This window comes from Pseudomonas mosselii (assembly GCF_019823065.1).
Taxonomy (GTDB): domain Bacteria; phylum Pseudomonadota; class Gammaproteobacteria; order Pseudomonadales; family Pseudomonadaceae; genus Aquipseudomonas; species Aquipseudomonas mosselii.
Map to the genome: position 1 here is coordinate 5,307,621 of NZ_CP081966.1, position 55,433 is coordinate 5,363,053.

Annotated in this window: 52 protein-coding genes, 2 pseudogenes and 1 riboswitch (2 of these 55 cut by a window edge); of the genes and pseudogenes, 20 read left to right on the forward strand and 34 right to left on the reverse strand. The window is 64.9% G+C overall.

What is annotated here, in order from left to right; translation table 11 throughout:
• Positions 1-318, forward strand: partial view of a universal stress protein gene (locus K5H97_RS24675; RefSeq protein ID WP_028689553.1) — the 3' portion only. 141 nt of this gene lie to the left of the window's left edge; 318 of the gene's 459 nt are visible here — the last part of the coding sequence; its start codon lies off the left edge, out of view; it ends in the stop codon at positions 316-318.
• A 101-nt stretch (positions 319-419) separates the two neighbouring features.
• Here K5H97_RS24675 and K5H97_RS24680 read toward each other — a convergent pair whose 3' ends face one another.
• From K5H97_RS24680 to K5H97_RS24695, 4 genes are read right to left on the reverse strand one after another with little or no spacing between them, the layout of a single operon-like run.
• A complete protein-coding gene (locus K5H97_RS24680; RefSeq protein WP_028689552.1) occupies positions 420-1,280 on the reverse strand; it encodes an efflux RND transporter periplasmic adaptor subunit in 861 nt (286 codons plus the stop codon).
• A 10-nt stretch (positions 1,281-1,290) separates the two neighbouring features.
• Entirely contained in the window at positions 1,291-1,491 is a 201-nt protein-coding gene (locus K5H97_RS24685) for a DUF1656 domain-containing protein (RefSeq protein WP_028689551.1), read from the reverse strand.
• Positions 1,481-3,658 (reverse strand): FUSC family protein, encoded by a 2,178-nt coding sequence (locus K5H97_RS24690; RefSeq protein WP_028689550.1) that lies wholly within the window; start codon positions 3,656-3,658, stop codon positions 1,481-1,483. Before K5H97_RS24690 ends, K5H97_RS24685 begins: the two co-directional genes overlap by 11 nt.
• A complete protein-coding gene (locus K5H97_RS24695) occupies positions 3,655-5,181 on the reverse strand; it encodes an efflux transporter outer membrane subunit (protein WP_028689549.1) in 1,527 nt (508 codons plus the stop codon). The genes K5H97_RS24690 and K5H97_RS24695 overlap by 4 nt, the downstream gene beginning before the upstream one ends.
• Positions 5,182-5,361: 180 nt before the next feature.
• Between K5H97_RS24695 and K5H97_RS24700 the strand changes: the two genes are divergently transcribed.
• Both K5H97_RS24700 and K5H97_RS24705 read left to right on the forward strand, forming a co-directional pair.
• Complete coding sequence (locus K5H97_RS24700) at positions 5,362-6,309, forward strand: LysR family transcriptional regulator (RefSeq protein ID WP_028689548.1); 948 nt, start codon at positions 5,362-5,364, stop codon at positions 6,307-6,309.
• A gap of 226 nt (positions 6,310-6,535) precedes the next feature.
• Positions 6,536-7,510 carry a 2-hydroxyacid dehydrogenase gene (locus K5H97_RS24705; protein ID WP_028689547.1) on the forward strand — a complete coding sequence of 325 codons (975 nt, stop codon included), beginning with the start codon at positions 6,536-6,538 and terminating at the stop codon, positions 7,508-7,510.
• Between the two features lie 54 nt (positions 7,511-7,564).
• On the opposite strand, the gene K5H97_RS24710 is transcribed toward K5H97_RS24705, so the two are convergent.
• Positions 7,565-8,467: a DMT family transporter gene (locus tag K5H97_RS24710; protein WP_028689546.1), complete on the reverse strand. Its 903-nt coding sequence runs from the start codon at positions 8,465-8,467 to the stop codon at positions 7,565-7,567.
• A gap of 222 nt (positions 8,468-8,689) precedes the next feature.
• Between K5H97_RS24710 and K5H97_RS24715 the strand changes: the two genes are divergently transcribed.
• The gene (locus K5H97_RS24715) at positions 8,690-9,565 is read left to right on the forward strand and encodes a helix-turn-helix domain-containing protein (RefSeq protein WP_028689545.1); all 876 of its coding nucleotides are present in this window, start codon (positions 8,690-8,692) and stop codon (positions 9,563-9,565) included.
• Between the two features lie 6 nt (positions 9,566-9,571).
• Here the strand turns inward: K5H97_RS24715 and K5H97_RS24720 are convergent, their stop codons facing one another.
• The 7 genes from K5H97_RS24720 to K5H97_RS24750 form a co-directional block, all read right to left on the reverse strand.
• A complete protein-coding gene (locus K5H97_RS24720; RefSeq protein WP_028689544.1) occupies positions 9,572-9,973 on the reverse strand; it encodes a nuclear transport factor 2 family protein in 402 nt (133 codons plus the stop codon).
• An 85-nt stretch (positions 9,974-10,058) separates the two neighbouring features.
• Positions 10,059-12,461, reverse strand: a complete 2,403-nt coding sequence (locus tag K5H97_RS24725) for a TonB-dependent siderophore receptor (protein ID WP_028689543.1) — start codon at positions 12,459-12,461, stop codon at positions 10,059-10,061.
• A gap of 154 nt (positions 12,462-12,615) precedes the next feature.
• Positions 12,616-13,587, reverse strand: coding sequence for a FecR family protein (locus tag K5H97_RS24730; RefSeq protein ID WP_028689542.1), 972 nt, complete (start codon positions 13,585-13,587; stop codon positions 12,616-12,618).
• A complete protein-coding gene (locus K5H97_RS24735) occupies positions 13,584-14,135 on the reverse strand; it encodes an RNA polymerase sigma factor (RefSeq protein WP_028689541.1) in 552 nt (183 codons plus the stop codon). Before K5H97_RS24735 ends, K5H97_RS24730 begins: the two co-directional genes overlap by 4 nt.
• A 4-nt stretch (positions 14,136-14,139) precedes the next feature.
• A complete protein-coding gene (locus tag K5H97_RS24740) occupies positions 14,140-14,466 on the reverse strand; it encodes a DUF3325 domain-containing protein (protein WP_028689540.1) in 327 nt (108 codons plus the stop codon).
• On the reverse strand, positions 14,466-16,028 hold the full coding sequence (locus tag K5H97_RS24745) for a PepSY-associated TM helix domain-containing protein (RefSeq protein ID WP_028689539.1): 1,563 nt from the start codon (positions 16,026-16,028) through the stop codon (positions 14,466-14,468). Before K5H97_RS24745 ends, K5H97_RS24740 begins: the two co-directional genes overlap by 1 nt.
• A complete protein-coding gene (locus K5H97_RS24750) occupies positions 16,025-16,330 on the reverse strand; it encodes a DUF3649 domain-containing protein (RefSeq protein WP_028689538.1) in 306 nt (101 codons plus the stop codon). Before K5H97_RS24750 ends, K5H97_RS24745 begins: the two co-directional genes overlap by 4 nt.
• 179 nt (positions 16,331-16,509) lie before the next feature.
• On the opposite strand from K5H97_RS24750, the gene K5H97_RS24755 reads away from it, so the two are divergent.
• The 3 genes from K5H97_RS24755 (at position 16,510) to fecA (ending at position 20,345) form a co-directional block, all read left to right on the forward strand.
• Positions 16,510-17,004: a sigma-70 family RNA polymerase sigma factor gene (locus tag K5H97_RS24755; protein ID WP_028689537.1), complete on the forward strand. Its 495-nt coding sequence runs from the start codon at positions 16,510-16,512 to the stop codon at positions 17,002-17,004.
• Positions 17,001-17,927, forward strand: coding sequence for a FecR domain-containing protein (locus K5H97_RS24760; protein WP_028689536.1), 927 nt, complete (start codon positions 17,001-17,003; stop codon positions 17,925-17,927). Before K5H97_RS24755 ends, K5H97_RS24760 begins: the two co-directional genes overlap by 4 nt.
• A gap of 108 nt (positions 17,928-18,035) precedes the next feature.
• Positions 18,036-20,345 (forward strand): TonB-dependent Fe(3+) dicitrate receptor FecA, encoded by a 2,310-nt coding sequence (fecA, locus tag K5H97_RS24765; protein ID WP_051555636.1) that lies wholly within the window; start codon positions 18,036-18,038, stop codon positions 20,343-20,345.
• A gap of 272 nt (positions 20,346-20,617) precedes the next feature.
• Here fecA and K5H97_RS24770 read toward each other — a convergent pair whose 3' ends face one another.
• Together K5H97_RS24770 and K5H97_RS24775 are read right to left on the reverse strand one after the other, a co-directional pair.
• On the reverse strand, positions 20,618-21,100 hold the full coding sequence (locus K5H97_RS24770) for a glutathione peroxidase (RefSeq protein ID WP_028689534.1): 483 nt from the start codon (positions 21,098-21,100) through the stop codon (positions 20,618-20,620).
• Positions 21,101-21,246: 146 nt separating this feature from the next.
• Entirely contained in the window at positions 21,247-21,732 is a 486-nt protein-coding gene (locus K5H97_RS24775) for an FKBP-type peptidyl-prolyl cis-trans isomerase (RefSeq protein ID WP_028689533.1), read from the reverse strand.
• Here K5H97_RS24775 and K5H97_RS24780 point away from each other — a divergent pair.
• Both K5H97_RS24780 and pta read left to right on the forward strand, forming a co-directional pair.
• Complete coding sequence (locus tag K5H97_RS24780) at positions 21,731-22,033, forward strand: DUF3565 domain-containing protein (protein ID WP_028689532.1); 303 nt, start codon at positions 21,731-21,733, stop codon at positions 22,031-22,033. The two genes, K5H97_RS24775 and K5H97_RS24780, sit on opposite strands and share 2 nt — an antisense overlap.
• 32 nt (positions 22,034-22,065) lie before the next feature.
• The gene (gene pta / locus K5H97_RS24785; RefSeq protein WP_028689531.1) at positions 22,066-24,156 is read left to right on the forward strand and encodes a phosphate acetyltransferase; all 2,091 of its coding nucleotides are present in this window, start codon (positions 22,066-22,068) and stop codon (positions 24,154-24,156) included.
• A gap of 117 nt (positions 24,157-24,273) precedes the next feature.
• On the opposite strand, the gene K5H97_RS24790 is transcribed toward pta, so the two are convergent.
• From K5H97_RS24790 to K5H97_RS24825, 8 genes are all read right to left on the reverse strand, one after another.
• Positions 24,274-24,993 carry an OmpA family protein gene (locus K5H97_RS24790; RefSeq protein WP_028689530.1) on the reverse strand — a complete coding sequence of 240 codons (720 nt, stop codon included), beginning with the start codon at positions 24,991-24,993 and terminating at the stop codon, positions 24,274-24,276.
• A gap of 95 nt (positions 24,994-25,088) precedes the next feature.
• Positions 25,089-25,733, reverse strand: coding sequence for an MBL fold metallo-hydrolase (locus K5H97_RS24795; protein WP_028689529.1), 645 nt, complete (start codon positions 25,731-25,733; stop codon positions 25,089-25,091).
• 105 nt (positions 25,734-25,838) lie between these two features.
• The gene (locus K5H97_RS24800; RefSeq protein ID WP_028689528.1) at positions 25,839-26,531 is read right to left on the reverse strand and encodes a sensor histidine kinase; all 693 of its coding nucleotides are present in this window, start codon (positions 26,529-26,531) and stop codon (positions 25,839-25,841) included.
• On the reverse strand, positions 26,528-28,135 hold the full coding sequence (locus K5H97_RS24805; RefSeq protein WP_028689527.1) for a response regulator: 1,608 nt from the start codon (positions 28,133-28,135) through the stop codon (positions 26,528-26,530). The genes K5H97_RS24800 and K5H97_RS24805 overlap by 4 nt, the downstream gene beginning before the upstream one ends.
• 157 nt (positions 28,136-28,292) lie before the next feature.
• The gene (locus tag K5H97_RS24810) at positions 28,293-31,010 is read right to left on the reverse strand and encodes a LuxR C-terminal-related transcriptional regulator (protein WP_028689526.1); all 2,718 of its coding nucleotides are present in this window, start codon (positions 31,008-31,010) and stop codon (positions 28,293-28,295) included.
• 222 nt (positions 31,011-31,232) lie between these two features.
• Positions 31,233-32,597, reverse strand: coding sequence for a DUF1329 domain-containing protein (locus K5H97_RS24815; protein ID WP_028689525.1), 1,365 nt, complete (start codon positions 32,595-32,597; stop codon positions 31,233-31,235).
• 25 nt (positions 32,598-32,622) lie between these two features.
• The gene (locus tag K5H97_RS24820; protein WP_028689524.1) at positions 32,623-34,509 is read right to left on the reverse strand and encodes a DUF1302 domain-containing protein; all 1,887 of its coding nucleotides are present in this window, start codon (positions 34,507-34,509) and stop codon (positions 32,623-32,625) included.
• A 331-nt stretch (positions 34,510-34,840) separates the two neighbouring features.
• Positions 34,841-36,523 (reverse strand): fatty acid--CoA ligase, encoded by a 1,683-nt coding sequence (locus tag K5H97_RS24825; RefSeq protein WP_028689523.1) that lies wholly within the window; start codon positions 36,521-36,523, stop codon positions 34,841-34,843.
• A 189-nt stretch (positions 36,524-36,712) separates the two neighbouring features.
• Between K5H97_RS24825 and K5H97_RS24830 the strand changes: the two are divergent.
• The 3 genes and pseudogenes from K5H97_RS24830 to K5H97_RS24840 form a co-directional block, all read left to right on the forward strand.
• Positions 36,713-37,681: pseudogene (locus tag K5H97_RS24830) on the forward strand (2-hydroxyacid dehydrogenase); the annotation flags it as partial.
• A 48-nt stretch (positions 37,682-37,729) separates the two neighbouring features.
• A complete protein-coding gene (locus K5H97_RS24835; RefSeq protein WP_028689701.1) occupies positions 37,730-38,728 on the forward strand; it encodes a class I SAM-dependent methyltransferase in 999 nt (332 codons plus the stop codon).
• A gap of 38 nt (positions 38,729-38,766) precedes the next feature.
• Positions 38,767-38,888, forward strand: a riboswitch (yybP-ykoY riboswitch).
• 90 nt (positions 38,889-38,978) lie between these two features.
• Complete coding sequence (locus K5H97_RS24840) at positions 38,979-39,563, forward strand: TMEM165/GDT1 family protein (protein WP_182322530.1); 585 nt, start codon at positions 38,979-38,981, stop codon at positions 39,561-39,563.
• 73 nt (positions 39,564-39,636) lie between these two features.
• On the opposite strand, the gene K5H97_RS24845 is transcribed toward K5H97_RS24840, so the two are convergent.
• Positions 39,637-40,452 carry a M48 family metallopeptidase gene (locus K5H97_RS24845; protein ID WP_028689521.1) on the reverse strand — a complete coding sequence of 272 codons (816 nt, stop codon included), beginning with the start codon at positions 40,450-40,452 and terminating at the stop codon, positions 39,637-39,639.
• A 1,235-nt stretch (positions 40,453-41,687) separates the two neighbouring features.
• On the opposite strand from K5H97_RS24845, the pseudogene K5H97_RS30115 reads away from it, so the two are divergent.
• Positions 41,688-41,891 (forward strand): annotated as a pseudogene (locus K5H97_RS30115) (HAMP domain-containing protein); the annotation flags it as partial.
• A 111-nt stretch (positions 41,892-42,002) separates the two neighbouring features.
• Positions 42,003-42,746: a methyl-accepting chemotaxis protein gene (locus K5H97_RS30120; protein ID WP_371349896.1), complete on the forward strand. Its 744-nt coding sequence runs from the start codon at positions 42,003-42,005 to the stop codon at positions 42,744-42,746.
• A 19-nt stretch (positions 42,747-42,765) separates the two neighbouring features.
• Here K5H97_RS30120 and K5H97_RS24855 read toward each other — a convergent pair whose 3' ends face one another.
• From K5H97_RS24855 to K5H97_RS24865, 3 genes are read right to left on the reverse strand one after another with little or no spacing between them, the layout of a single operon-like run.
• The gene (locus tag K5H97_RS24855) at positions 42,766-43,386 is read right to left on the reverse strand and encodes an SOS response-associated peptidase (protein ID WP_028689519.1); all 621 of its coding nucleotides are present in this window, start codon (positions 43,384-43,386) and stop codon (positions 42,766-42,768) included.
• A gap of 15 nt (positions 43,387-43,401) precedes the next feature.
• Positions 43,402-43,662 (reverse strand): putative signal transducing protein, encoded by a 261-nt coding sequence (locus K5H97_RS24860; protein ID WP_028689518.1) that lies wholly within the window; start codon positions 43,660-43,662, stop codon positions 43,402-43,404.
• Complete coding sequence (locus K5H97_RS24865) at positions 43,662-43,844, reverse strand: CPXCG motif-containing cysteine-rich protein (RefSeq protein ID WP_010225771.1); 183 nt, start codon at positions 43,842-43,844, stop codon at positions 43,662-43,664. Before K5H97_RS24865 ends, K5H97_RS24860 begins: the two co-directional genes overlap by 1 nt.
• Positions 43,845-43,969: 125 nt before the next feature.
• Between K5H97_RS24865 and K5H97_RS24870 the strand changes: the two genes are divergently transcribed.
• Positions 43,970-45,136: a 1-acyl-sn-glycerol-3-phosphate acyltransferase gene (locus K5H97_RS24870; protein WP_028689517.1), complete on the forward strand. Its 1,167-nt coding sequence runs from the start codon at positions 43,970-43,972 to the stop codon at positions 45,134-45,136.
• A 40-nt stretch (positions 45,137-45,176) separates the two neighbouring features.
• Here the strand turns inward: K5H97_RS24870 and K5H97_RS24875 are convergent, their stop codons facing one another.
• Entirely contained in the window at positions 45,177-45,437 is a 261-nt protein-coding gene (locus K5H97_RS24875) for a hypothetical protein (RefSeq protein ID WP_028689516.1), read from the reverse strand.
• Between the two features lie 158 nt (positions 45,438-45,595).
• Here K5H97_RS24875 and K5H97_RS24880 point away from each other — a divergent pair, with 158 nt between their 5' ends.
• On the forward strand, positions 45,596-45,802 hold the full coding sequence (locus tag K5H97_RS24880) for a hypothetical protein (RefSeq protein WP_028689515.1): 207 nt from the start codon (positions 45,596-45,598) through the stop codon (positions 45,800-45,802).
• 80 nt (positions 45,803-45,882) lie between these two features.
• Here the strand turns inward: K5H97_RS24880 and K5H97_RS24885 are convergent, their stop codons facing one another.
• On the reverse strand, positions 45,883-46,467 hold the full coding sequence (locus tag K5H97_RS24885; protein ID WP_011532230.1) for a YajG family lipoprotein: 585 nt from the start codon (positions 46,465-46,467) through the stop codon (positions 45,883-45,885).
• 139 nt (positions 46,468-46,606) lie between these two features.
• Between K5H97_RS24885 and K5H97_RS24890 the strand changes: the two genes are divergently transcribed.
• Positions 46,607-46,840 carry a hypothetical protein gene (locus K5H97_RS24890; RefSeq protein ID WP_028689514.1) on the forward strand — a complete coding sequence of 78 codons (234 nt, stop codon included), beginning with the start codon at positions 46,607-46,609 and terminating at the stop codon, positions 46,838-46,840.
• Positions 46,841-47,445: 605 nt separating this feature from the next.
• Positions 47,446-48,951 carry a malate dehydrogenase (quinone) gene (gene mqo, locus K5H97_RS24895; protein WP_028689513.1) on the forward strand — a complete coding sequence of 502 codons (1,506 nt, stop codon included), beginning with the start codon at positions 47,446-47,448 and terminating at the stop codon, positions 48,949-48,951.
• 55 nt (positions 48,952-49,006) lie between these two features.
• Here mqo and K5H97_RS24900 read toward each other — a convergent pair whose 3' ends face one another.
• The 5 genes from K5H97_RS24900 to K5H97_RS24920 form a co-directional block, all read right to left on the reverse strand.
• Positions 49,007-49,297: a PA4642 family protein gene (locus K5H97_RS24900; RefSeq protein ID WP_028689512.1), complete on the reverse strand. Its 291-nt coding sequence runs from the start codon at positions 49,295-49,297 to the stop codon at positions 49,007-49,009.
• 70 nt (positions 49,298-49,367) lie between these two features.
• On the reverse strand, positions 49,368-49,838 hold the full coding sequence (locus tag K5H97_RS24905; RefSeq protein ID WP_028689511.1) for a hypothetical protein: 471 nt from the start codon (positions 49,836-49,838) through the stop codon (positions 49,368-49,370).
• Between the two features lie 97 nt (positions 49,839-49,935).
• Complete coding sequence (locus tag K5H97_RS24910; protein ID WP_028689510.1) at positions 49,936-50,409, reverse strand: WbuC family cupin fold metalloprotein; 474 nt, start codon at positions 50,407-50,409, stop codon at positions 49,936-49,938.
• A 2-nt stretch (positions 50,410-50,411) separates the two neighbouring features.
• On the reverse strand, positions 50,412-50,969 hold the full coding sequence (locus K5H97_RS24915; RefSeq protein WP_028689509.1) for a hypoxanthine-guanine phosphoribosyltransferase: 558 nt from the start codon (positions 50,967-50,969) through the stop codon (positions 50,412-50,414).
• A gap of 144 nt (positions 50,970-51,113) precedes the next feature.
• Entirely contained in the window at positions 51,114-52,316 is a 1,203-nt protein-coding gene (locus tag K5H97_RS24920) for an ISL3 family transposase (protein WP_003464938.1), read from the reverse strand.
• A gap of 131 nt (positions 52,317-52,447) precedes the next feature.
• Between K5H97_RS24920 and upp the strand changes: the two genes are divergently transcribed.
• Positions 52,448-53,086, forward strand: a complete 639-nt coding sequence (gene upp, locus K5H97_RS24925) for a uracil phosphoribosyltransferase (RefSeq protein WP_028691132.1) — start codon at positions 52,448-52,450, stop codon at positions 53,084-53,086.
• 2 nt (positions 53,087-53,088) lie between these two features.
• Positions 53,089-54,363, forward strand: a complete 1,275-nt coding sequence (locus K5H97_RS24930; RefSeq protein ID WP_028691133.1) for a uracil-xanthine permease family protein — start codon at positions 53,089-53,091, stop codon at positions 54,361-54,363.
• 60 nt (positions 54,364-54,423) lie between these two features.
• Here the strand turns inward: K5H97_RS24930 and hemH are convergent, their stop codons facing one another.
• Positions 54,424-55,433: the 3' portion of a ferrochelatase gene (gene hemH, locus K5H97_RS24935; protein ID WP_028691134.1), read on the reverse strand. Its footprint extends 4 nt past the window's final position; the window shows 1,010 of its 1,014 coding nt (coding positions 5-1,014); its start codon lies off the right edge, out of view — the gene reads right to left on this strand; it ends in the stop codon at positions 54,424-54,426.

Below are 55,433 nucleotides of genomic sequence, written 5' to 3' on the forward strand. Positions count from 1 at the left end.
CACCGCACGGCCTACACTGAGGAGGAGCTGGAGGAGTACCCCGCCGCCTGCGACGAACAGCAATTGGCCGAGCACGCCGTGAACAGCGCCGTGGGCATCCTGTGCGAAGCCGGCTTCGAAAGCCTGGGCTGCATGGTCGCCGGCCAGCCGGTGGAGGCGATCATCACCAAGGCCCGGGAGCTTGAATGCGAGCTGATCATCATCGGCCACCGCCACTTGTCGCGGGTCGGAAGGCTGCTGGATCCGTCGATCAGTGCCAAGGTGATTGATCGGGCACATGTACCCGTTCTGGTAGGCGTGCCGACTGACGTTGGCTGAAGTCTCGCGATAAGCTCACCGCCACCATCGCGTGGCAAGCCCGCTCCCAGAGCATCCTCATACTCGTGGGAGCGGGCTTGCCCCGCGATGGTCTGCTTGGATCACTCCGCGCTCGCCTTGACCACCACCGTGCACGTGGTCCCCGCCGCCAGCAGGAACCCATCCGGCACTTCATCGATATGGATCCGCACCGGCACCCGCTGCGCCAGCCGCACCCAGTTGAAGGTCGGGTTCACGTCGGCGATCAGCTCACGGCTCTGCGGGTTGTCGCGGTCGTAGATGCCACGGGCAATGCTCTCCACATGCCCCTTGATCCGCTCGCCGCTCATCATCTGCAACTCGGCCACATCGCCCACCTTCACGTGGGGCAGCTTGGTCTCCTCGAAGAAGCCATACACCCAGAACGACTGCTCATCCACCACCGCCATCACCGCCTCGCCGGTGCGAGCATAGTCGCCTTTGTGGATGTTCAGGTTGGTCACGTAGCCATCGACGGTGGCGACGATCTGCGTGCGCTTGAGGTTCAGCTCGGCAGCGGCGAGCTGGGCCTGAGCGTGCTGGTAGTCGGCCAGTGCCGAGCTGGCGATATTGCTGGCGTCGTCGCGGTTCTCTTTCGAAATCACCAGGTTGTCCAGATCGGCGCGGCGCTTGGCATTCACCTTGCGCATCTCCCAGGTGGCCTTGCGCGAGGCCACCAGCGCCTTGGCCTGGTCCACCGCCAGCTGGTAGTGCTCGGGGTCGATGCGGATCAGCACGTCGCCCTTCTTCACCCGCTGGTTGTCCTTGACCGGGACGTCCACCACATAGCCCGGCACATCGGCGGCGACGTTGATGATATCGGCGCGCACCCGGCCATCGCGGGTCCATGGCGTAGTCATGTAGTGCAGCCACAACTGGCGGCCGATCGCCACGGCGGCGGCCAGCACCAGCAGGGTGGCGATCAGGCTGAAGAACTTTTTCATTGCAGGATTCTCACCAGTAGAGCGACAGCGCCAGGGCGCCGAACAGGCAGACGAACAGCGACAGGCGCAACAGCGCCGGGTGCCAGAAGAAGCGATAGCCATCAACGCTTGCGATGAACCGGTCCAGGCCCCAGGCCAGGCCCAGGGCGAACAGGAACATCAAGGTCATGGTGGGCATGTACACGCCATGGAAGGCGATCTCACGGGGCATGGTGCATTCCTTTCGCCGGTGCCAGCGGCGACTGTGGGTCAAGCAGGGAGGAACGGATGAAGTGCAGGTAGCTCTGCGCCCGGCGCAGCACCGAGGTGTCGAAGTGCCGGGCGAAGGGTTCGTCGGTGGCCTGCACGCGGCTGATGGCGTGGTCCACCGCCACCAGGGCGCGCTCGTGGTTGCTGGCGCTGGGCTGCAGGAACAGCCGCGCCAGGGCCCGGCCCATCACGCGGATGGCCTGGCGCCAGGGCTGCGACTCGGCGTAGGCCGGATGGATCGGCGCGCGATCCTGCTCCTTGCGCAGTTCGATGATGGCGTGGCCGATCTCCAGCACGGTGAACATCCAACCCATCAACTCGCTCTGCACCTGCGGCTTGCCGGCGGCCAGGCCATAGGCCTGGTGCAGCAGGTCGCGGGTGCGGCTCTCGAACGCCGAGCCCAACCCGCGCAGGCGCCCGCCGATGGCGAACAGCACCTGCTCGCGCAGTTCCTGTTCCAGGCGGCTCCACAGCCAGCGGCTGTTGGGCGGCAGGATGATCGCCCCGGCCGCGGCGCAGACGAACATGCCGATGACCATGCCGATGTAGTCATTGATGAAAGTGTAGGGGTCGTAGATCGTCAGGTTGTTCGGCACCGAACCGATGGCGAAGAACACCAGCAGGCCCAGGCCGTAACCGGCATAGGCCGGGCGCGAAGCGAGGAACGCCCCAAGCACGAACACCGGCGCCAGCACCATGCACAGCAGCGCAAAACCGTCGATCCAGGGAAACACGAAGAACGTCTCGAAGAACCCGACGAAGGCGCCGATCGCCGTGCCACAGGCCATCTGGAACGACATGCGCTTGGGGTTCGGCGAGGCCGCCGACAGGCCCACGGTGACCGTGGCGATCAGGGTCATCATGGCGCCGCTGGGCCAGTCGCTGAGCAGCCAGTAGCTGCCCAGCAACAGCAGCACCGCCGAGGCGCGCACGCCAGCGGCCAGCGATACCAGCCAACTGGTCTGGGCCACGTAGGGCTCGTCCCACTGCTCGCGTTCGTGCTTGTGCACGGCCAGCGAGGCATGGGTCTCGGCATAGCTGTACATCTCGTCGACGAAGCGATAGAGCAGCTCGAAGGCGGTGTGGAAATCGAGCAGATCGGACTCGCTCGGGTTGGTCTGCAGGTACTCGGCGCGCAGGCCGCGCACCTGGGCCTGCAGGCCTTCCTTGTAGGTGCCCAGTTCCAGGGCCAGGCGCAGCGCGTCGGCATCGGTCAACGCCCGGCCTACATAGGGCTGCAGCAACTCGGCCAGGGTACCCAGGCCAGGCTCGATGGCGCTGACGATTTGCAGCGGGCCACGGGCGCGCAGGCGCTCGAGCAACCGGTGCAGGGCGTTGAAGCGCGTGGTGATGGCCATGAACTCGCTGTTCATCCGCACCAGGCGGCCGGAGCGTCGGCGCATGTGCGGATCTTCAAAGGCGGTGACGTTGCGCAGGCTCTCCAGGCCCACCGCCTCGGCGACAAAGCGCACGTTGCTGGTCTCGAAGCGGTCGCGCTGGCTGTCGCCGCGCAGCGCCTCGACCACCACCCCGGCGAACACGCCGAAGCGCTGGTACAGGGCGTTGCGCATGGCGGCACTGGCCGACTGCGGCAGGATCGCGGCGCTGACGAAGGTCGAGACGAGAATCCCCAGGGCGATCTCCAACACCCGCCACACCGCCGCCATGAACGCCTGGTCAGGGTGCTGCAACACCGGCAGGCCGATCATCGCCGCCGTGTAACCGGCCAGCACGAAGCCATAGGCGCGGAAGGTGCGGTAGCGCATGGCCCCCGCCGAGCACAGGCCGACCCACAACGCCAGGCTGGGCAGGAACAGCTCGGTGTTCTGCGGGAAGATCGCCATCAGCGCGACCATCATCGCCGAGCCGGCCAGGGTGCCGAGCACCCGGTAGAAGCTCTTGGCGAACACATGGCCGCTCTGCGGCTGCATGACGATGAACACGGTGATCATCGCCGTGCGCGGCTGCGGCAGCTCCAGGCGCATGGCCAGCCACAGGGTGATGAACGCGGCGGCCAGCACCTTGAAGATGTAGACCCAGGTGACCCCGTCGGTGCGCGCCCAGGCGAAGAAACCCCGGCGCCATTCCAGGCTCCGCAGCCAGCGCAGGGGCAAGCTCGATGCGCTCATTCGGCGTGGTCCGGCTGATCGAAGATGGCCAGGGTGGCCGGGGTTTTCGGTGCGGCCTGACGCTGCTCATCCGGCACGTCCTTGCCCGCCTCCAGGCCGCCGCCCAGGGCGGTGACCAGCTCGGCGTGGGCGGCCAGGCGCGCGGCCTGCACCTGCTGCTGCACCTGTTGCTGACGGAACAGCAGGGTCTGGGCGTTGAGCACGTTGAGGTAATCGGTCAGGCCACGCTGGAAGGCGACGGTGGCGATGTCGTAGGTCTTCTGCGCCGCGGCTACCGACTCGGCGGCGAAGTGCGCCTGCTCCTTCATCGACTCGCGGCGGATCAGCTGGTCGGAGATGTTCTTCAACGCGCCGATCACCGTCTGGTTGTAGCGCGCCACGGCCACGTCATAACCCGCCGAGGCCACGCCCAATTGCGAGCGCAGCCGGCCGCCGTCGAAGATCGGCAGGCTGATGGCCGGCCCCACGTTGTAGTTGAACTTGCGCCCGGTGAGGAACTCCAGCGGGCCGCCGCCAGTGGCCATGAAGCCAAGGCCGCCGACCAGGTCGACGTTGGGGAAGAAGCCGGCGTGGGCCACGTCAATGCCACGGGCCTGGGCCGCCACCTGCCAGCGGCTGGCGACCACGTCGGGACGCTGGCCGACCAGTTCGGCGGGCAGGTTCGACGGCAGTTTCAGCGGCGCGCCAAGGGTCAGAGTCGGGCGTTGCAGCTTGGCACCCTCCCCCGGCCCCTTGCCGGCCAGGGCGGCCAGCTGGTTGCGGGTCAGGGCGATCTCCTCGTTGAGGCTGTCGATCTGGCGGTGGGTTTCCGGCAACGGCGCCTCGGCCTGGCTGACCTCGAAATGGGTGCCGATGCCGCCGTCGAGGCGACGCTTGGCCAGGGCGACGATCTGCTCCTGCTGCGCAAGTTCGGCCTGGACGATATCGCGCCGGGCGTAATGCAGGCTGAGCTGGATATAGGCGCGCACCACGTTGTTCTCAAGCTCCAGTTGAGCCTGGCGTGCCTCGGCGACGCTCATGTGTGCCTGGTCCACGGCCTGCTCGCTGGCATTGCGCTCGCGGCCCCACAGGTCCAGCGCGTAGCTGAAGCCGATGGCGGCGTTGTTGTCCCAGGTGTTGGCGCCGGACAGCGCGCCCGGGCCGTAGAACTGATCCTCGGGCCAGTTGTGGCGCTTGAGCGTGGCGTTGCCATTGGCCTGCAGTTTTTCCGCCGACTCGACCACGCCGGCCATCGCCTTGGCTTCCCGCACCCGCGCGGCGGCCATGGCCATGCTCGGGCTGCCGGCCAGCGCCTGGGCGATCCAGGCGTCGAGCTGTGGGTCGCCATAGTCGCGCCACCATTGCTGGGCCGGCCAGTGGGCGTCGCGCGCGGCCTCGCGGATCGCGGCGTCGGTGGTCAGTTGGTTGGCTTGGAGGGTATTGCTTTGCGGGGCGATGCCCCAGGTTCCGATACAGCCGCTCAAGGTGAGACAAAGGGCACAGGCACTGAACGCATGGAGCGCTCTGATGTGGCGACGCGGCACAGCTGCGATTTCCCAAGGAAGAGGTGAAGGGGCCGGGCAATTCTAGGGGCGGGTTTCATTGGCGATAAGCGCAGATTCCTGCGAATCTTTGTTACCAAAACAGCGATAATCCGGCTTTAGTCGGAAGCGGAATTCCGCAACTTCATGTCACAATTTTGTCCTCTAAACCGAGAGTGACCCATGGACACCCTGCAAAACATGCGTGCTTTCAGTTGCGTGGCCCAGCTCGGTAGCTTCACCGCTGCCGCGGCGCAACTGGATACGACCACCGCGAACGTGTCGCGGGCGGTCTCCAACCTGGAAGCCCATCTGCAAACCCGCCTGCTCAACCGCACCACCCGGCGCATCGCGCTGACCGAGGCCGGCAAGCGCTACCTGATGCGCTGCGAACAGATTCTTACCTACGTGGAAGAAGCCGAGGCCGAGGCCAGCGACGCCCACGCTCGCCCTGCCGGGCAACTGAAGGTGCATTCGATGACCGGCGTCGGCCAGCACTTCGTGGTCGATGCCATCGCCCGCTACCGCGAGTCGCACCCGGACGTCACCTTCGACCTGACCATGGCCAACCGCGTGCCCGACCTGCTGGACGAGGGCTACGACGTGTCCATCGTGCTGGCCAGCGAGCTGCCGGACTCGGGCTTCGTCTCGCAGCGCCTGGGCATCACCTACAGCATCGTCTGCGCCTCGCCCGAGTACGTGGCCCGCCACGGCAGCGCGCACAAGCCGGCCGACCTGCTCAAGCATGCCTGCCTGCGCATGGTCAGCCCGGTGATCCCGCTGGAGAAGTGGCTGTTCGACGGGCCGGAAGGCCAGGAGATGGTCAACATCACCACCTCGCCGTTCCAGGTCAACTCGGCGGACGCGATGAAGACCGCGATCCGCAGCGGCATGGGCGTGGGCGTGCTGCCGATCTACTCGGCCATCGACGGCCTGCGCGATGGCAGCCTGGTGCGGATCATGCCGGAATACCGCCTGCAGGAACTGAACCTGTACGCGATCTACCCGTCGCGCCAGTACCTGGATGCCAAGATCAAGACCTGGGTCGAGTACCTGCGCAATTCGCTGCCGGAGATCCTTGCCGCCCATGAGGCCGACCTGAAGACCCATGAGCTGCTGATCGCCAACTAAAAAAAAGCGGCTGCATTGGGGGTGGAGACAATGGTAGGTTGCTAACCATTGATTCCAGCGTCTGGCAGACAGGACCATGGGAGGGCTTCGCCCTCCATCGCGACACAAGGCCGCTCCTACAGGATCACGCGGTACCTGTAGGAGCGGCCTTGCGTCGCGAAAGGGCCGCACAGCGGCCCCGCTCTTCTGCCCGATTCCACCTCACGCCTTGCAGAGAAGCAGTCCGATGAAAAAGACCGTCCTGGCCTTCAGCCGCATTACCCCGGCCATGGCCGAGCGCCTGCAACAAGACTTCAACGTGATCGTGCCGAATCCGAAACTCGGCGACATCAGTGCCCAGTTCAACGAAGCCCTGCCCGAGGCACACGGCCTGATCGGCGTCGGTCGCAAGCTCGGCCGCGCGCAGCTCGAAGGCGCGGGCAAGCTGGAGGTGGTGTCCAGCGTCTCGGTCGGCTACGACAACTACGACCTGGACTACTTCAACGAGCGCGGTATCGCCCTGACCAACACCCCCGACGTGCTCACCGAAAGCACCGCCGACCTGGGCTTCGCCCTGATCATGGGCTGTGCCCGGCGCACCGCCGAACTGGACGCCTGGACCAAGGCCGGCCACTGGCAGGCTACCGTGGGGCCGGCGCAGTTCGGCTGTGATGTGCACGGCAAGACACTGGGTATCGTCGGCATGGGCAACATCGGCGCGGCCATCGCCCGCCGTGGCCGCTTCGGTTTCAACATGCAGGTGCTGTACACCGGCAACAGCCGCAAGACCGCGCTGGAACAGGAACTGGGCGCGCAGTTCCGCAGCCTGGAGGCACTGCTGGGCGAAGCCGATTTCGTCTGCCTGGTGGTACCGCTGTCCGAGGCCACCCGCAAGCTGATCGGCGCCCGCGAGCTGCAACTGATGAAGCCCAACGCGTTCCTGATCAATATTGCCCGCGGACCTGTAGTGGACGAGGCGGCGCTGGTCGAGGCCCTGCAGAACGGCACGATCCGCGGTGCCGGGCTCGATGTGTACGAGAAGGAACCGCTAGGCGACTCGCCGCTGTTCAAGCTGCCCAACGCCCTGACCCTGCCGCACATCGGCTCAGCCACCGCCGAGACCCGTGAGGCCATGGCCAACCGGGCGCTGGACAACCTGCGGGCGGCGCTGCTGGGCGAGCGGCCGCGGGACCTTGTGAATCCCCAGGTGTGGAAGGGCTGATACGTTCAGCCCGACGTACCGGCCCTGTCGCGGGGCTCCGCGACAGGGCCGTGGTTACTTGACGGCCAGCATCCCTTCGACTGGCTTGGACTTCGGTTTACGAAACACCAGCACATTCCCCGCCATCACCGCCACCAGCCCGAGCAACGCCGGCGCCGTCCATTGGTAGCCCTCGGCGAATGCCGACACATTCAACGCCACCAGCGGGAACAGTACGGTGCAATAGGCTGCCCGCTCCGGCCCCATGCGTCCGACCAGGGTCAGGTAGGCGGTGAAGGCGATCACCGAACCCGGGATCACCAGGTACAGCAGCGAGCCGATGTAGCGGGCGTTCCATTCCATATCGAAGGGAATGCCCTTGACCAGGCAGTACGCCGCCAGCATCGAGGCGCCATAGAGCATGCCCCAGGCATTGGTGGTCATGGGCTTGAGCCCGGCCTTCTGCTGCACGCTGGAGAGCATGTTGCCGGCCGAGAAGCACAGTGTGCCGAGCAGGCCCAGCCCCAGGCCATACAAGGTCTCGCGGCTGGCAGCGTGGTGCGAGAGCTCCGGCCAGAACAGCAGGCCCAGGCCGAGCAGGCCCAGGGCTCCGCCACCGAGCACATTGGCGGCGATCTTCTGGCCGAAGAAGATCCGCGCGTTGATGGCGTTCCACAACGTGGCGGTAGAGAACACCACGGCGATCAGGCCGGTGGCGACCCACTGGCTGGCAGTTAGGAAGCACATGAAGTTGACGCAGAACAGGCACAAGCCCTGGGCCAGGCACACCAGGTGACCACGCCGGTTCATCGGTTGCAGGCGGCGGGTGAGCAGCAGGAAGGCGAACAGGATCAGCCCGGCCAGGGCGAAGCGGTAGACGATCGACACCGGGATGGCGACCTCGCCCAACTGCAGTTTCAAGGCGATCCAGGTGGTGCCCCAGATCAGGACGGTGAGCAGGTAGAGCGACAGGTTCATGATGGACTCCCTCGACAGGTATCAGGCCTATCGCGGGGCAAGCCCGCTCCCACAGGGCGCATGCGACCTCGGTGGGAGCGGGCTTGCCCCGCGATGAAAACCCCATAAGCCCAGTTTCTTGCGCCATTGCTGTTCGGCGCTTGCATAAACTTGCGCTTTTCCTCCCCTGCTAGCTGCCATCCCGACGCCAGCGCAGTACGATGGCCAGCAGAGGAACCGCCCATGCCCCCACTCGATCACCTGCAGGTCTTCAACGTCCTGAACGCCTCGCCCCACGCCCGGCTGGAGCTGAGCGCGCACCTGGGCGACGGGCTGGCGGCGGCCTTGTGGAGCAACCGCGACGATGCCCGCGACTACCAGGCGCCCAGCCACCACACACTGTCGTGCTACATCGCCGACGGCACCGGCACCTTCCGCCGCCAGCGCCCTGGCGATCGCGGCGCGCCGGACAAGCTGTGCGTGATGCCCGCCGGCCATGAGTCGAACTGGATAATCAACGGCTCGATCCGCCTGGCCCACCTGTACATCAGCGAGGAACAGTTCGCCCTCGGCTGCACCCGCCTGCTGGACCGCGAGCCCCGGGAGATGCAACTGCGCGAGGCGACCTTCCTCGACGACCCGCAGCAGGCCCGACGCTTTCGCGAGCTGATCGGCCTGGACTGGTCCGAGCCCGGCGAACGCCTGCTGGCCAGCAGCCTGGCCCACGACATCATCGACCACGCCGTGCTCAACCAGGTCGGCCTGCGCCAGGGGCTGAAACTCAAGGGCGGGCTGGCACCGCACCAGCGCCGACAACTGGCGGACTATATCGAGGCCAACCTCGAACAGCCGCTGACGCTGGGTGAGCTGGCGCTGCGCTGCAACCTGTCCGAATACCACTTCGCGCGGATGTTCCGGGCAAGCTTCGGTCTGCCGCCGCATCAGTACCTGCTGGCCCGACGCCTGTACCGTGCCTGCCAGTTGCTGCGAGAGGGTACGCAACCCTTGGGTGAAGTGGCGCTGCTGTGCGGCTTCGCCAGTGCCAGCCATTTCAGCAATCGATTCAGGCAGGCACTTGGGGCGACGCCAGGTGCCTATCGCCAGGCCTTGCGCGGATGAGCACGATCAGCTGAGCACAGCGTCCCACAGTGCCTTGCGATCAAAGTAAGTCATCGCTCGCCTGATCTTGTTGCCTTTCATCTCGAGAAGGTCGACCCCGGGCACCGCGATCTTCTTGTTTTCCGAACCGGCAATGACCCCGCTACCCGTCACGTGCATCACCCACTCCCAGGTAAAACGTTGACCGTCACCGTAGATACCCAGCGTGTCGAACGTCATGTCAGGAAAGTTTCGCCAGGACACATTGCGCAGGAACGCGGGCAGTGACTTGCGATCGAGCATTGGGTGGGGCGAGTCGACATAAATACCCTTGCGCGAAAAAGCGCTTGCCAGGAGCTCGGCATCGCGCCGCGTCCAGCCCTTCACATAACGACTGATCGCCTTGGGGCATGGGTTTGGCTTCTTCATGTAGTTGGTCTCCTGAGCATCCGTGGTTGCCATCTTCGAATCGGCCCAGGCAAGCGTCTACTGGTAAAAATGACAGTCCTGACGTTCAGAACTCGAATGTACTCGACAGACTTACCTGCCGCGCATCCCCCACCGCAACGAAGTACCGATTCACCGCCGAGCTGTAATACACCTTGTCGAACAGGTTCTTCACGTTCAACTGCAACCGCACCTTGTGCTCGTCCCATTTTGTTTCGTAGCTGGCAAAGGCATCCGCCACGGTATAAGCCGGCAGGTCGAAGTCATTGGTGGCGTTCCCCGCACGCTCCCCCACATAGCGCGCACCGGCCCCAAGTCTCAGGCGATCACCGCCGAACAGGCTGCCATAGTCATACACCGCCGACAGCGAACCACTATGCCGGGCGACGTTCTGCAGTCGATTGCCCTTGAGCTGCGGATCCTTGGTCACCTCGGCGTCGATGAAGGCGTAGGCGCCGATCAAGCTCCAGCGCTCGCTGAGCTGGCCGGTCAGGTCCAGCTCGACGCCCCGTGAGCGCACTTCGCCTGCGTTGCTGTAGAGAATGGTGCCCGGCTGGGTGTCACCATCAGCCACCAGCACGTTGCGCTTGGTGATGTCGAACAACGCCAGGGTACCGGTCAACGCCCCCGGCACATCGAGCTTGGCCCCCAGTTCCCACGACTTGCCCTCCTCCGGCGCTATACCTGAGTCCAGGGTCAGGGTGCGACTACCGCCGAGGCTCAGCGGGGCGATGGTCGAATTGGGCTTGAACGACTCGCTGTAGCTGCCATAGAACGACAGCTGGTCATCAACCTTGTACACCACGCCGGCATGGGGCACCCAGGTCTGGTCGCTGGTGTCGGTGTTGACGTTGAACGGCCGGCCGCGACCGGCGTACTGGTCGTACTGCTGGAAGCGCCCGCCGGCGACCAGGATCCAGTGCTCGTCCAGGTGCCAGGCGTCCTGCAGGAACAGCGAGTCGGTGCGCAGCTTGTCGGTCTGGTCGCTGTCGCTGGCGCGCACGTTGGTGCCTTGCACTTCGCGGCCATAGACCGGATTCAGGTAGCTGAAGCTCGAGCGGCTGGTCTGGCGGATCAGGTCGGCGCGGTAGACCTTGCGGTCCTCGTGATCGACACCGACCACCAGGTCGTGACGCATGCCCGCCAGCTCGACGCTGCCGTTGAGGCTGAGGGTGGCGAACTGATCACGGCTCAGGGCGCCCTGGGTGCCGTCGATGCTGCGCGACAGCGTGCCCTTGCTTTCATCCACGCCGGTCACGCGGACCTGGCTGGCGTCGTAGGTCTCGCGGTTGAAGCTGTAGCCGAAGTGCAGCTTCCAGTCGTCGTCCAGGCGATGATCGACCTCCAGGCGGTACAGGTCGGAGCGGCCCTCCATGTCGTTGAACGGCTCGTCGAGGCGGCGGGTGGCGGGAATGTTCAACGGGTGGCCGTCGCTGCCGAAGGCGGTGCCGCGGTCGAACGGGTAGAGAAACTCGCGGTGCTCATAGGCCAGCACCACCTGGGTGTCCTCGCCATACCAGGCCAGCGACGGGGCCACCAGCGACTCGCGGTGCACGCCGTAGTTGCGCCAGTAGTCTTCGTCCTCGTGATCGACGATCAGACGGTAGGCCAGGTTGCTGTCACCCAGCGCCCCGGTGCTGTCCAGGCCGCCGCCGCTGCCGTTCTTGCCGCTGCCATAGGTCGAGCCGCGCAGGGTCAGGGCGTTGTACTGCTGGAGTTGCGGGCGCTTGCTGACCACATTGATCACTCCGCCCGGGTCCTGGATGCCATACAGCAGCGAGGCCGGCCCCTTGAGCACCTCGACCCGCTCGGTGCTGGCGTTGAGGGCGCGGCCCTGCACGATCGGCATGCCGTCGCGCATGATCGAGCCATCGCGGTTGTCGCCGAAGCCGCGCTTCATCACGGTGTCGGCGGTGCCACCGAAATTGTTGCCCTGGGTGATGCCACTGACGTTGTACAGCGCATCATCCAGGTTGCGCGGCGCCTGATCGCGGATCACCTGGGCCGGGACCACGTTGACGGCCTGGGGGATGTCCAGCGTCGCGCCTTGGCCGCGCATGATCGTGGCACTGGCCGGCGGCTGGTAGCTGTAGTCGTCCAGTTGCGAGTTGATGGTGGTGGCCTGCAGGGTCAGCGCGCCGGAGCTGTCGACCGGCTCCAGGGTCAGGGTGCGGGCGTCGAGGCGGCGCCAGGCCAGGCCCGAGTTGCCGAGCAACTGCTGCAGCGCCTGGTCGGCGTCGAAGGTGCCGTTGAGTGCCGGGGCCTGCACATCCGGCAGGGCCAGGGTGTAGACCACGCTCTGCCCGGTGGCGCGGCTGAAGGCGTTGAGTGCCTGGGCCAGCGGCTGGCTTGGCTGGGCGAAGCTGTAGACCTGGCTCTGCTGCGCGGCCAGGGCCTGGGGCACGATGGCGATAGCGGGCAGGGAGCAGAGGCCGAACCAGAGCGGGACGCAACGCGGGGTGAACTTCATGGACGCGGACCTGTGAGAGGGATGATCGTTTGCGAATGAATCGCACTTCCACTCACTACACGGATGCCGTGGGGGGATACCTCATCACCTGATCGAAAAAATTTTGCGTCACCGACGCTATCGCGGGGCGAGCCCGCGATAGCGTCGGAACAGGTCAACGCAAGACGGTCAGCCGACCCAGCACCGTCTGCCGTGAGAAGCCCATCACCTTGCCCAGCGAATCCAGTGCGGCGAGCGGCTGCGCCACTGGAAAACTACCACTGACCCTACGCTGCCCCAGCTCCCCGTCGAGCAACAAGATCCGCCCGGGATAGTAACGCCCAAGGTCCTCGATCACCTGCGCCAACGGCACCTGGTAATAGTTCAGCCAGCCCTGGCGCCAGGCCAATCGGCTGTCGCTGTCCACCGCCTCGATCCCACCGGCCACGCCGCCGGCATAGGCCAGTTGCTGATTGGCCGTCAGCTCGCGGGCAACCTGTCCTTCGGCCGCCGCCACCGCCACCCGCCCGCTGCGCACGGTCACCTGGGCACCCTCGCCCTGCTCGCGCACCTCGAACTGGGTTCCCAGCACCCGCACCTCCCCGCCTTGGGCATCCACCAGGAATGGCTCGCCAGTATGGGTCACCTCGAAGAACGCGGCGCCGCGCAGCAAGCGCACGCGCCGCTCGCCCTGGGCGAAATCCACCGCCACGGCCGTGCCGGCATCCAGGGTGAGGCGCGAACGGTCGGCCAGGGTCACCTGGCGCACTTGCGCGCCGCTGGAGTAGTCGGCACGCAGGTCCTGCAGCCAGAACTGCGGCTGCCAGCCCGCCGCGTAGCCGAGCGCCAGCACAAGGCTTGCCGCCACCGCCAGGCCGCGCCAAGGCCGCTTGCGCGCGGGCCGGCGCATGGCGTCGAGGTACTGTTGCAGACTCGTTTGCTCCTCGGCCGCCAGCCGCGCCGCCGGCGCCTCGCTCAAGCGCCACAGCGCCTGGGCCTCGGCGTAGGCCTGGCGATGGGCCGGGCTCTCCAGCAGCCAGCGCTTGAACGCCGCGCCCTCGGCCTGCGCCGGCTGCTGCTGGATGCGCCCGAGCCAGCGCAGGGCGGCCTGGGACTGTGCGGCAGTGATCGGCTGTTCAAGACTCATCGACGGGCGCTCCCTGGCCGGCGCAGTGGGGACGCGGGTTCGGCGACGCTCGCCTTGCACGCTTCGAGGGCGCGCATCATATGCTTTTCCACCGCGCTCTGGGACAACTGCATGGCCTTGGCGATCTCGCCGTAGGTACAGCCATGGATGCGGTTGAGCAGGAAGATCTGCCGGGTGCGTTCGGGCAACGCCCGCAGGGCCGCCTCGATACGCTGCAGGTCGTGGTCGACCTCCAGGGCCTGCTCGGGGAGCTGGCTGCCCTGCGGCTCGTCGAGGTCGTGCAGGCCTTCGGCGGCGCGGTCGCGGCTGCCTTCGCTGCGCAGGTAATCGATGGCCAGGTTGCTGGCGCTGCGCAGCAGGTAGGTGTCGAGCGCCTCGACCTTCACCTCGGGGCGCCGCCAGAAACGCAGGAACAGGTCCTGGACCAGGTCCGACGCCGTGGCGCGGCAGCCGACGCGCCGGCTGACCAGCGCTTCCATGCGCGCGCGCTGGGCCAGGAACACCTGGAGAAAACGCGCCCGACCGCCGCCGGCTTCGGAGTCGCTCAAGGACCTAGACCGCCTGCACGGCCAACAGCGGCCCGAGCACCAGACTGGCGAACGCCGCCCCGAGCAGCAGGCGCGGCTGGTAAGGCAGGCCGAACACCCACAGGGTCACGCCGGCCATCAGCACGGCGATCCACTCCACCAGGCCCAGGGCCCAGCCGCGCCCGAGCACGGCGAAGATCAACGACAGCAACAGCAAGACCCAGCCCGCGAGCTTCAAGGCTCGCAGTTGCCGGCCCGTGGGGTTGCGCCCGAGCAGGTCGTTGAAGTGTTTTTCCATGGCCAGGCACAGGCCGGCGAAACCGGCGAAGCCCATCAGCGCGACCCCCAGCATCAGCTCGCCTCCACGGTCGTGGCGGTGCGTCGCGCACGCTTGGCGACCGGCTTGGGCGCACGCAGCATCTTGCCGGCAGCCCAGGCCAGGAACACGCCGGTGGCCAGGGCCGTCAGGTCGAAACCGGCCATCGCCCAGTCACCCGCGGCGATGGAGTGATCCAACCCCTTGTCAGTGGTCAACGCGTTGAGCAGCGGTAGCAAGGCGAACGCCAGCGCTCCCAGCGTCAGTTGTTCGCCCCAGGCACGGCGCCCGCTGCGCAATATGGCGTGGAGCAAAGACGCGCCCCAGGCCAGGAAGAAAGCATTGATCTCCCAATCGGACCGGCCGTCCAGCGTCGTTGGTAGCAACCGATTGGCCCAGAAGAACGCCGCCACGCCCAGCAACAGGCCGCTCATGCTGGCGATGTTCAGCACTTCGACCAGGCGCAGCTCGCCGGGCATGCGCTCGCTCTTGGCATGCTTGAGCTGGCGCTTGCCCAGCCACATCACCAGGCCCGTGCCGATCACCGCCGTGCCGGCCAAGCCGAAGGCGAAGTACAACCAGCGCAGCCAGGGCCCGGCGAAGTTGCCCATGTGCAGGCCGACAAAGGTAAAGGAGGTGGTCATCGCCACGCTTTCCGGCGCGCCGCGTCGCAGCAGCTCGCCACTGACGCCATCGAAGGTCCAGGTGGCGCTGCGCTGGTAGGCGACGCTGTCGGCCGAGGCGCGGGTGAAGGTGACCCGGGCGTTGCGGTCGCCTGGGTTGTGCACCTGGATGTAGCCCATGCGCGCGCCCGGCGCCTGTTCCTGGACCTTGGCGTACAGTTCGGTCAACGGCGCCAGCGGCGCGGCCTGGGCCACCGCCTCGGGCACCTCGTCGCGGCCGAACACATCGTTGAAGTAGCCACTGCTGTCGCCATAGCTGGCCAGGATACTGGCCGGCATGACCATGTACATGAAGATCACCAGGCTGCTATAGCTGATCATCAGGTGGAACGGCAGCACCAGCACGCCGATGGCGTTGTGGCCATCGAGCCAGGAACGCTGGCCCTTGCCCGGGCGGAAGGTGAAGAACTCCTTGAAGATCTTCTTGTGGGTGATGATCCCGGTGACCAGCCCCAGCAGCATGATGAAGGCGCAGAAGGTCGACAGCCAGCGGCCCCAGGGGTGGGGCATCTGCAGCTGGAAGTGGAAGCGGTAGAAGAACTCGCCGCCACGGCTGTCACGGGCCTCGACCGCCTCGCCGGTGCGGGCGTCGAGTTCCTTGTCGGTGAAACCCCGGCGCCCACCGCCGTTCGGGTCGCGCCAGCTGACACTCAGCGCCGCCTCGCGCTCGCTGGGCAGGCGGATGAACCAGGTGCTGGCGTGACCGGCATGGGTTTCCAGGTAACGCTGGGCCAGGCCGAGGCTGCGTACCGGGTCGAGCGGATGGCTCTGCACCTCGGGCTGGGTCCAGTGGCTGATCTCCTCCTTGAAGTACGACAGCGTTCCGGTAAGGAAGATGGCGAACAGCAGCCAGCCGAAGATCAGGCCGGTCCAGGTGTGCAGCCAGGCCATGGCCTGGCGGAAGCCTTCTTTCATGGCAGGTTCATCCAGTAGGCCAGCACGTTGATCAGCCCCAGGGCCAGGCTTGGCAGCAGCACGCCCAGCCAGGCGCGCCAGGCGCTGCGGCAGGCAAAGCACCCGATGAAGGCGATCAGGTAGAAGACGAACGACAGCATCATCCCGGTCATCGTCGCGTCGGCCTGGGTCATCGGCGCAAGCAGGGTGATGCAGACACTGGCCATCGACGCCAGCAGGTAGCCACCCAGCAGCGCGGCCAGGCTGCGTGAGGTCACGGCCAGGCGGTAGCTCAGGGGAAGGCCGGCGGCTTTGCTCTTCATGGCGAGGGTCCGGGGATTGGGAGTGCAATACTAATGATTTCAATTCTCATAAGCAAAGCATGCAGGCACCAGCGGTACGCATGCCTTGCGGCGGCAGCGATTGCCGAACACCGGCGGCATGAATACAATGCGAACAATTCTTACTTCCAGTTGCGCCTTCTGGCGCCGGAGTCGTATCGGTGTCCAGTGCCCTCTCTTCCACCGTCGAAGGTCTCTACCACGCCCATCACAGTTGGCTGACCGGATGGCTGCGACGACGCCTGGGCTGCCCGCAGAGCGCCGCCGACCTGGCCCAGGACACCTACCTGCGCCTGCTCCAGGCCCGCGAGGCGCCGCAGCTGATCGAGCCCCGGGCCTTCCTCACCACCGTGGCCAAGCGCGTGCTGTGCAACCACTTCCGCCGCCAGGAACTGGAACGCGCCTACCTCCAGGCCCTGGCCCAGCAGCCCGAGCAGGTGGCGCCCAGCGAGGAAGACAAAGCCCTCATCCTGGACACGCTGCTCGAGCTCGACCGCCTGCTCGATAGCCTGCCGCCGCTGGTCAAACGCGCCTTCCTGCTGGCCCAGGTCGATGGCCTGAGCCAGGGCGAGATCGCCCGCGAGCTGGGCATTTCCCTGGCGACGGTCAAGCGCTACCTGCACAAGGCAGCCCTGCGCTGCTACTTCGCCCTGTGAACGCAGTCTTTTCCTCGCAGATCGCCGAACAGGCGGTGCATTGGCTGATCGAGTCGCAGAGCGAAGGTTTCGACCAGCACCACGCCCTGGAGCGCTGGCTGCAGGCCGACAGCGAACACCAACGGGCCTGGGCCCATATCCAGCAGGTCAACCAGCGCCTGCGCGGCGTCGCCGCCCCGGTGGTCCACGCCACCCTGCAGGCACCGCCCTCACCGGCCCGGCGCCGCGCCCTCAAGGCGCTGCTGCTGGCGGGGCTGGCCAGCGCCGCCGGATTGGGCCTGCAACAACACAATCCCTTGCCTGGGTTGATGGCCGACTACCGCAGCCCGGTCGGCCAGCGCCGCCGCCTGGCCCTCGACGACGGCAGCCTGTTGCACCTGAACACCCGCAGCGCTGCCGACGTGCGCTTCGACGGCCGGCAGCGCCTGGTGCGCTTGCAGGAAGGCGAACTGCTGCTCGACGTGATCAACGACCCACGGCCACTGCGCCTGGCCACGGCCCAGGGCGAGCTGCATCTGCACAGCGGACGCTTCGACGTCCGTCAGTTCGACGGTTTCAGCCTGGTATCGGTGTTCAGCGGCAGCGCCAGCGTGACCGGCACACCGCTGCTGGCCGGGCACCAAGCGCGCTTGGCCCGTGGCGGCTGGCAGGCGGTTGCACCGCTGGACCCTAATCGGGCGGCCTGGGTGGAGGGCATGCTGGTGGTGTCGCAGATGCGCCTGGGTGACTTTCTCGCCGAGCTGTCGCGGTATCGACTCGGGCAGTTGGGATGCAGCGAGCGGGTGGCCGATCTACGGATTTCCGGATCGTATCCGCTGGCAGACAGTGAACGGATTCTGGAGATGCTGGAAGTGACGCTGCCGGTGAAGGTACGGCGGTTCACCCGGTACTGGGTGTCGCTCGAAGCCGCGTCAACTGGCTAAGAGGCTGGCCCGTTCCCGGGAGCACCCGTTTTTTCAACTCAGTTGAGCCATTTCCCGAACCTCGCGTGACAGAGAAGACAGAACCCCTTGTCACAGGACCTCCGTCACATGCCCCTGCGCCTGCGCCCCCTCGCCTACGCCCTGCTCCTCGCCACCCCGCTCGCCCTGGCCGGCGAGCACCGCGACTACCACATCGCCCCCGGCACACTGGAACAGGCCCTGAACCAGTTCGGTCGCGAAAGCGGCGCGCTGATCTCGTTCAGCCCGGGCCTGACCCAGGGCCTGAGCAGCCCCGGCCTGGAGGGCCAATACGAGGTCGGCCAGGGGCTCGATGCCCTGCTGCGCGGCAGCGGCCTGCAGGCGCGCCAGGAGACCGACAACGCCTACAGCCTGCAACCGCTGCCGGCCACGGTCGGCAACGCCGCGGTCGAGCTGGGCGCATCCACCGTGGTCGGCGACTGGCTGGCCGAGGCCCGCCAGGACAACGTCTTCGAACACCCCGGCGCCCGCGACGTGGTGCGCCGCGAGGCATTCGAACGCAGCGGCGCCAGCAGCGCCCGCGAAGTGCTCAACCGCATCCCCGGCGTCAACGCCCCGGAAAACAACGGCACCGGCAGCCACGACCTGGCACTGAACTTCGGCATCCGTGGCTTGAACCCGCGCCTGGCCTCGCGCTCCACCGTGCTGATGGACGGCATCCCGGTGCCCTTCGCCCCCTACGGCCAACCGCAGCTGTCGCTGGCGCCGATCAGCCTGGGCAACATGGATGCCGTGGACGTGGTACGCGGCGGCGGCGCGGTGCGCTACGGGCCGCAGAACGTCGGCGGCATCGTCAACTTCGTCACCCGTGCCATCCCCGAAGAAGCCACCTTCAAGGCGGCGATGCAGAACCAGATCAGCCCCTCGTCCAGCCAGGATGGCCTGAAGAACAGCGCCAACCTGTTGATCGGCGGCACCAATGCCAACGGCCTGGGCGGCGCCCTGCTCTACTCCGGCACCCGCGGCAGCGACTGGCGCGAACACAGCGACACGCAGATCGACGACCTGATGCTCAAGGGCAAGCTGCAACTGGACGAAGCCAACAGCCTGCATGCCATGGCTCAGTACTACGAGGGTGAAGCCGAAATGCCCGGCGGCCTGAGCACTGCCGACTTCGACGCCGACCCGTACCAATCGACCCGCCTGAAGGACAGGTTCTGGGGCCGCCGCACCCTGTTCAACCTGGGCTACGACTACAAGCAGGACGACCGTCAGTTCAGCGTCAACAGCTTCTTCACCAAAACCCTGCGCAGCGGCTACCTCGACCAGGGCAGCTTCGTCTCGCTGTCGCCGCGCGAGTACTGGGTGCGTGGCATCGAGACCCGCTTCTCGCAGGGCGTGGCCCTGGGCGACAGCTGGCACGAACTGGGCATCGGCTACCGCTACGTCAACGAGGCGGGCCACGAACTGCGCTACCGCGAGCCGGTCAACGGCGCCCTGCCGACCACCGCCAGCCGCAACGACCGCGACACCCGCGGCAGCACTGAGGCCCATGCCATCTACCTGGACGACCGCATCGACATCGGCCGCTGGACCATCACCCCGGGCATCCGCTACGAGATGATCGACTCCGAGCAGAGCAACAAGCTCAACGGCCAGCAGTACCAAGGCAGCTACAACACCGCCCTGCCGGCCCTGAACGTGATGTACCACCTCACCGACAACTGGAACCTCTACGTCAACACCGAAGGCTCGTTCGGCAGCGTGCAGTACAGCCAGATGCCCAACCGGGTCAGCAGCGGCGAGGTGAAACCGGAGAAGGCGCGCACCTGGGAAGTCGGCACCCGCTACGACAATGGCGACCTGCAGGCCGAGATCGGCGCCTTCCTGATCAACTTCGACAACCAGTACGAAAGCAACCAGACCAACGACTCGGTAATCGCCCGCGGCGAGACCCGCCACCAGGGTATCGAGACCAGCGTGCGCTACGCCCTCGACGGCTTGAGCCCGGTCTTGGCCGGTTTCGACGTGCACGCCGGCTACGCCTTCGTCGATGCCACCATCCGCGAAGACGGCCCGAACAAGGGCAACCAGGTACCGTTCTCGTCCCGTCACAAGGGCACGCTGGGGATCGGCTACACCGAAGGCCCATGGCAGTTGAACCTGGACAGCAGCTTCCAGAGCAGCCAGTACGCCGACAACGCCAACACTGGCAGCGAAAGCGCCGACGGCAGCACCGGGCGCATCCCCGGCTACATGCTGGTCAGCACCCGCGCCGGCTATGACTTCGGCCCGCAGCTTTCGAACCTGAAGGTGGCGGTGGGGGTGAAGAACCTGCTCAACCGCGAGTACTACACCCGCTCGTTCGACGACAACAACAAGGGCAAGTACGTGGGTGAGCCGCGAACGTTGTATGTGCAGACGTCGGTAGCGTTCTGACAGCGCGGGCCAGAGGGGTAGACGCCTTCCCTGTAGGAGATCGCCCAGCCTTTAGGGCTACGCTGTCGCGCAGGGAGCAGAGTTCCAGCGTGGGAGCGGCCTTGTGTCGCGAAAGGGCCGCAAAGCGGCCCCGGCGATTGTTGCATGAACACGGAAATCGGGGGCTGCTACGCAGCCCTTTCGCGACGCAAGGCCGCTCCCACGGGGCTCGGCGATCTCCTACAGAGGATGTGGAGTGGCCTGAAGAGTGTGTATCCGGCAAATAGCGCAAATCAGCCCAGCGCCTTCTCGATCGCCTGCACCACGGTCGGATCATCCGGCGCGGTACGCGGGGCGAAACGCGCCAATACACGGCCATCCTTGCCAACCAGGAACTTCTCGAAGTTCCAGGTGATATCGCCGGGGAACTCGGCCCCTTCACCCGCCAGCAGGCGGTACAGCGAATGACGCTGCGGCCCGTTGACCTCGAGCTTGGCGCCCAGCGGGAAGCTCACCCCATAGTTGAGGCTGCAAAACGCCTGGATCTCCTCCTCGCTGCCAGGTTCCTGGCCGGCGAACTGGTTGCACGGCAGACCCAGCACATTGAAGCCCTTGTCCCTGTAGTCCTGATAAAGGTTCTCCAGGGCCTTGTACTGCGGGGTCAACCCGCACTTGGAGGCGACATTGACCACCAGCACCACTTGGCCCTTGAACGGGGCCAGCGGCAGGTCCTCGCCGTTCAACGCCTTCAACGTCAGGTCGTGAAATGCACTCATGATGAAATCCCCTCTCAGGTTCCCGATTGCCGCTGGGGCGAATCCCGCCCACTAAAAAGGCGCGCGGCCAAACCGTCCACCCTCCTGAGGAGGGCAAGTCCGGCTTGCCCGAGCGCCTGGCGACTCTCTGAGCTTAGCGCAGAAAATCAGTGGTGATGGCCACCTTCACCGTGGATGTGGCGGTGAGCGATTTCTTCTTCGCTGGCCTCACGCACGTCGACAACCTTGACCTTGAAGTTCAGGCGCTGGCCAGCCAGCGGGTGGTTGCCGTCAACGGTGACGTCGTCGCCGTCGATGTCGCGGATGGTGACGATCTGCATCTGACCGTCCGGCGCCGAGGCGTGGAACTGCATGCCGACTTCCAGCTGGTCGACGCCTTCGAACATGCTGCGGTTCAGGGTGCTGACCAGTTCGGCCGAGTACTCGCCATAGGCGTCTTCCGGTTCGATGGCAACGGTCAGCTCGTCACCGGCCTGCTTGCCTTCCAGGGCTTTTTCCAGGCCCGGGATGATGTTGGCGGCACCGTGCAGGTAGACCAGCGGCGCACCACCGGCGGAGCTGTCGATGACCTCACCTGCGTCGTTGGTGAGGGTATAGTCGATGGAGACAGCCTTGTTGGCGGCGATCAGCATGGGGCAAGACCTTTTGCAAAAGAATGTAGAACGGACAAGTGTAACCAACGCATCGACCGATTGCGAACGCGACTCGGACCAAGGGCCGCCCATCAGTCGGATCACCGGCTTCCACCTCGACGAGGAGGACCACTGGGTGGTCGAGCTGTCCTGCGGCCACACCCAGCACCTGCGCCACCAGCCGCCGTGGCAGGCCCGGCCCTGGGTGCTCGATGCCGACGAGCGCGCCCGGCGCATCGGCCAGGTATTCGCCTGCGGCTGGTGCGCGCAGGGGGCGGTTAGCGATACCCTTGGCCGCTGAATTCCTTGCACCGCTTATTTCGAGAAGCACGCATGCAGACATTTTTCATTGCGCCGACCGACTTCGGCGTCGGCCTGACCTCCATCAGCCTGGGACTGGTGCGCACCCTGGAGCGCGCGGGGCTAAAGGTCGGCTTCTTCAAGCCGATCGCCCAGCCGCACCCCGGCGACACCGGGCCGGAGCGTTCCAGCGAACTGGTAGCCCGTACCCACGGCATCAAGCCGCCCACGCCCCTGAGCCTGGGGCATGTCGAGCGCATGCTCGGTGACGGCCAGCTCGACGAGCTGCTCGAGGAGATCATCCGCCTCTACCAACAAGCCTGCGTCGGCAAGGACGTGGTGGTGGTCGAGGGCATGGTGCCGACCCGCCACGCCAGCTATGCCGCCCGGGTCAACCTGCACCTGGCCAAGAGCCTGGACGCCGAGGTGATCCTGGTGTCGGCACCGGAGAACGAGGTATTGAGCGAGCTGTCCGGTCGCGTCGAACTGCAGGCCCAGCTGTTTGGCGGCCCGCGGGACCCGAAGGTGCTCGGTGTGATCCTCAACAAGGTGCGCACCGACGAAAGCATGGCCGACTTCGCCACGCGCCTGCGCGAGCATTCGCCGCTGCTGCGCGGCAACGACTTCCGCCTGCTCGGCTGCATCCCGTACCAGGCCGAGCTCAACGCCCCGCGAACCCGTGACGTGGCCGAGCTGCTCGGCGCCCAGGTACTCAACGCCGGCGACTACGACCAGCGGCGCATGAGCAAGATCATCATCTGCGCCCGCACCGTGGCCAACACCGTGCCACTGCTGACCTCCGGCACCCTGGTAGTGACCCCGGGCGACCGTGACGACATCATCCTCGCCGTGTGCATGGCCGCGATCAACGGCGTGCCCCTGGCCGGCCTGCTGCTGACCAGCGACAGCAAGCCCGACCCACGCATCCTCGAGCTGTGCCGCGGTGCCCTGCAGGCCGGCCTGCCGATCCTGTCGGTGAGCACCGGCTCCTACGACACCGCCAACCAGCTCAACTCGCTGAACCGCGAGATCCCGGTGGACGACCGCGAGCGCGCCGAGTTCATCACCGACTTCGTCGCCAGCCAGCTGGACGCGGCCTGGCTGCACCAGCGTTGCGGCACGCCACGGGAACTGCGCCTGTCACCGGCAGTGTTCCGCTACCAGTTGATCCAGCGCGCCCAGCAGGCCAACAAGCGCATCGTCCTGCCCGAGGGCGCCGAGCCCCTGCTGGTGCAAGCCGCCGCCCTGTGCCAGGCCCGTGGCATTGCCCGCTGCGTGCTGCTGGCCAAGCCCGAGGACGTGCAGGCCGTGGCCCGCGCCCAGGGCATCAGCCTGCCGCCGGACCTGGAGGTGCTCGACCCCGACCTGATCCGTGGCCGCTATGTCGAACCGATGGTCGAGCTGCGCAAGAGCAAGAACCTCAACGCGCCGATGGCCGAGCAGCAGCTGGAAGACCCGGTGGTGATCGGCACCATGATGCTGGCCCTCGGCGAAGTGGACGGCCTGGTCTCCGGCCTGGTGCACTCCACGGCCAACACCATCCGCCCGGCCTTGCAGCTGATCAAGACGGCGCCGGGCAGCAGCCTGGTGTCGTCGGTGTTCTTCATGCTGTTCCCCGACCAGGTGCTGGTGTATGGCGACTGCGTGATGAACCCGCATCCCAGCGCCGCCGAGCTGGCCGAAATCGCCCGGCAGAGCGCCGAGTCCGCCGAATCGTTCGGCATCGCGCCACGGGTGGCGATGCTCAGCTATTCCAGCGATTCGGCGGCCAGCGACGAGGAGGTGGAAAAGGTACGCGAAGCCACGCGCCTGGCGCAGCAGGCCGAGCACGACCTGGTGATCGACGGGCCGTTGCAGTATGACGCCGCCGCCAACCCCGAGATCGCCCGGCAACTGGCGCCGTCGAGCCCGGTGGCCGGACGCGCCACGGTGTTCGTGTTCCCCGACCTGAACACCGGCAACACCACGCACAAGGCGGTGCAGCGCAGCGCCGACTGCGTCAGCCTCGGGCCGATGCTGCAAGGTCTGCGCAAGCCGGTCAACGACCTGCCCCGTGGGGCGCAGGTGGACGATATCGTGCATACCATCGCGTTGACGGCGATTCAGGCCAGTACCGAACGCTAGAAAGCATCGCGGGGCAAGTCGCATCGGCGCACCGCCGCTCCCACGCCATGAGTGGATGGCGTGGGAGCGGCGGTGCGCCGATGCGACTTGCCCCGCGATCGGTTGCAGCCAGGCGACTTATGGATACTGCTGCACAGTCCCCTGCTGGTCATACTGCTGACCCGGGATCGGCTTCAGGTTGACCTCGACGCGGCGGTTCTGCGCACGGCCATTGGCATCGGCGTTGCTGGCGATCGGCTGGTCCGGCCCCATGCCACGCACGCTGACCCGCGAGGAATCCACGCCCTGGGAGGTCAGGTAGGTGCTGACCGCCTGGGCACGACGCTGGGACAGGTCCATGTTGTGCTGGCGGCTGCCGGTGCTGTCGGTGAAGCCCACCACCTCGATGGTGTTCTGGTTGAACTGCTTGAACGAGTTGGCCAGGTTGTTCAGCGGCGAGTAGAAGCTTGGGGAAATGTTCGCCGAATCGGTGGCGAAGGTGATATTGCCCGGCATGATCAGCTTGATCTGGTCGCCCTGGCGCTGCACCTCGACGCCGGTGTTGGCCATCTTGGCGCGCAGCTCGGCTTCCTGCTTGTCGGCGTAGTAGCCGTAGCCGGCGGCGGCGGCGCCCACCGCGGCGGCGCCGATCAGCGCGCCTTTGCCACGGTTGTTGTGATCGATGGCGGCACCGGCAATGGCACCGGCCAGCGCGCCCAGGCCACCGTACTTGGCGGTCTTGCTCATCCCTGTGGAGCCCTGCGCCTGGCCCTGGTTGTCATACGGGTTGGGGCTGGCACAACCGGACATCAGGGCGGCGGCGGTAGCGACGATAATCAGACGACGCATGGTGAACATGGACAAGCTCCTACTGAAATTCAAAAGTGCAGCGGATCACCTACGGATCTATGCCAGCCTTGGATTGCAGCGCGGCGGAAAAATTCCATGAAACCTCAGGCGCGCACGAACGGATTCTCGCGCATCTCGTCGCCGAGGCGGGTGTCCGGGCCATGGCCGGTCACCACGATGGCCTCCTCATCCAGGCGGTACAGCCGTTCCTTGATGGATCGAACGATAGCCCGCTGATCGCCACCCCACAAATCGGTGCGCCCTACGCCACGACGGAACAGCGTATCGCCAGCGATCAGCAGCTTGTGCTCGGCGAACCAGAAACTCATCGAACCCGGCGTATGCCCTGGGGTGTGCAAGGCCACGCCGCAGCCGCAGGCCAGCTCCTCGTCGTCGCTCAGCCAGCGGTCCGGCGACGGCACCGGCGTGTAGGGCATGCCGAACATCTGGCACTGCATCTCCAGGTTTTCCCACAGCGGCTGGTCGGCCTTGTGCAAGTGCAGCGTGGCACCGGTCAGTTCCTTGAGCTTGCCCGAGGCGAGGAAATGGTCGAAGTGGGCATGGGTGTGGATGATGCTCACCAGGGTCAGGCCATGATGCTGCAGGCGGGCGAGGATCTTCTGCTCGTCCCCGCCCGGGTCGACGACGATGGCCTTTTTGCTGAGCGGGTCGCCGATCAGGGTGCAGTTGCACTGCAGCGGGCCGACGGGGAAGGTTTCGCGGATGAGGGTTGAAGGTAGAGCGTTCATTGTTGGCCTGGAGAAATCACGGATGTCCGACAAGACTATCGCCAGGCCTGCGGTATGCCAACTCGTGATCAAAGCCTCTGAAAGAGCTGACGAACGCGGCAGATCTCAAGGCAGGTACAACCGGAACAAACCGCCCCCCAGTGTCCCGCCATTGGCAATCTCGATCCGCCCGCGTACCCCGTTGCGCTCGTGCAGCGCGGCAATTCGCGCGGCGAAGTACAGCCCCAGCCCGGTGCTGCCGCTCTGCGAGTCGATACCCTGCACATAGTCGTGCTGGCGTTCGAGCATGCGCTGTGGATAACCGGCGCCGTCGTCGTTGACGCTGATCACCAGTTGCTCGCCCTCTTCCTCGATGCTGATCAGCAGGGCATGGCCGGCATAGCGGATGGCGTTGGTGAGCACATTGGCCACCACCGAGGCGACCAGTTCGCGGTCGAAGAAGCCCAGCGGGCTCTCGGTCTCGATGCGCCAGGTGGCAAGGATGTCGCGGTGTTTGATCACCTCTTCCTGGGCCGCCAGCTGGGCCTCGAGGAAGTCGTCCAGCTCGTGGTAGTCCGGGCAGATGGGCAGCTGGTTGACGCCCAGCTTGTACAGCCCCAGCAACTGCACGAGCATACCGTTCAGGTGGCTGAGCTCATGCTCCACCACACCCTGCTCGGTGCCGCCGCGCAGCGCTTCGGGCAGGCGCGCCAGCCATTGGCTGTGGGCATGGGTGAGCGCCGCGAGGGAGTTTTTCAGGTCGTGCACGGTGGAGGCGATCACCGTGGAGAAGTCCAGCCCCTGGTTGTCCTGGTTCATGCGCCGAAGACCCGGATGTGCAGTTTGCGGTAGCGGTCATAGCGACTGTCGCTGGCGGGAATGCCGGCCACGCTGGTGAGACAGTCGCGGCACTCCTGCATCAGTGCCGGCGGTGGCGTCTCGCCGCCGATACGCAGCAGGGCCTGGGCGGTGTTCAGGGCGATGCTGATGTTCTTCGGCTGCAGCGACAACGCCTTGCGGAACATGCCCAGCGCTTCGTTGAGCTGACCGCCCTGGTAGCTGCGCACACCCTGGCGGTTGAGGTCCACGGCTTCGGTCACCGCCCCCAGCACCAGCGGATCGTCGGTGAGCTTGGCGACGCTCTGCATGACCTTGGGGTCGTCGCCGTAGGTTTCCACACACCCCTTGAGGATCGAGGTACCCGCCGCGTCCTGGCCAAGTTGCTGCAGCTGCCTGGCCACCGTCAGCGCCGCCTCCACGGAGAAGAACTGGTCCATCTTCTCCAGACGCTGCATGGCCTGCTCAGTGAGCTTGGCGGCGGTTTCTGGATCGCCAGCCTGCTGCAGGCTGGCGGCCTTCATTAACCGCGCACGCACCTGCAGGCCCTGGTCCTCGACATTCTCCTTGGCCACCTCGCTGAGCACGGTGTTGATCTCGACCCGGGTACGGGCGTCGAGACCGTTGCCACTGTTCTTGTTCATCAACGCCTGGACCAGCCCCAGGTTGCTCTCGGCGTCCTTGTAGCGCGAACTCTGCCCTTGGTTCACCGCATGGCGATAAGCCTTGGAGGCGCTTTCGAAGTCGGCGTTGTCCAGTGCCAACTTGCCCAGCGCGGCCTGGCGTCGCACGGCGAGCGGCGACAGGCGCACCGCCTCCTCGAGCATGTGCTGGGCACGCCGGGTCTCACCCTGGGCCACCAGCACCTCGGCCATGCCATCGTACAGGTTGGGCATGATCGGGAAGGCCTTGAGGGCCTGCTCGTAGACACCCTGGGCCTGGGCGTTCTGCCCGCGCTTGTGCAGCAGGCTGCCGAGCGCCGCGTAAACCCAGGGCTGCGGACGACTGGCAAGGATGTTCTTGAGAAACTTCTCCAGTTCCTCGAAGCGATTGAGATCGCGCAGTGCGTCAGCGCGGTAGCGCAGGCACAGCGGGGCGAAGCGCGGGTCTTTCTTGCACAACTCGGCACAGGCGGCGAGCACTTCGGCCGGACGGCTGCGGTCGAGGGCCTGGAGAATCGGCTTGAGCAGCGTCTTGCGCTGGGTCAGCTTCTCCAGGCGCTGGGCCAGGCCGACCCGGTTGAAGGGCTTGGTCAGGTAAGCGTCGGGCTCGTGCTCGATGGCACTGAGCACGATGGACTGGCTGCTTTCGGCGGTGACCATGATGAACACGCATTCATGGCTGATCAGCTTGTCGAGGATCAGGTCCTCGAGCACTTGCTGGCCGTTCTTCTTACCGTCACCCAGGTGGAAATCCTGGAGGATGAAGTCGTAACGCTTCTGCCCGCACATGCGCAGCGCCTGTTCGCCACTGTCGGCGGTGTCGACGTCCCGCACGCCAAGCTCGCGAAGCATCGAACGGGTCGAGGTTCGGAAGTCGGTGAAGTCGTCGACGATCAGAAAGCTTTTTTGCCCATACTGCAGCATCAACACGACCTGTATTGAAAAAGTGGGGAAGTGGCGCGTGGCGATGCATACCGCCGAGGTCTGTATCGGCAGCGGTTCGGGAAAGATGAGCCCGGAAAGGTAACGCCGAATGATGGCCTAAAGCCGCCATCTTAACGGCCGACCTCGCCTTAAGCCACTAGACCAGCAAGCCAAGGGTCTTGGCCCTGGCCACCGCCTGGGTGCGGCGCTCGACACCGAGCTTGCTGTTGATATGGCTGGCGTGGGTCTTGACCGTGTGCAGGGAGATGAACAGGCGCTCGCTGATCTGCTGGTTTGAACAGCCTTGGGCGATCAGTTCCAGCACGGCGAACTCACGGCTGCTCAGAGCCTCGGTGGCCCCCCCGCCGGTAGCCAGCGCCTGCGGCAGATGGGCCAGCAGATCGCTCTGCGCCGGGCAGGCCGCACGCCCCGTCAACTGCTCGCGCAGCCAGTGTGGCTGCTCTTCGATCAAGCGTTGGAAGGCCTGCAGGGCACCGCCCTGGGCCGCTTCCAGGGCAGATGCGAGCAACTTGGCCGCTTCGGCGTCACGCCCCTCGGCCAGCAGCAGGGCGATCAATTGGCACTGAGCGCTGACCACCAGCGTCATGCCACCGCTGGCCTGGCCCCGCTCGACCAGCGTGCGCAACCGCGCTTCGGCGTCACCGGGGCGGGCCAGCACCCGTTCCAGCAAGGCCTGCTGCAATTCGATGTGCAGTGGCAACAACGGGTGGAACTCCGGTGCGGCCGCAGGTTGCTCGCCACCATAGGTCTGCCCCAAGCGCAGCAGCCAGGACTCGGCCAGGTCCGTTCGGCCCTGGGCCAACCAAAGCTCGCACTTCACCAGGGTAATCATGGCTAGGTAGAAGATCGGCGGCACATCCCAGATATGCATCAGCCGCTCCGCCTCGGCCAGTTCCGAGAACGCTTCGGCAAAACGCCCTTCGCGACCGTCCAACGAGGCGATCACGCAATGCCCGATCAGGACGCTGATGTCGCGGCAGCTGCGCGCCTCGCTGAGCCCGGCGCGCAAGCGCGCACGGCCCTGGGCGCAATGCAGGCGGGCCGCCAGCAAGTAGCCCTCGTACAAGGTCAGGCGTGCGCGCACGGCATACAGGCGCTGCCCCGAAAGGCCCTGCAACCGCTGCAATCCTTGGCGCACTTCGTCCAGGGCTCGCAGCACCTCACCCCGGGCGTGCAGTACTCGCGCCCGATCGTAATGGGCCAGGGCCTCAAACAGCGGGTTGCCGACCCGTTGCGCCAATTCGAGTGCTTCGCGGTTCCAGCCCCGCGCTCGCCAGAAATCGCCATCGGCGATGGCCAGGTTCGACAGGGTCGACAGACACACCAGCCGCTGACCGTAGCGCTTGTTCGGCAAGCTCTGCAGCGCCTCGCCACAGTAGGCGAGTGTCCGCTCGCGATCGCCGCGGCCACGGGCGATGACCCCGCTAAGGGCCAGCCACTGGGCGAGCATCGACTTCTGTGCCGTGGCCGACGGTGCGGGCAGGAAGCGGCTCAGGTAGGCCGCCAGCTCCTCGGAGGCGTCCAGTTGGCAGGCCAAACCCAGGGCCCAGCTATACAGGACGATCAGCCTGGGCGTGCTGATCAACAAGCTGTCGGGCAGGTCCATCTTCCAGCGCAGCAGCATGCCGACATTCTGCTCCGCCAGCAGTTGCTCCTCGGACAGGCTCTGTACCAGGCCCGCCGCCACGTCCAAGTGGCCCGCGCGCAGGGCCTGCTCCACCGCTTCGTCCAGCAGGCCCTGCCCTTCGAACCAACGGCAGGCACGCAGGTGCAGCCCCGCCAGTGGCTCGCAGGCCTGCCGGCTACGCAGCAGGTCGGAGAACAGGTGGTGATAGCGGAACCACAACCCATGCTCGTCGAGCGGCACCAGGAACACCTGGTGGGCCTGCAGATAGCTCAGGATCTCGCCGCTGTCATGGCGCTCGCGCAGGGCGTCACATAATTCGGCGCAGAAACGCTCCTGGCAAGCAGTCTCGTAGAGAAACGCCTGCACGGGGGCCGGCAGGATGTCGATGACTTCCTCCAGCAGGTAGTCGCGGATAAGCCCTTCGCCGCCATGCAGCGCCTGGGGCAAGGCGTGGTCCTCGCCGGACTCGCTGGCCGCCAGTTGCCAGAAACGCAGCCCTGCCACCCAACCGTCGCTGCGCTGGATCAGGTTGTCCAGGGCTTGGCCGCGCAAACCGGTGGGTTGGCGGCCGATCACGGCCAGCGCTTCATCGGGGGTCAGGCGCAGGTCCTGCTCGTTGAGTTCGACCAGTTGGCGCGATAGGCGCAGGCGCGCCAGGTGCCAGTCGGGCCGTTGACGACTGGTGACCAGCAGGGCCAACCCGGCCGGCAGATGGTTGAGAAAGAACTGCAGGCAACGATCGAGCACCGGCCCCTGGGCCAGGTGATAGTCATCCAGTACCAGCAGCAAGGGCGTGTCCGGTTGCAGGTAGAGCGCGAGTTCATCAAGCAGGCCGTCGAGCCACTCTTCGAAGGCGAAGGGTTGATGCCGTTGGCGCATCTTCAAAAGCCCCAGGGCCTGGCCGCCAAGTGCCGGGCAGAACTGCTGCAAGCCTTCGAGCAAGCGTTCGAGAAAACGCCCCGGATCAGCATCGCGCTGGCTCAAGCCAAGCCAGAGGCTGCGCCAGTGGCTGGGCAGTGCCTGGCAGAACTCAATGGCCAACGAACTCTTGCCAAACCCCGCCGGTGCGTTCACCAGTAACAGACGCCCCCCCAGGCCACTTTGCAGGCGCTGGCACAGGCGTGCTCTGGGGACGTGCGCTTCCGGCAGCGGCGGCCGGAAGAAACGCCCATCCAGCAGGCCCAAGGCCTGGCTGGCGACTCCGTGGGTACGGGACAGGTCTGTCATGGCCGGCTCGTTCTGATTGGAATAGGGCGGCGTAAGGGCTTGTTGCGAGACTAGCGGCAAACGCTGCGCATTTGAAGATGATGCAGGCGCTTTGCCCTAAAAAGACTACGACAAAAAGAAACAGCAGCGACAGGCCGCTCGACTTCACGCCCGCACAAACAGAAACGCCCCGGCTAGCCGGGGCGTTCTGGGAGATCAAACGGAGTTGCGACGACTGTCAGCTCAACGCACACCCGCCTGACGCAGGGCTGCCGGCTGGAAATCGGCCTTGCTGGCGCTGAAGCCGAAGTTGTAGGCGCTCTTCTCTTCGTTCTTCATGCCCAAGGCCAGGTAGCGACCCGACTGCAAGTCGTAGATGGCCTCCAGGGTGTACCAGGGTACCTGCACGTTGTAGTACGGCTGGGCGTGGGCCTCGGAAACGCGCCACAACTGGTTGCGACCGTCGTACTGGTCGATCACCGCAGCCTGCCAGGTGTCCTCGTCGATGTAGAAGTCACGCTTGGCATAGATGTGGCGCTGACCCGGCTTGAGGGTGGCAACCACGTGCCAGACGCGGCGCAGCTCGTAACGCGACAAGTCCTGGTTGATGTGCCCGGCCTTGATGATGTCGCTGTACTTGAGCTTCGGATCGTCCAGCTTGTAGGCGTTGGAGGCGATGTACATCTCCTTCTTGCCTTCGAGCTTCCAGTCGTAACGGTCCGGCGCGCCGTTGTACATGTCCAGGTTGTCGGAGGTGCGCAGGCCGTCGGCGGCAGTACCCGGGCCGTCGTACGACACTTGCGGCGCCTGGCGCACACGGCGCTGGCCGGCGTTGTAAATCCAAGCCTTGCGCGGCTCCTTGACCTGGTCGAGTGTCTCGTGGACCAGCAGTACGGTCCCGGCCAGCCGCGCCGGGGCGGTCACTTCCTGCTTGAAGTAGAACAGAATGTTGCCCGGGTTGGCCGGATCGTAGTCCTTCATCTTGTCGCGGAACACGAACTGGTCCTGGAAATACACCAGGCTGTACGAGCCGTTCTGCTGCGGGGTGGCCTGGGTGACCAGGCGGGTCACGCTGCCACCACGGTAGCGGGTGATGTGGTTCCAGATCACCTCCAGGCCATCCTTGGGGATCGGGAACGGCACGGCGGTGCGGAAGTTCTCCAGGCCGTTGCCGCCGGCGACCAGGGTGGTCTTGGTGGCGTTTTCCTTGATCGCGGCGAACACATCGTCCGGTACCGTGGAGCCGCGGTGGGTCTTGTACACCGGGATCTTGTAGGTGTCCGGATAGCGCTTGAGCATCGCCAGCTGGCCAGGCGAGAGCTTGTCCTTGTATTGGTCGGCGTTCTGCGCAGTGATGGTGAACAGGGGTTTCTCGCTGCCGTAGGGGTCGGACAGGAAGCCCTTCGCATCGACGCTGCCGGCGCTCTTGGACAGCGGCTCCCACGGGCCGATCGAGCCATCGGCGTTACCAGCCTTCTCCGCGCCCATCGGTGTCAGTGTGGAGCCCAGCTTGGCCGCTTCGGTGGCGGAAACCGCAGCCATGACGCTGGTTGCCAGCAGGGACATGCCCAGTACACCGGCTTGCAGCAGACGTGTGGTCATTTTCATTGTGTGTCGTCCTGGATCAGGTTTCTTAGAAGTTCACGCCGAAGCTGAGGGCGACAAAGTCGCGGTCATCCACGGTGGTGTACTTGCCATCGAAGAAGTTGGTGTACGACAGGCTCGCCGTGTAGGTGTTCTGGTACTCGGCGTCCAGGCCAAGGCTGACCGCCTTGCGGCCTTCCTCGAAGTTGCCGCCTGGGCCCGGGGAGTAACCCGAAACGTCGTGGGACCAGGCCACGCTGGGCTTGAGGTTGACCCCTGCGAAGACGTCGTTGTAATCCCAGATGGCGCGCGCACGATAGCCCCACGAGGTGCTGGTAGTGAAACCGTCACCCTCGCAATTGCGCGTCAGGTTGGCAGACGAACTGCCCAACCCGGAGCCACCGATGGTGCTCGTGTTGAGCAGACGGCAGGCATTGCCAGGCAGGTCACCCGGGCCGTAGACCGGGTCGCGACCATAACGGGCCTTGTCACGGCTCTCCAGGCCACCGACGTGGGTGACACCGACTTCACCGACAAGGGTCATGCGGCTGGCACCCATGACCTGGTCGAAGAAGTGGGTGAAGGTGGTCTGAAACTGGGTGATTTCCTTGCGTTTGTAACCGTGAAGGTCTTCTCCTGGCTGGCCGTTCAGTACCGAAGCATTGCCGAACAACGGCCCCCCCAGTGGTTTTACACCAGCAAACAGGATGTCAGTACTGTTCAATTGCACAGGCGCGTTGGGGCGGTAGCTGATCTCGCCGCTCCAGGCGGTGCCGGTGGGCAAGGTGGTGGAGAAGCTGAGCCCGTAGAGACGGATGTCTTCCGGATACTCGACGAAGTATTGCGAGTTACCCGCCACGATCAGCGGCGCGAGTGACCGCAATGCCGCTGGCAGCGCAGCTGCGCGGGCAAAGGTCGCACGCGAGGCACCGGTGGCACTGAAGATAGGTGCGCGGCTGTGGTAGTTCATGAAGTACGCGCCGAACTCGGTGTCCAACGGCTCGTACATGTAGCGGAACGCGACGCCCCATTGACCACTGTCACGAGCGTCACGGTCGGCGCCACGGCGAACCAGCACGCCCTCCTCGTTGTAGTTGACACCATTGGCGGCCAACACTCCCCGCGCTGCTGCTGGCAAGGCATTGAGGGTACGGCTGCTGTTCAGCACACGCAGGTTGTCGGTGCAACCGTCGGCGATGATGTCGGGCTGGGAGAAGAAGGTGCCGCAGTTGTCGACGACCGTCTGATCCCATTCGATCTGGTAGAAGGCCTCGGCCGACAGGTTGTCGGTCAGACTCTGGGAGACATAGAACATGTTGACCGGGATCAGGCCTTCCTTGATCTCGGAACCCGGACGTCGGAACGCGGATACATCGATCGGGTTGATCGAGTTGATACCGCCGCCGATGAAGGTGCTCTCACCCCAGCTCACGACCTGCTTGCCCAGGCGCACCGAGCCCGGCAGATCGGCAATGGAGTAGTTGTGATAGACGAAGGCGTCGAGCAGTTCAGCGCCCGAGGACTTGGCGCCTTCCTTGCGGTTGGAGTCACTGATGTCCTTGAACTCGCGGTTTTCATCCTTGAGCTCGAAGTCGTACCAGTACTTGCCGCGAACGAACACGCCAGTGTCGCCGTACTTGAGTTCCAGGTCGTGGATGCCCTTGAAGATCTTCGAGAAGGTCTCGCCCTTCTTGAAGTTCAGGTGACCATCGTCAGAGGTCTGGGACAGGCCGTTGCCGCCGTTGTTGACCCCGATGAGGTTCTTGTTGGGGTTGGCAGCCGACCAGCTGGCGCCAACGGAGAGCGACGAGTCGAACTGGCCTTCGATTTCACCGATGTTGAAGCTGACCGCGAAAGCAGGACTTGCGAGCGTAGAAGCGAGGCTGACGGCCAGGGGCAGTTTCGCCCGGCGCCAGAACAGGTTTGCAGATGTCATCGACGCTACTCCATGTACTTTTTTGTTATGGCAGTGAGTCCTTTCAGAAACGGCTCGAGCGCCTGGTGAAGCAGGCTCCTGCCCGTGGCACCGCGCATTGGCGCGTGGTGCCCTCCCCCATTCCTGAAAATCCCCTGACCCGACTATAGCCAGCGGTCACAGGTGCTTGATCCCTCTAAAGTGTGATTTGCGCGTCCTGCTTGCGGCCCACCCCGATCGGCCGGCCTGCGCGCTGGCAGTGCTCAAGCATGGCTCAATTCTAGCGATTGACAAGGCGACATGCTGTCTAGCCTGCGGGGTCGCGCTGGAAAACGCGCGCCCCGCCCCTGGGTTACAAGGTGGAAAGGAACGCGCTGTTACTGGCCTGCCACTGGCTGATATCCACGCGGATACGCTTCTTGTCGAGCTTGCCAACGCTGGTCTTGGGAATTTCAGTAACAAGGGCGATCTGGCTGGGAATCGCCCACTTGTTGATGTGCCCTTGTTCGACGAAAGGCTTGAGGTGTTCCTTGAGCGCACGGGCATCGATGCTCTGCCCCTCACGCACCACCAGCAGCGCGAACGGGCGCTCGCCCCACTGAGGGTCGGGGACCCCGACCACCGCCACCTCACGCACCGACGGGTGCCGGCTGACCAGATCCTCAAGGTCGAGCGAAGAGATCCATTCGCCACCGGTCTTGATCACATCCTTGATGCGGTCGCGGATGTCGATAAAGCCCATGCCGTCCAGGGTGGCGACATCGCCGGTATGCAGCCAGCCACCCTGCCAGAGCTCCTCGCCCTTCTCCGGCTCGCGGAAGTAGCCCATGGTCAGCCAGGGCGCGCGCAGCACCAGCTCGCCCTGGGTTTCGCCATCGGCGGGCAGGAAGTTGCCACTGCCATCGACGATGGCGGCTTCGACCAAAGGCACCGGCACGCCAGCCTTGATCCGGTAACTGGTGCGCTCATCCTCGCTGCCGGCCTGCAACTCGTCGTTCAGGTGCGCGGCGCTGATCAGCGGGCAAGTCTCGGACATGCCATAGGCGGCGGTGAGCTGGATGCCGCGAGCCAGCGCCGCCTGGTACAGGGCCCGGTTGAGCGCACTGCCGCCGATGATGATCTTCCAGCCGCCAAAATCCTGGCCGGCCGCCGACGGGCAGTTGAGCAGCATCTGCAGGATGGTCGGCACGCAGTGGGAGAAGGTGACCTTTTCCTCGCGCCACAGCCTGATCAGCATGTCCGGCTCGTAGCGCCCCGGGTAGACCTGCTTGATGCCCATCATGGTCGCCGCGTAGGGGATGCCCCAGGCGTGCACGTGGAACATCGGCGTGATCGGCATGTAGACGTCGTTGCTGCTCAGCAGCCTGACGCTGTCCAGGCTGCCCAGAACCGAGGTTTCGGCCAGGGTGTGCAGCACCAGCTGGCGATGGGTGAAGTACACCCCCTTGGGATTGCCGGTGGTGCCGGTGGTGTAGAAGGTGGTGGCTACCGAATTCTCGTCGAAGTCAGGGAAGTCGTACTGCGGGCTGGCCGCGGCCAGCAGGTGCTCGTACTCGCCCACCAGGTTCGGCAGGTCGGCGGTCTTGTCCGGGCCATCGGTCAGCAGCAGGGTCTTGTCGACCGTGGTCAGCTGCCCGGCAATGGCCTGGTAGAGGCCGATGAAATCGCTGTTGACCAGCACGAAACGGTCTTCGGCGTGGTTCATGGTGTAGAGAATCTGCTCGGGCGACAGGCGCACGTTGATGGTGTGCACCACCGCGCCAATCATCGGGATGGCGAACATGCACTCCAGGTAACGGTGACTGTCCCAATCCATCACCGCCACGGTGTCACCGGCCTTCACACCGGCCGCGGTCAACACGTTGGCCAGGCGGGCGATGCGCTCGTTGAGCTGCGGGTAGGTAAGGCGGACCTGGTCGCGGTAGACGATCTCGCGGGTCTTCTCGTAGCGGCTGCCGGACATCAGCAGGCGCTTGATCAGCAACGGGTATTCGTAGGCGCCCTCGGCGGGCTTGATGATGCGAGTCTGCAACATGGGTATCCCTTTTCTTCAATACGGGCAGAACGGTTCAGTAATCCACTGTAGTTCGGTGACGCACCGGTCAAATCAGCCGAAGGAATGATTTGCGCCCGCGAGGTATGAGTGCGGACGGCACCGTTGACGAATGGCGCCGGCGGACCAGACACTGCGTTGATGCCCGCCGCCCTACCACCGGAGCCCCCGATGCCCAGCCCACGTCGCGCCGTGTTTCTCGATCACCAGTCACTGGACCTGGGTGACCTCGACCTTTCACCGCTGCAGGCGCAGTTCGATGAACTGCAACTGTGCGCCACCACCACTGCCGATCAGGTCGCCGAACGCCTGCAAGGCGCCACGGCGGTGATCAGCAACAAGGTGTTGCTCGATGCCGCCACACTGGCCGCCGCCCCTGACCTCAAGCTGATCCTGGTGGCCGCCACCGGCACCAACAATGTCGACCTGGCCGCCGCCCGAGCCCAGGGCATCACCGTGTGCAACTGCCAGGGCTACGGCACGCCGTCGGTGGCCCAGCACACCCTGGCCCTGCTGCTGGCCCTGGCCACGCGCCTATGCGACTACAACCAGGCGGTCAAGGCCGGGCAGTGGGCCAAGGCCAGCCAGTTCTGCCTGCTGGACTTCCCCATCGTCGAGCTGGAGGGCAAGACCCTCGGCCTGCTCGGGCATGGCGAGCTGGGCGGCGCGGTGGCGCACCTGGCCGAGGCGTTCGGCATGCGCGTGCTGAGCGGGCAGATTCCCGGCCGGCCCGCCCGCGCCGATCGCCTGCCGCTGGACGAACTGCTGCCACAGGTCGATGCCCTGACCCTGCACTGCCCGCTCAACGAGCAGACCCGGCACATGATCGGCGCCAACGAACTGGCCCTGCTCAAGCCGGGGGCACTGGTGGTCAACACCGCCCGCGGCGGGCTGATCGACGAACAGGCCCTGGCCGATGCCCTGCGTAGCGGCCACTTGGGCGGCGCCGCCACCGATGTGCTGAGCGTCGAGCCGCCGGCCGAGGGCAACCCGCTGCTGGCGGCGGACATCCCGCGCCTGATCATCACCCCGCACAGCGCCTGGGGCGCGGTGGAATCGCGCCAGCGCATCGTCAGCCAGTTGGCCGAGAACGCCCAGGCCTACTTCGCCGGCCAACCGCGGCGAGTGGTCGGCTGCTCCGCCGACGCCTCTGCTACACTGCGCCACTTTTTTCAGGAGGCGTCGTCCATGGACCCGCGCAGTGAAGTGTTGCTCCGCCAGGCAGAGCTGTTCCAAGGCCCGCTGCTGATCGCCGGGGCCCAGGCCGACGGCCTGCTCGGCCAACTGCCCGGCGCCCATGGCTGGACCTGGCATGCCGGCGACCAGGCGCTGCTCGAGAGCCGCTTCGCCGGGCGTAGCCACTATGGTGTCGAAGTGCCCGAGGTGGCCTTCGACTCCGCCGTGCTGTTCCTACCCAAGTCCCGCGAGCTGGCCGCCTACCTGCTCAACGCCCTGGCCTCGCGCCTGGGTGGTCGCCAGCTGTACCTGGTGGGGGAAAAGCGCGGCGGCATCGAAGGCGCGGCCAAGCAACTGCAGGTGTTCGGCAAACCGCGCAAGCTCGACAGCGCCAGGCACTGCCAGCTGTGGCAGGTAACCGTGGATAACCCCCCTGGGGCCACGCCACTGGAAAGCCTGGCCGAACGCTTCGAACTGCCGCTGGCCGATGGTCCGCTGCAAGTCATCAGCCTGCCCGGGGTGTTCAGCCATGGGCGCCTGGACAAGGGCACCGCGCTGCTGCTGGACCACCTCGACGGCCTGCCCAACGGCCATGTCCTGGACTTCGGCTGCGGCGCCGGCGTGCTCGGCGCCACGATCAAGCGCCGTTATCCGCAGAGCCGGGTCACCTTGCTCGATGTCGATGCCTTCGCGGTCGCGGCCAGCCGCCTGACCCTGGCGGCCAATGGCCTGGAAGGCGAGGTGATCAGCGGCGACGGCATCGATGCCGCGCCGTCGGATCTGGACCTGATCCTGAGCAATCCGCCGTTCCACACCGGTGTGCACACCGACTACCAGGCATCGGAAAACCTGCTGAAAAAATCAGGCGAACATCTGCGAAAAGGCGGAGAAATGCGGCTGGTAGCCAACAGTTTCCTGCGCTATCAACCACTCATCGAAGGCGCCCTGGGCAATTGTGAAATCCGAGCCGAGGCACAAGGCTTTCGCATCTACCGGGCGACGCGTGGATAAAAACAGGGCTTGCCGAAAGCGTTTCGCCTAGGCAGAATCCGCTCCGTCCTAGGGGAGTAGTCTCCCGCGAGCACCCTGCTCGCCCGGTACGCGTCAACACACTTGGCCCACAGGCCATGGCGCGTGCGACCCACGATCTGCGCAGACAGATCCAGGGTTTGACAAGACCTATGACACGCACACCTTACCCGGGGCGGGGAGGCTGTACGTGTCATAGCCGTGTCGACCCGCCCCCGTAGGAATCCTGATGCTGGAATCGTTGCTCGTCCCCACCGCCATCGTTGCCCTCGCCGAAATCGGCGACAAGACGCAATTGCTCGCGCTCATCCTCGCCGCACGCTTTCGCAAGCCCTGGCCGATCATCGCCGGGATCATCGCCGCGACCCTGGCCAACCATGCCGCCGCCGGCGCCGTGGGCGCCTGGGTCAGCAGTTTTTTCACCGAGTCGGTGCTGCACTGGATTCTTGCCGCGAGCTTCACCGCCACCGCGCTGTGGACACTGGTACCGGACAAGATGGACGATGACGAAACCAGCAACGCGCGCCGCTTCGGGCCGTTCGTCACCACGCTGATCGCCTTCTTCCTCGCCGAGATCGGCGACAAGACCCAGGTGGCCACGGTGATGCTGGCCGCCCAGTATCCGCACCTGATCATGGTCATCATCGGCACCACCCTGGGCATGCTGATTGCCAACGTCCCGGTGGTCCTGGCGGGTAACTTCGCGGCGGAGAAACTGCCGCTGACGCTGATCCGTCGCCTGGCGGCGACCGCGTTCATCGTGCTGGCCATCGTCGCGGTGTATTCGGCGATGAAGACCAGTGGCTGGATTGGCTGATCGCGCAGGGGACTTTACCCCTCGTGGGAGCGGCGGTGCGCCGCTCCCACGTTTTGCATGCAACCCCGGCGGCTTACTGCTTGGCCGCTTGATACAACGGCATCACCTTCGGAATCGCCGCCTGCAGCGAAGCGATCCGGCTGCTCGACGCCGGGTGGGTGCTCATGAACTCCGGCGGCGCCCCCTCGGACGCCTTGCTCATCTTGTTCCACAAGGTGATCGCGGCGTTCGGGTCGTAGCCGGCGCGGGCCGACAGTTCGAGGCCGATCAGGTCGGCTTCGTTCTCGTTGGCCCGGCTGTTGGGCAGGGTCATGGCGTAGTTCACCACGGTATCGGCCATGGCCATGCTGTCCTGGCCCAGGCCGAAGATCGCGCCGGCGCCCTGGCGGGCCATTTCCACGCCATAGGCCTTGGACATCGCTTCACGGCTGTGCTCGCGCAAGGCGTGGGCGATCTCGTGGCCCACCACCGCGGCAATCTCGGCGTCTGTCAGCTTGAGCTGGTCGATCAGGCCGGTGTAGACGATGATCTTGCCGCCCGGGCCGCAGTTGGCGTTGAGCTCGTCGCTCTTGATCACGTTGACTTCCCAATTCCACTGCGCGGCATCCGGCCGAAACTGTGGTGCCTGGGCAATCAGGCGCTTGGCAATGGCCTGCACGCGCTTGGCATCATTGCTTGTTTTGTCCAGCACGCCCTTGCTCGACGCCTCGCCGAGGGTCTGCTGGTAGGACTGGGCGTACATCTGGTTGACCTCATCGGTCGAGAGCATGCTGAACATGTACTGCTGGCGCTGGACGCCCACGGCACCGCCACTGGTGGTATTGACCGCCTGGCAACCGCCGAGCAGGACGCTGGCCGTCAGCATGCTGACAACGAATGACTTACGCATGAAAACACTCCCTATTTACGTGCCGCGTATCCTAGGCCCAGACGTCCGCGCCTGCCAGAGCCACAGGTAAGATTTCTGACAATCCCCTCATGCTTTGGTATTAGCCCGCCGATAACACTCGGTAACGACCTCCTTGCGCGCGGAGCTTTGCCATGAAGTTCAAGTCGATCCAGTTTTCCGTGGCCGCCCTGGCCGGTGCCATCGTGCTGAGCATTGTCGCGGCCCTGGTGCTGTACGCCGTGTATTCGGGGCAGCGGACCCAGACGCTGGTACAACAGCGCACGCAGCAGCAGTTCGAGACGGTCATCGAACAACGCCTCTCGGCCCTGGCCCGCACCCAGGTCAGCGAGATCCAGCGCGGCCTGGAAGCGCCCCTGGCGATCGCCCGCGGCCTGGCCACCGGCAATGCCATGCTCGGCATGCAGGGCGCCGACGGCCAGCCACTGATGCGCGTCGATCGCGAACACCTGATCAACCAGCTCAAGCGCACCGTGGAGGTCAACCCGAGCGTGCTGGGCGCCTACCTGGGCTGGGAGCCGAACGCCCTCGACCATGCCGATGGCCGCTACGTCGGCAGCCACCTGGTGGGTATCGACAGCGCCAGCGGGCGCTTCCTGCCCTGGTGGTTCCGCAATGGCGACGGTAGCCTCGGCCAGGACAAGCTGGCCGATGTCGACGACCGCACGGTGCTCGCCACCGGCGTGCGCGCCAGCGAGTACTACCTGTGCCCCAAGGAGTCGAAAAAGGCCTGCGTGATCGATCCCGCGCCCTATAAAGTGGGCGACAAGATGGTCATGCTCGCCTCTTTCGTCGAGCCGATCATGATCGACGGCCAGTTCCAGGGCATGGCCGGCGCCGACCTGTCGGTGAACTTCATCCAGGACCTGCTCAATGCCGCCGACCGCCAGCTCTATGAAGGTGCCGGTGAACTGGCGCTGGTCTCCAGCAACGGGCGCCTGGTGGCCTACACCCGCGATCCGGCCAAGTTCGGTGAAAAGGCCGGCGACGTGCTGGACAGCGACGAAGCCAACACCCTCAATAACCTGAGCGGCGAGGCGCTGCACTATGAAGTGGACGCCACCAAGGACCGCATCGAGCTGTACCTGCCATTCAAGATCGCCGGCACCGACGCACGCTGGACTTTGCTGCTGGAGCTGCCGCTGAGCACGGTCATGGCCGACGTCAACCGCCTGCAGCAGGACCTGGCCGAACAGCGCCGTACCGATATCGCCGGTATGACCGTGGTCGGCCTGGGCATCGCCGCGCTCGGCCTGCTGGTGATCTGGCTGCTGGCCCTGGGCATTGCCCGCCCGCTCAAGCAGATGGTGAGCATGCTCGACGACATCGCCCAGGGCGAAGGCGACCTGACCCGGCGCCTGCAAAGCGACCGGGCCGACGAACTGGGCGCCATCGCCAAGGGCTTCAACACTTTCCTGGCCAAGTTGCAGGCGATGATCAGCCAGGTGGTCAGTTCGGTACAGAAAGTCAGCGACTCGTCGGAACACACCGCCGACATTGCCATCCGCACCAACCAGGGCGTGCACAAACAGATGGCCGAGATCGACCAGGTGGCCACCGCCGTGCACGAAATGACCGCCACTGCCCAGGACGTGGCGCGCAATGCCACGCAGGCGGCACAGGCCGCCAGTGAAGCTGACCGCGCCGCCAACCAGGGCCTGGACATCGTCCGCGATACCTCGCACTCGATCAGCGAGCTGGCCACCGAGATCGGTCGCGCCGTGACCGTGGTCCAGGACCTGGCCCGCGACAGCGAGAACATCAACGCCATCCTGGTGACCATCCGCGCCATCGCCGAGCAGACCAACCTGCTGGCGCTCAACGCCGCCATCGAGGCGGCCCGGGCCGGCGAGCAGGGCCGCGGTTTCGCGGTAGTCGCCGACGAGGTGCGCAACCTGGCGCAGAAGACCCAGCAGGCCACCCAGGAAATCCAGCAGATGATCCAGCAACTGCAGCTGGGCACCCGCGAAGTGGTCAAGGTGATGGAAGACAGCCAGGGCAAGACCGACATCAGTGTGCAGCAGGCCAGCCGCGCGGCCGAGTCTCTGGCCAGCATCACCCAGGCGGTTTCGGTGATCAACGACATGAACACGCAGATCGCCAGCGCCGCCGAGGAACAGAGCGCCGTGGCCGAGGACATCAACCGCAATGTGATCAACATCGGCCAGGTGGCCGGCGAAGTGGCAGGTGGCGCCGATGAGTCGAGCCAGGCCAGCGCCGAGCTGACCAAGCTGGCCGAGCAGCAGCGGCGGTTGATCAATCAGTTCAGGGTTTGATCCCCGGGCGCGCCGCCACCTAGGCCGGAGTCAGGCACTCCGGCCCATTGAGCTTCGGATCGTTGACGAAATTCGCCAGCGCCCGCTCACGCAACACCGTTGGCGGCTTGGCCAGCAACTCGTGCAGCCTCGCCATCGGTGTTTCGGGGTCCAGCCACAGCGCCTGCTCGGCCTCGTCCAGGATCAGCGGTCGGCGCTGGTTCATCGCCGCTTGCGTCACCACCGCGCAACTCAGCCATGCCTGCTCCTGCACCGGGTAAACCTCCCACAGCGCGGCGAAGAACAGCGACGCCCCCTCCCCCGGCGTTACCCAGTACGGACGCTTGCGCGCCGTGCCTCGCCATTCGTAGAAGCCGTTGGCCGGCATCAGGCAGCGCCGCTTACGCAACGGCTCGCGAAACATCGGCTGCTCGGCGAGGGTCTCGGCACGGGCCTGGGCCGGGGTGCGGGACAGGTCGGTGAGCCAGGCCGGAGTCAGTCCCCAGCGCGCACCGGCCAGTTGCAGCTGGCCGTCGAGCTGGCGCTGGATCAGCACCGTGGCACCGGGCGAAATGTTCCATTGAGCCTGCTGGCCCGCAGGGAAGCCCGGCAAGCCGGCGAAGCTCTGGGACCAGCGAAACAGGGCGTAGCGTCCACACATGGGCGAAATCAAAACCTAGCAGATCAGGGTTCCGGGATAACTCTCCGGTTCGTCGCCGGCAAGCGGCTGGGCGGCATTGTACGCATCGATCAACTGCCGTGCGTACCCGGCCTGCTCGTCCGGTACCGCCAGCCCCAGCAAACCGTGCATCGGCAACTCGCCCACGGCGCCCATCAGGTCGCGCCCGACCAAGTGCACGTCGATGCCCTCGCTGGCCAGCATGCCCACCAGCATCTGCGCCTCCAATAGGCTTTCCGGGTCATAGATCCGTTGCATCAATCGTTCTCGCCATAGACATCGAGCATCCACTCCTCGCCATGCACCTGCAGCACGAAGCGGATAGGCTTGCAGCACACCTGGCAGTCCTCAATGTATTCCTGGTCGCCGCCGGACAGGTCCACCGTGGTTTCGACTTCTTCGCCACAATAAGGGCAATCGTAGATCGCAGTTTCCAGCATCGCGGCCTCCGGAGTGACTTGTGCGTATAATTGCCGGTCTGTTTACAGGGTCAGTGTGCGTCCGAGCCGTTTTTCGGAGCCCGCCCCTACCTAATTACCCTAGCCGTTTCCAACAAGAGAGCATGATGGGCGAATTCGATGCCATCCGACCGTACGACGACGCTGAGGTCCCTGCCGTTCTGGCACGCCTGCTCAGCGACCCGGCATTCCTCGATATCCTCACCCACTTCCGCTTCCCGCGCGCCGCGGGCGCCTTCGGCTGGCTGCTCAAACCGCTGATCGCCCGGCGCCTGCGCAAGGAATTCGCCGGCGTAAGCTGCGTGTCCACGCTGCAGGACAAGGTCGAGTACTACGTCGACCGCACCATCGACCGCGCCACCGATGGCGTCACCTACACCGGCGTCGAACAGCTCAAGTCGGGTACCGCCTACCTGTTCCTGGCCAACCACCGCGACATCGTCATGGACCCGGCCTTCGTCAACTACGCGGTGTACCACGCCGGCCTGCCGACGCCGCGCATCGCCATCGGCGACAACCTGCTGCAAAAGCCATTCGTCAGCGACATGATGCGCCTGAACAAGAGCTTCATCGTGCACCGCTCGATCAGTGGCCGCCGCGAGAAGCTGGCCGCCTATCAGTTGCTCTCGGCCTACATCAACCACTCGATCCGCAACGATTGCGTGTCGATCTGGATCGCCCAGGCCGAAGGCCGCGCCAAGGACGGTGACGACCGTACCGATTCGGCGATCCTCAAGATGTTCCACATGAGCCGCAAGGACGAGCCGTTCGGCGCGGTGATCCAGGGCCTGAACCTGATCCCGGTGTCGATCAGCTACGAATACGACCCCTGCGACCAGGCCAAGGCCCGCGAGCTGTACATCCGCGCCACCACCGGCAGCTACACCAAGGCGCCGGGCGAGGACGACAACAGCATCGCCCAGGGCATCACCGGCTACAAAGGTCGGGTACACATCAACTTCGCCCCACCGGTGAGCGACTATCACGAGGACACCAAGCAACTGGCCCAGGCCATCGACCGGCAGATCCTCGGCGGCTACCGGCTGTTCCCGGTGCACTACCTGGCCTATGCGATGTGGGCGCAGAAGGACGCGACGCTCGAGGTGCCGAGCGCGGAAAAAATCTTCCCGGCCGACGAACTGGCCAAGGCGAAGGAAGAATGGCAGCGTCGGCTGGACGCATGCCCCGTAGAGCATCAGCCGTACCTGGTACAGCAGTATGCGACGCCGGTACGTAACCAGTATCAGGTGAAGCGTCAGCCGGCATCGGCCTGACAAAACGCTTTGTCGAAGCGGGCGTGCCCGCTCCGACAAATCAGATCCAGGTACTGAACCAGGACAGCAGCAAGGCCATCGCCAGGCAGCAGAAGCCCAGGATGTAGTAATAGCGCGGCACCCGCTGCTCGAGGCCTTCAACCACGCCTTCATCCACCGCCAGACGCTCCCGGCTCAGCGCCTCGCGACGCCGGGCGCTGTGCAGCAGCAGCCCGCCAGGGCAGGTAATGAGCAGGGCCAGCAGGTTGATCAGCTTGGCCGGATGGGCGGCCAGGAAGCCCCAGAGCATTTGCAACGACATTGCGCGACCTCGGCATCACGTACGGCAAAGCCCGGCATTCTACTCAAGCCCGGGATCGGTGCCGCTACTTTACGACCAGCTGTCATTTAATTTCATCTGTCACACGCTCGTCATGAGGGCAGGCCACCCTGTCGGCCTCTACCGAACCGGAGCTTGTCATGCTGCACGCCGAGAACCAGGACCGCCTCTACCTTGTCGCCCAGAGCGACGAGCAGCAGGCGCTGATCGACGGTTTCGCCATCAATGTCCAGGACCGCCAGTGGCTGGTGTATTGCGCGCTGGGCGGGCATGCCCATCAGGACCTGCCTGAGGTCGACCCATATACCGGGATCAGCCTGCTGGACTTCAATGTACAGGCTGCCTGAGCCGCGAATACGTACGCGAAGATAATAAAAAACCCGCCGCCTGGATGACCGGGCGGCGGGTTTTGTTCTTTACAGAAGCCTTACTCGCCCAGCACCTGGCCGACGGTCGGGTCCTTGAACAGACGGGTCAGGGCATCGCTGAGCACATCGCTCACCAGCTTGGTGTTGGTTTCCTGGTTCGGCGCCATGCCGAAGCGCTGGTCCAGCGAAGCACCGTAGCGGCCGCTGTAACGACGGTTGGCGTTGGACACGTCGGCACGGAAGGTGGCGCCGATGGTCGCCTCGGTCACGTACATTTTGTCCTTGGGCGACTGGTACTTGAGCTCGGCCAGGGTCACAGTCAACTGCGGCGCGTTGTAGGCGTTGGGCGTCGGGGTGAAACCGAGCAGGCGCACCGCCGCCTCGGCCTGGGCCTGCAGCTTGGGCACGACATCGTTGCCATTGACGGTGATGGTGCTGGTCTCGGGGTACATGCCACCACGAGTGCCGAGCGACTGCGAGGCGCGCCCGTCGACGACCTTGACCACCACCGGCTGGCCGTGGCCGACCGGGGCCAGTTGCTGGGTAAGCTTGGGTTGCGGGCTGAGTTGCTGCGGGCTGTGGGCACAACCGGCCAGGCTCAGGCTGGCCACCGCGAACAAACCGACCAACAGACGTTGCAACATGCGCGTTTCTCCAGAAAAAGCGGCAAAGGCCCACAGTATACCCAGCGGCAAGCCACAAACAGCAACTGCCCCTGTGTCACAATCGTTTCATGCCCCCCGGTTACTCTGGCGCCAGCCCTCACACACAGGACTGACCGCCATGGCCTCGCTCTGGACCCTGCTCTTCCACCGCCCGCGCCACGCCACCTACGCCCGCCTCGACAGCGACGGCATCTGCCTCGGCTTCAAGCACTGTGCCACGCCACCGGGCAACGGCGGCTGGGTGCAGGTGAACGAGGCGCAACTGGCCTGGCTCGGCCGTCCGCTGCCAGCCAACGCCCGGGTTTGCGCCCATGCAACGCAGCGTTGGCAGCAACGCACCCTGTCGGCCTGACAAACGCTGCAATAAAAACCCAACAAGTACGCCCTTTCCGCCCGCGACATCGTTATAATCTCCCCCCGATTATAAGGACGTCTCCTGATCGGGCCCCGCATTCGCCGCTTGACCCCGGCACCCTCGACGCTTCGCCCACAGAGAGCCTTCCACTCAGGTCTTGCATTGGCTGTCGTGCCTGCTGTTTCCGGCCTTCTGCTTCGCATGAACCTGCGGGTTGCCATCGCGCAGTCCACTTTTGAGGTTCACGACTCCAAAAGAGCGTGAAAAAACGGTTTTTCACAACTTCACGAGAGTGTGGCGAGCAAATGAACAGTCTGGCATGTGCAAGAGCGGCAGATGTGTCCCGAACAGCCCTGAACAGACGGCAAAAACGCTCATCCCCGATGAGCCTCTGAGGCCGGTCCATAACGCACGACGGAGCACTTGACCATAAGTCGAATTGCCGCACCCGTGGCAAAGGGCGTTCAATAGCCGAACACCCAAGACTGATTGGCGGTGTCCGCGGAAGTTGCAAGAACTGCGAAGAGTCGGACATGGCGATCCTGGCCACCCCAGGGATCCTATGCTGTCAATTAGGTGCTGTAGATTGTGGAGACGCGTTAATGGCGCAGAACGAATCGGTTGATGTGGTACTGGTAGGCGCGGGCATCATGAGTGCCACCCTGGCCGTACTGCTCAAGGAGCTCGACCCGACCCTGAAGCTTGAGGTCATCGAGGCGATGGACTCCGGGGCCGCGGAAAGCTCCAACCCTTGGAACAACGCCGGTACCGGCCATGCCGGACTGTGCGAGCTGAATTACACCCCGCAGGCTGCCGATGGCAGCATCGACATCAAGAAAGCCGTGCACATCAACACCCAGTTCGAGGTTTCGCGCCAGTTCTGGGCATACCTGAGCAGGAAAGGCAACTTCGGCTCGCCACGTGCTTTCATCAACCCGGTTCCGCACCTGAGCTACGTCGAGGGTGACAAGGGTATCGACTTCCTCAAGAAGCGTTTCGAGCTGCTCAAGCAGCACCACGCCTTCTCGGAGATGGAGTACACCGAAGACAAGGCCGTGATGAACGATTGGATGCCGCTGATGATGCCGGGCCGCCCGGCGGACCAACGCATCGCCGCGACCCGCGTGATGAAGGGTACCGACGTCAACTTCGGCGCCCTGACCAACAAGCTGCTCAAGCAACTGGGCAACAGCCCGGACGCCCAGGTCAAGTACAGCAAGAAGGTCGTCGGCCTGCGTCGCAACGGCAGCGGCTGGACCGTGAGCATCAAGGACGTCAACAGCGGCGGCAGCCGCGAAGTCGACGCCCGTTTCGTCTTCCTCGGCGCCGGCGGCGCGGCCCTGCCGTTGCTGCAGATGTCCGGCATCCCGGAGAGCAAAGGTTTCGGTGGCTTCCCGGTCAGCGGCCAGTGGCTGCGCTGCGACAACCCGGAAATCGTCAAACAGCACCAGGCCAAGGTCTACAGCCAGGCCGCAGTAGGCGCCCCGCCGATGTCGGTTCCGCACCTGGACACCCGCGTGGTCGATGGCAAGAAATCGCTGCTGTTCGGCCCATACGCCGGCTTCACCACCAAGTTCCTCAAGCACGGTTCGCTCATGGACCTGCCACTGTCGGTGCGCATGGGCAACATCGGCCCGATGCTGGCGGTGGCCCGCGACAACATGGACCTGACCAAGTACCTGGTGAGCGAAGTGATGCAGTCGATGGAGCAACGCCTGGAATCGCTGCGCCGCTTCTATCCCGAGGCCAAGGCCGAGGACTGGCGTCTGGAAGTGGCCGGCCAGCGCGTGCAGATCATCAAGAAGGATCCGAAGAAAGGCGGCATCCTGCAGTTCGGCACCGAGCTGGTCTCGGCCCAGGACGGCAGCCTGGCGGCGCTGCTTGGCGCATCCCCAGGCGCCTCGGTGACCGTGTCGATCATGCTAGAGCTGATTGAGCGCTGTTTCCCTGAGCAGGCCAAGGGTGCCTGGGCCGCCAAGCTCAAGGAAATCTTCCCGGCCCGCGAGAAGCTCCTGGCCAGCGATGCCGCCCTGTACCACAAGATCAGCGCCGACAACGACGAGGCACTGGAACTGGTGGAAAGCAGCCCGGCCAAGCATTACGCCTGATCCGGCCAAAACGAAAAAACGCCCCTCGGGGCGTTTTTTTGTGCCTGGACCTCTATCAGCCCCGGGCGTTATCGATGATCTCGATGTACTCCGGCGCATTGCGCTGGTCGGCGATCACCTCGACGAAGGTCTTGCCGTGCTCGTCCTTGCCGTCCAGGTCATAACCAGCCGCGACGAAGAAGCCCACATAACGCTCGAAATCATCGATGCGCAGGCCACGATAACCCTTGATCAGCTTGTGATGCGACGGCGAGGTAAGGCCATCGGCCGGCTCGAACTGCAGGAACGTCTTGATGTACTCGTCGCTGATCTCGTCACCAATCACTTGTTTCTTGTCTTTACGCATCGCCGACTCCAACTGGACCATCACGGACATTTTCGAAGGCCGGCAGTTTACCCCCCGAAACCTGCGGCCCTCAACGCGTACGTACGGTACCGGTGTGCAGGTCGGCCCAGATGTGGCCATTGGCGTAGGTGAGGAACTGCACGTACAGGGTTTCGTTGCGCAGCAAGTCCATGATCACCCGGTAGTCGGCCATCGGGTAGTTGAGGGTCAGGGTCCGGCTCTTGTCGTCATAGGCCGGCTTTTTCAAGCTCTTGCCGCCTTCGCCATCGAAGTTGAGCAACACCTGAGCGATGGTAGAACCCTTGCTCAACGGCTTGCCCTTCAGGCGCATCTGCAAGGACGAAGTAATCGGAATCGGTTGCTGGTCGGACTGGCGCTGGGTGCCCACCACCACGCTGTAGTCGGTGACCTGCAGCAGTTGCTGGCTGGTCGGAGCCTCCTGGCGCAGGGAGAGGTCGTCGGGCGGGAGGAACTGGCTGTGCAGCGGCGCAGCGGAAAGCGGCAGGCTTACCGCCAACAGGAGGGGAATGAACGCACGCATGTGGGGCTCCTTGGCATGAGCAGGCACTCTACGCACAGGCTCTGTCGGGGGGCAAGTCGCAGCAGCGAACCGCCGCTCCCGCGATGAGAGAGCGAGCTCAATCGGACTGGGCGCGCATCCAGGCGTGATACTCGGTAACACCCGCTTCGCCTTCACGCGGCGCCCAGTGAGCGTGCTCTCCCTCGCCCACCGGCCGGTACGGCCCGGCCTTGCACTCGAACATCACGCTGTCTGCCTCGAGCACCACCAAACCGTGGTAGGTCCCGGGCGCCAGGTCGACCCCCAGGCACTCGCCGCCCGCCAGCAGTACACGCTTGTCGATTACCTCACCCTGATCATCAAAGATCAACAGCCCCAGGCACCCTTTGAGCACGATCAGAGCCTCGGCCTTGTCATCACTCAGGTGCCGGTGCGGCGGAATGTAGGTGTGCGGCTGCAACCCCACTGCCATGCGATGGCAAGGTTCCTCCATCTGGTGGAAGTTGTGGTGTTGACGCCCACGCGGGCTTTCGCTGGCCTTCTGCGCCAGCCCGTCGAACAACGACTGATCGAGGAACGCAGGCTGGCGCATGATCACAGCCCCTTGACCGCGAAGATACCGTTGGCGTTGCGCCAGTAACCCTTGTAGTCCATGCCGTAGCCGAAGATGTAGCGGTCGATGCATGGCAGGCCGCTGTAGGTGGCCTTCAGGTCCGGACTGGCCTTGCGGTCGTGGTCCTTGTCGATGAGCACGGCGGTATGCACCGCACGGGCGCCGGCGTGCTTGCAGAACTCGATGATGGCGCTGAGGGTGTGGCCCTCGTCAAGGATGTCGTCGACGATCAGCACGTCGCGGTCGATGAACGACACTTCCGGCTTGGCCTTCCAGAACAGCTCGCCGCCGCTGGTGGTGTTGCGGTAGCGGGTGGCATGCAGGTACGAGGCTTCCAGCGGGAACTGCAGGTGGGTCAGCAGCTTGCCAGAGAAGATCAGGCCGCCGTTCATCACGCAGAAGACCACCGGGTTCTTGTCGTGCAGGTCCTGGCAGATCTGCTTGCCGACCTCGGCGATGGCGGCCTCGACCTCGGCTTCGTTGTACAGGCAATCAGCCTCGCGCATCACTTGACGGATATGCTCGAGATCGGCGGACATGGCGCTCTCCAGGGGGTGCGTTTTGGAAAAGCGGGCAAAGGTACGCATCCGCTCGTCCCAGATCAAGCCTTTATGGACTAACGTGCACAATGACTGCACGACATCAAGGAATGAATAGATTAATCTAGCGCGGTTTTTTTGGGTTCATCGCGCTTTCCCGGGGAAGGCAGCCTTGATTTTCAGGAAAAAGTATTCCGAGTCCCGAAAACCATAGGCCATACGCTTGATCACCTTGATGCGGTTGTTGACGCCCTCAAGGACGCTGGTATGCATATGGAAGTTGGCACTGGCGAGGATGCCTCGGGCGTATTTGCGCAGGTTGCGAGCGAAGCGCTGTAGCGGCGCGAGGCCGCTGTCCCGGGCGTGCCGCAACCAGGTTCGCCAGCGGCGCCAGCCCTCTCGTACGCTGGGGGCGAACCAGACATCCTTCAGCGCATCCTTGAGGACATAGACCGTAGCCAGCGGCTGGTTGGCCGCGAGTAGTTCTTGAAGCTGCACGGCTTGTCCGTCCTTCAGGTTGTTGCGATTGCGCAGCAGCAGCCAGCGGCTTTGCTTGACCGCCTTTCGTGCCGGCTTGTCTTCGCGCAGGAGGTTGGCCTGGTCAACCCGGATACGGTCGATCACATCCCGACCGTAGCGCGCGACGACGTGAAACAGGTCGTACACCACTTCGGCTTGCGGGCAATGCTTCTTCACCTCCAAATCAAAAGCCGTGTTCATGTCCATGGCCACCGCCTCTATCTGCTGGCAGTGCTTGCCGAGCAATTCAAAGAACGGGCGGACCGCCTCGCGGCTGTTGCCGTGGCCGACCCACAATACCCGCGTTCGCTCGGCATCCATGATGACCGTGGCATAGCGATGCCCTTTGTGCAGGGCGAACTCGTCCATCACCAGGCGGCGGACACCGGTTGAATCGAAGTTGCCTACCTCGGCTTGAAGGCGTCGTTTATCGAGCGTTTTGAGGGTGTGCCAATGCAGGCCGGTGAGCTGGCTGACGTGGCTGATCGGCAGCAGCCGCAGCAAGCTTTCGAGCCATATCCGTAACCGCTGGGTCAGCCGAGATGCTGGCTCCAACCAGTCGATCCGCTCGGTCACCCGCCCACAACTCAGGCAATCGACTCGGCGCACTGGTAGTTGAAGCAGGACGCGCTGATCGAACAGATCACGATCACGCACCAGACGAATCCGGCGATCGTGAATCAACGGGCTGAACTGGCCACAACGCCCGCACTTAGGAAGAGAGCCGGCTTGAGGTTCAAGCTCAATGAGGAGGGTGTTATCGGTAGATGGGCGACAGGTAACGGCGTCGTAGCCTGGCCAGAAAGCGGCAAGATCAATAGGATGCACGGCGACAGCAGGGACAGGTGAAGGGTGTGTTTGGCGACTGCCAATTTACCTGCTTCCCTGACTGTCAACTCGCTCTTCCCCCAGACTCCGCGAAGAACCTTTTTTTGCCCGCCTCCCGGAGCCCTCCCCCTATGCCTACTCGTGAGATCCGCCATCCGCTGATCCGCCACAAGCTCGGCCTGATGCGCCGTGCCGATATCAGCACCAAGAATTTTCGCGAACTCGCCCAGGAAGTCGGTGCACTGCTGACCTATGAAGCCACCCAGGACCTGCCGCTCGAGACCTACGAGATCGACGGCTGGTGCGGCAAGGTGCAAGTCGAGAAAATCGCCGGCAAGAAGATCACCGTCGTGCCGATCCTGCGCGCCGGCATTGGCATGCTCGACGGCGTGCTCAGCCTGGTCCCCGGGGCCAAGGTGAGTGCCGTGGGCGTTGCCCGCAACGAGGAAACCCTCGAAGCCCACACCTACCTCGAGAAACTCGCGCCGGACATCAACCAGCGCCTGGCCCTGATCATCGACCCGATGCTGGCCACCGGCGGCTCGATGGTCGCCACCATCGACCTGCTGAAAAAGGCCGGCTGCAAGGAAATCCGTGCCATGGTCCTGGTCGCGGCCCCCGAAGGCATCGCCGTGGTGGAGAAAGCCCACCCCGACGTGCAGATCTACACCGCCTCGATCGACCAACGCCTGAACGAACACGGCTACATCGTCCCAGGCCTGGGTGATGCCGGCGACAAGATCTTCGGCACCAAGCAGAAGGACGCCTGATCATGCAGGACGGCTTCAACGACCCGCTCTGGCGTCAGGTCGTCTCGGGCGCGCAGATGCTCTTCGTGGCATTCGGCGCGCTGGTGCTGATGCCGCTGATCACCGGCCTCGACCCCAACGTGGCCCTGTTCACCGCAGGCATCGGCACCCTGCTGTTCCAGCTGGTCACGGGCCGCCAGGTCCCGGTGTTCCTGGCCTCGAGTTTTGCCTTCATCACCCCGATCATCCTCGCCAAGGGCCAGTTCGGCCTGGCCGAGACCATGGGCGGCGTGATGGCGGCAGGCTTCGTGTACACCTTCATGGGCCTGATGGTGAAGATCAAGGGCACCGGTTTCATCGACCGCATGCTGCCGCCGGTGGTGATCGGCCCGGTGATCATCTCCATCGGCCTGGCCATGGCGCCGATCGCCGCCAACATGGCGATGGGCAAGGCCGGCGACGGCAGCGTACTGCTGCCGTACAAGACCGCCATGATGATCTCCATGCCGGCGCTGTTGACCACCATGATCGTGGCCGTGTTCGGCAAGGGCATCTTCCGCCTGGTGCCGATCATCGCCGGCGTGCTGGTGGGCTTCGCCCTGTCGTTCGCCTTCGGCGTGGTCGACACCGCCAAGATCGCCGCGGCCCCCTGGCTGGAGCTGCCCAACTTCACCGCGCCGGCCTTCAACTGGCAGGCCATCCTGTTCATCGTGCCAGTGGCCCTGGCCCCAGCGATCGAACACATTGGCGGTGTGATCGCGGTGGGCAGCGTGACCGGCCGCGACTACCTGAAAAAGCCCGGCCTGCACCGCACGCTGCTGGGTGACGGCCTGGCCACCACCGCCGCCGGCCTGTTCGGCGGCCCGCCCAACACCACCTACGCCGAAGTGACCGGCGCGGTGATGCTGACCAAGAACTACAACCCGAAGATCATGACCTGGGCGGCGGTATTCGCTATCACCCTGGCCTTCATCGGCAAGTTCGGCGCGCTGCTGCAGAGCATTCCGGTACCGGTGATGGGCGGCATTCTCTGCCTGCTGTTCGGCTCGATCGCGGCGGTGGGCATGAACACCATGATCCGCCACAAGATCGACCTGGCCGAGGCGCGCAACCTGGTAATCGTTTCGGTGACCCTGGTGTTCGGCATCGGCGGCGTGCTGATCGGCAGCGGCGACGGCCCGGACGATTGGGGCCTGAAGGGCATCGCCTTGTGCGCCGTGGTGGCCATTGCCCTGAACCTGATCCTGCCGGGCAACGATGGCTGGAAGAACAAGAAACTGGATGACCAGTTGCCTTGAGTCTTCATTGAAATCCTGGGGCCGCCTTGCGGCCCCTCGTTTCAAAGCCAGGCGAGTTTCTCAGGCCTTCTCGCACATCCCCGCCAACACCCTCACCCACTCCGGGTGATCATTCAGGCACGGCACCAGCACCAGCTCCTTCCCGCCCGCCTCGATGAACTGCTCCTTGCCCCGATCGCCAATCTCCTCCAGCGTCTCGATGCAATCGGCGACGAACGCCGGGCACATAACCAGCAGCTTCTTCACACCCGCCTTGCCCAGCTCATCCAGGCGCGTCTCGGTGTAGGGTTCGATCCACTTTGCCCGGCCCAGGCGCGACTGGAACGACACCGACCACTTGCCGTCCGGGATGCCCATCTTCTGCGCGAACGCCCTGGCCGTGGCCAGGCACTGGCCGCGATAGCACACCGCACGCATCTCGGCGCTGGCGTCCTTGCAGCAGTCGGCGGCCTGGAAGTCGTGGTTGCCGGTGGGATCGAGCTTCTTCAAGTGCCGCTCGGGCAAACCATGGAAGCTCAGCAGCAGGTGATCATAATCCTGTTCCAGATACGGGCGGGCGCTGGCCACCAGGGCATCGATGTAGTCTGGGTGGTCGTAAAACGGCCGCAGAATGCGGGTCTGCAAAGGCAGCTTGCGCTCGGCGATGGTCTGTTTCGCCAACTCCACGACCGTGGTCACGGTGCTGTCGGCGAACTGTGGATAGAGCGGCGCCAGCGTGACCTTGCGCACCCCTTGCGCGGCCAGGCGCTCCAAGACTTCCGGCAGCGCCGGTTGGCCGTAGCGCATGGCGATCTCCACCGGCCCATGGGGCCAATGGGCCATCATCGCCTGCTGCAGACGGCGGGTCAGCACCACCAGCGGCGAGCCCTCGTCCCACCAGATCGAGGCGTAGGCATGGGCCGACTGCTCGGGGCGCTTGATCAGGATCAGCGACACCAGCAATCGCCGCACCGGCCAGGGCAGGTCGATCACGTACGGGTCCATGAGGAACTGGTTGAGGTAACGGCGCACGTCGGCCACCGAGGTGGAGGCCGGCGAACCCAGGTTGACCAGCAGCAGGGCGTGATCAG

Excerpts from the sequence above, each read along its gene's own strand:
- K5H97_RS24790 (WP_028689530.1), bottom strand. The coding sequence starts at position 24,993 with ATGTTCACCATGCGTCGTCTGATTATCGTCGCTACCGCCGCCGCCCTG.
- K5H97_RS24775 (WP_028689533.1), bottom strand. The coding sequence starts at position 21,732 with ATGCTGATCGCCGCCAACAAGGCTGTCTCCATCGACTATACCCTCACC.
- K5H97_RS24915 (WP_028689509.1), bottom strand. The coding sequence starts at position 50,969 with ATGTCCGCCGATCTCGAGCATATCCGTCAAGTGATGCGCGAGGCTGAT.
- K5H97_RS24700 (WP_028689548.1), top strand. The coding sequence starts at position 5,362 with ATGGACACCCTGCAAAACATGCGTGCTTTCAGTTGCGTGGCCCAGCTC.
- K5H97_RS24870 (WP_028689517.1), top strand. The coding sequence starts at position 43,970 with ATGGGCGAATTCGATGCCATCCGACCGTACGACGACGCTGAGGTCCCT.
- K5H97_RS24710 (WP_028689546.1), bottom strand. The coding sequence starts at position 8,467 with ATGAACCTGTCGCTCTACCTGCTCACCGTCCTGATCTGGGGCACCACC.
- K5H97_RS24685 (WP_028689551.1), bottom strand. The coding sequence starts at position 1,491 with ATGCCCCGTGAGATCGCCTTCCATGGCGTGTACATGCCCACCATGACC.
- K5H97_RS24890 (WP_028689514.1), top strand. The coding sequence starts at position 46,607 with ATGGCCTCGCTCTGGACCCTGCTCTTCCACCGCCCGCGCCACGCCACC.
- upp (WP_028691132.1), top strand. The coding sequence starts at position 52,448 with ATGCCTACTCGTGAGATCCGCCATCCGCTGATCCGCCACAAGCTCGGC.
- pta (WP_028689531.1), top strand. The coding sequence starts at position 22,066 with ATGCAGACATTTTTCATTGCGCCGACCGACTTCGGCGTCGGCCTGACC.
- K5H97_RS24745 (WP_028689539.1), bottom strand. The coding sequence starts at position 16,028 with ATGAAAGAAGGCTTCCGCCAGGCCATGGCCTGGCTGCACACCTGGACC.
- K5H97_RS30120 (WP_371349896.1), top strand. The coding sequence starts at position 42,003 with ATGGCCGAGATCGACCAGGTGGCCACCGCCGTGCACGAAATGACCGCC.
- K5H97_RS24795 (WP_028689529.1), bottom strand. The coding sequence starts at position 25,733 with ATGAACGCTCTACCTTCAACCCTCATCCGCGAAACCTTCCCCGTCGGC.
- K5H97_RS24705 (WP_028689547.1), top strand. The coding sequence starts at position 6,536 with ATGAAAAAGACCGTCCTGGCCTTCAGCCGCATTACCCCGGCCATGGCC.
- K5H97_RS24880 (WP_028689515.1), top strand. The coding sequence starts at position 45,596 with ATGCTGCACGCCGAGAACCAGGACCGCCTCTACCTTGTCGCCCAGAGC.
- K5H97_RS24810 (WP_028689526.1), bottom strand. The coding sequence starts at position 31,010 with ATGACAGACCTGTCCCGTACCCACGGAGTCGCCAGCCAGGCCTTGGGC.
- K5H97_RS24690 (WP_028689550.1), bottom strand. The coding sequence starts at position 3,658 with ATGAGCGCATCGAGCTTGCCCCTGCGCTGGCTGCGGAGCCTGGAATGG.
- K5H97_RS24855 (WP_028689519.1), bottom strand. The coding sequence starts at position 43,386 with ATGTGTGGACGCTACGCCCTGTTTCGCTGGTCCCAGAGCTTCGCCGGC.
- K5H97_RS24815 (WP_028689525.1), bottom strand. The coding sequence starts at position 32,597 with ATGAAAATGACCACACGTCTGCTGCAAGCCGGTGTACTGGGCATGTCC.
- K5H97_RS24845 (WP_028689521.1), bottom strand. The coding sequence starts at position 40,452 with ATGCGTAAGTCATTCGTTGTCAGCATGCTGACGGCCAGCGTCCTGCTC.
- K5H97_RS24800 (WP_028689528.1), bottom strand. The coding sequence starts at position 26,531 with ATGAACCAGGACAACCAGGGGCTGGACTTCTCCACGGTGATCGCCTCC.
- K5H97_RS24865 (WP_010225771.1), bottom strand. The coding sequence starts at position 43,844 with ATGCTGGAAACTGCGATCTACGATTGCCCTTATTGTGGCGAAGAAGTC.
- K5H97_RS24780 (WP_028689532.1), top strand. The coding sequence starts at position 21,731 with ATGGGGCAAGACCTTTTGCAAAAGAATGTAGAACGGACAAGTGTAACC.
- K5H97_RS24930 (WP_028691133.1), top strand. The coding sequence starts at position 53,089 with ATGCAGGACGGCTTCAACGACCCGCTCTGGCGTCAGGTCGTCTCGGGC.
- K5H97_RS24770 (WP_028689534.1), bottom strand. The coding sequence starts at position 21,100 with ATGAGTGCATTTCACGACCTGACGTTGAAGGCGTTGAACGGCGAGGAC.
- K5H97_RS24740 (WP_028689540.1), bottom strand. The coding sequence starts at position 14,466 with ATGCTGGGGGTCGCGCTGATGGGCTTCGCCGGTTTCGCCGGCCTGTGC.
- K5H97_RS24885 (WP_011532230.1), bottom strand. The coding sequence starts at position 46,467 with ATGTTGCAACGTCTGTTGGTCGGTTTGTTCGCGGTGGCCAGCCTGAGC.
- K5H97_RS24750 (WP_028689538.1), bottom strand. The coding sequence starts at position 16,330 with ATGAAGAGCAAAGCCGCCGGCCTTCCCCTGAGCTACCGCCTGGCCGTG.
- K5H97_RS24805 (WP_028689527.1), bottom strand. The coding sequence starts at position 28,135 with ATGCTGCAGTATGGGCAAAAAAGCTTTCTGATCGTCGACGACTTCACC.
- K5H97_RS24835 (WP_028689701.1), top strand. The coding sequence starts at position 37,730 with ATGGACCCGCGCAGTGAAGTGTTGCTCCGCCAGGCAGAGCTGTTCCAA.
- K5H97_RS24900 (WP_028689512.1), bottom strand. The coding sequence starts at position 49,297 with ATGCGTAAAGACAAGAAACAAGTGATTGGTGACGAGATCAGCGACGAG.
- K5H97_RS24725 (WP_028689543.1), bottom strand. The coding sequence starts at position 12,461 with ATGAAGTTCACCCCGCGTTGCGTCCCGCTCTGGTTCGGCCTCTGCTCC.
- K5H97_RS24905 (WP_028689511.1), bottom strand. The coding sequence starts at position 49,838 with ATGCGTGCGTTCATTCCCCTCCTGTTGGCGGTAAGCCTGCCGCTTTCC.
- K5H97_RS24720 (WP_028689544.1), bottom strand. The coding sequence starts at position 9,973 with ATGAAGAAGCCAAACCCATGCCCCAAGGCGATCAGTCGTTATGTGAAG.
- K5H97_RS24910 (WP_028689510.1), bottom strand. The coding sequence starts at position 50,409 with ATGCGCCAGCCTGCGTTCCTCGATCAGTCGTTGTTCGACGGGCTGGCG.
- K5H97_RS24680 (WP_028689552.1), bottom strand. The coding sequence starts at position 1,280 with ATGAAAAAGTTCTTCAGCCTGATCGCCACCCTGCTGGTGCTGGCCGCC.
- K5H97_RS24730 (WP_028689542.1), bottom strand. The coding sequence starts at position 13,587 with ATGAGTCTTGAACAGCCGATCACTGCCGCACAGTCCCAGGCCGCCCTG.
- K5H97_RS24715 (WP_028689545.1), top strand. The coding sequence starts at position 8,690 with ATGCCCCCACTCGATCACCTGCAGGTCTTCAACGTCCTGAACGCCTCG.
- K5H97_RS24820 (WP_028689524.1), bottom strand. The coding sequence starts at position 34,509 with ATGACATCTGCAAACCTGTTCTGGCGCCGGGCGAAACTGCCCCTGGCC.
- fecA (WP_051555636.1), top strand. The coding sequence starts at position 18,036 with ATGCCCCTGCGCCTGCGCCCCCTCGCCTACGCCCTGCTCCTCGCCACC.
- K5H97_RS24825 (WP_028689523.1), bottom strand. The coding sequence starts at position 36,523 with ATGTTGCAGACTCGCATCATCAAGCCCGCCGAGGGCGCCTACGAATAC.
- K5H97_RS24875 (WP_028689516.1), bottom strand. The coding sequence starts at position 45,437 with ATGTCGTTGCAAATGCTCTGGGGCTTCCTGGCCGCCCATCCGGCCAAG.
- mqo (WP_028689513.1), top strand. The coding sequence starts at position 47,446 with ATGGCGCAGAACGAATCGGTTGATGTGGTACTGGTAGGCGCGGGCATC.
- K5H97_RS24860 (WP_028689518.1), bottom strand. The coding sequence starts at position 43,662 with ATGCAACGGATCTATGACCCGGAAAGCCTATTGGAGGCGCAGATGCTG.